The sequence below is a fragment of the Pseudomonas sp. NPDC087804 genome (genome assembly GCF_044742965.1).
Taxonomy (GTDB): Bacteria; Pseudomonadota; Gammaproteobacteria; order Pseudomonadales; family Pseudomonadaceae; genus Aquipseudomonas; species Aquipseudomonas rustica.
This window is the reverse complement of sequence record NZ_JBIUVN010000002.1, coordinates 245,635-302,437: the sequence shown is the minus strand read 5'-3', so window position 1 is coordinate 302,437 and position 56,803 is coordinate 245,635. Positions and strand designations below refer to the sequence as shown.

Genomic DNA, 56,803 nt, shown 5'->3' with positions numbered 1-56,803 from the left:
CGGTGGCGCGCTGGGTTTGATCAGTTGCTGCGACATGGCGATCGGTGCCGACGACGCGCAGTTCTGTTTGTCGGAAGTGCGCATCGGTCTGGCGCCGGCGGTGATCAGTCCGTTCGTGGTGCAAGCCATTGGCGAACGTGCAGCGCGGCGTTATGCGCTGACCGCTGAACGTTTTGGCGGTCAGCGGGCACGGGAAATCGGTTTGTTGTCCGACAGCTATCCGGCCGCTGAACTGGAGCAACAGGTCGAACAGTGGATCAACAATCTGCTGCTCAACAGCCCCGCTGCCATGCGCGCCAGCAAGGATTTGTTGCGTGAAGTCGGCAACGGCGCGTTGACCCCGGCGCTGCGCCGCTACACCGAAAATGCCATCGCTCGCATCCGCGTCAGCCCGGAAGGTCAGGAAGGTCTGCGGGCCTTTCTGCAAAAACGTCCGCCGAGCTGGCAAGCCGAAACCACCACCAAGGAGCCGCGTTGATGAGCGCACCCGTTCTCACCACCCTGCTGGTGGCCAACCGTGGCGAAATCGCATGCCGCGTGATGCGCACCGCCAAAGCCTTGGGCCTGACCACCGTCGCCGTGCACAGCGCCACCGACCGTGAGGCGCGGCACAGCCGTGAAGCGGATATCCGCGTCGATCTCGGCGGCAGCAAAGCGGCTGACAGTTATTTGCAAATCGACAAACTGATTGCGGCGGCCAAGGCCAGCGGCGCGCAGGCGATTCATCCGGGTTACGGCTTTCTGTCGGAGAACGCCGGGTTCGCCCGCGCGATTGAAGCGGCCGGGCTGATTTTCCTCGGCCCCCCGGCCTCGGCCATCGACGCGATGGGCAGCAAATCGGCGGCCAAGGCGTTGATGGAAACTGCCGGCGTGCCTTTGGTGCCGGGTTATCACGGCGAAGCGCAGGATCTCGAGACCTTCCGTGCTGCCTGCGAACGCATCGGTTATCCGGTGTTGCTTAAGGCTACGGCCGGCGGCGGTGGCAAAGGCATGAAGGTTGTTGAAGAGGTCGGCCAGCTCGCCGAAGCACTCGCCTCCGCACAGCGTGAAGCGCAGTCGTCGTTCGGCGATTCGCGGATGCTGGTGGAGAAATATCTGCTGAAACCGCGTCACGTCGAAATTCAGGTGTTCGCCGATCAGCATGGCAATTGCCTGTACCTGAATGAGCGTGATTGCTCGATTCAGCGGCGGCATCAGAAAGTCGTTGAAGAGGCGCCAGCACCGGGCCTGTCCGCTGAACTGCGTCGGGCGATGGGCGAAGCGGCTGTACGTTCGGCGCAGGCGATCGGTTATGTCGGCGCCGGCACGGTGGAGTTTCTGCTGGATGCGCGTGGCGAATTCTTCTTTATGGAGATGAACACGCGCCTTCAAGTTGAACACCCAGTGACCGAGGCGATCACTGGTCTGGATCTGGTCGCCTGGCAGATTCGTGTGGCGCGGGGTGAAGCGCTGCCGATCACTCAGGAGCAGGTGCCGCTCAATGGCCATGCGATTGAAGTGCGCTTGTATGCCGAAGACCCTTCGAATGATTTTCTGCCGGCCACCGGGCGTCTGGATTTGTATCGCGAGTCGGCTGAAGGGCCTGGGCGTCGAGTGGACAGCGGGGTTGAGGAAGGTGATGAGATTTCGCCGTTCTACGACCCGATGCTCGGCAAGCTGATTGCCTGGGGCGAGGATCGTGAACAGGCGCGCCTGCGTTTGTTGAGCATGCTCGATGAATTTGCGATTGGCGGGTTGAAGACCAACATCAACTTTCTGCGGCGGATCATCGCGCATCCGGCGTTTGCGGCGGCGGAACTGGATACCGGGTTTATTCCGCGCTATCAGGCGCAATTGCTGCCAGCGCCGAGCGAATTGAGTGACGGGTTCTGGCAGGCGGCGGCGCAGGCGTTTGCGCAGAGTTTGCCGAGCGTTGTGCGGGCGGATGATGCTGCTTCACCGTGGTCGCGGAACAGCGGATTGCGCGCGGGTTTGCCTCGGGAAATTACCCTGCATTTGAGTTGCGAAGGGCAGGATCGGGCGTTGACGCTGGGGGCTGGCGGTGATGCAAAACTGCTCGGCGATTCGCTGGTTGTTGAACACGAAGGCGTGCGTCGGACCTTGCGGGCTATTCGTCAGGGTGATGCGCTGTATCTGCAATGGGAAGGCGAGTTGCGTCGCGTCGAAGCTTACGACCCGATCAGTGCGGTGGAAGCCAGTAACAGTCATCAGGGCGGTCTGACGGCACCGATGAACGGCAGCATCGTGCGGGTCTTAGTCGAGGCCGGGCAAACGGTCGAAGCCGGTGCGCAACTGGTGGTGCTGGAAGCGATGAAGATGGAGCACAGCATCCGTGCGCCGCATGCCGGGGTGATCAAAGCGCTGTATTGCCAGGAAGGTGAAATGGTCGGCGAAGGCAGCGCTTTGGTTGAACTGGAAGCAGTGTGAATAAAGAGACCGATCCTACACCTGGCGAGGATCGGTCTGACTAGAAGCGCGCCGTTGCCTGCACCACCACGCCGAGGATTCGACACTCATCGGTGAACAAGGCTTTCGGCCAAGTCGGATTGAGCGGTATCAGGTAACGCTGGCCGCCCTCTTCGTCGAGCTTGCGGAAAATCGCTTCATGGCTGTCCGACCACTGGGCGATCACCAGTTTGCCGGGGACTGCCTCTGCCTCCGGATCGACCAGAATCAGCATGCCTTCGGGGATGCTCGTGCCTTTGGGCGCGGTCATCGAATCGCCTGACACCCTCAGCCAGAACGCGGCGCCGCGAGCGTGATAATCCGTCAGCTCGAAGCGTTGCCTGTCCTCGTGTTTGCCGTAGGGCTGCGGCGCACTTTCCCGCGCTTGCAGTGGCGCGCTCCATTCGCTCACCGGGTAGCGAAAGTAAGGGTTATATTTCTGCGTCAGCGGCATGTCGTCGTTCGCCACGGGCTGCGGCTCGCGAATGACCATCGCCACTTCGAGAAAATCCATGCCCAGCGCTTGCAGCACGCGGTTCATCTCCGCGACGCCCGGTTCACGACGCTTGTTCAGCCAATGGCCGATGCCGCCCTGGGACATGCCAACACGCTCTCCGAGCTCTGTTTGAGTGATTTTGAGTTCACTCATTTTGGCCTTGACCAACTCAATCCATTTATCCATGTGCGGCACCTTACGCGGGACGCCTTCGGCCAGCAAAACACAAATTGTCGTATTTAAATTCTGGTCACAACTACGCATCGTACTATGCTGATCGCACGGACAGTTAATCAAACAAGGAGTGGCCCTTCATCATGAACATCAGCAGCAAAGACTTGCCCGACCTGCAAATGGACACCACGTTCACCTCGCCCCAAGGCAACGCCGCCGCGCAACGAGCGCTGGACTATTACTTGAAACCAACTGTGTCGACACCCGAGGTCGATGAGCGTTTTTTCGACGTCAATCGGCATGTCAGCGGCGAAGAAGCACTGGTACACGCCTCCGACCTATTGCGCTGCGCAGCCGCCACCGCTTTCAAGGCAGCAGAAAACCTGCAAGGCGCGAGTCGCGATCTGGCATTTTCGGTGGTGCATATGGTGGATATGGCGCGGGCGATGGTCGACCACTCGCTGGATGGCGATGAAGTTTGAGGAACGGGGGTTCGAACGGACAGGAAAGAATTTTCCAATCGCGCAGATAAAAACATTTGACTTGCAAATGATAATGATTATTATTGCATGCAGCTGATCGCGAGATCAGTCGATGGACCAGAGACCTTAGGTCGGTCTTCTGGACTATCTCCTCATCAGGCTAATCACGGTTTTTGACCCGGATTTTTTCCGGGTCTTTTTTTTACCCGTTTTTCGGGCTTGTGGCTTCAGGCTAATGAAGTCTTTAGGTGCTGCAAATTCGATGGCGCGGATAATATCAAAAGAATATCGATTGGCAAGCCAAGCCCGGCCGCATTGGGGCAAACTAACGACAAATAGCACTTGAGAATCAATCGCATAATCTCTAAGCTGCCTCCGCGTCATGGAGGACGCCCCCGCCACAACCCCGCAATTACCCTCGGTTTCAGCCCAATCTTGTGTAAAGTATCGGCCATAACAATCCTGATCAGGAACCGATATGACCGTGGCCAAATCTTCGTTCGACATCAGCGCCAATTTCGACAGCGGCAACATCCAAGTCATCGACATCAGCAATCCGCTCAGCCCGGTTCTGGCTATCCGCCCGGACACGCGCAGCGCCCATTTTCAGTGGTTCCACTTCAAGGCCAGCGGCTTGCACGTCGGTCAGGAACACTGGTTCCGTTTGAACAACGCCAGCCAGTCCTCGTACAACAAAGCCTGGGATGGCTATCAAGCCGTGGCCTCCTACGATCACGTCAACTGGTTCCGCGTACCAACAATTTTCGAAGGCGATTGCTTGCGCTTCTGCCTCGAAGCCACGCAGACCCACGCCTGGTTCGCCTACTTCGAACCGTACAGCCGTGGCCGTCACGACTGGCTGATCGAGCAGGCGCTGACCAAGGCCGGCACTGAACTGCTCGCCACGGGCAAAAGCGTCGAAGGCCGCGACATCCAGTTGCTGCGCAAAGGCTCGGGCGCTGGAGGCCAGCGCAAAGTCTGGATCATCGCCCAGCAACACCCCGGCGAGCACATGGCCGAATGGTTCATGGAAGGCATCATCGAACGTCTGGAACGTCACGAAGATCCGGTGCTCAACAAGCTGCTGACCAGCGCCGATCTGTACCTGGTGCCGAACATGAACCCGGACGGCGCTTTCCACGGCCACCTGCGTACCAACGCCATGGGCCAGGATTTGAACCGCGCCTGGCAGAACGCCAGTCAGGAAGTCAGCCCCGAGGTACTTTTCGTACAGCAGCAGATGGAAAAGTATGGCGTCGATTTCTTCCTTGACGCACACGGTGACGAGGAAATCCCTCACGTGTTCACCGCCGGTTGCGAAGGCAATCCGGGTTACACGCCGCGCATCGAGAAGCTTGAAGAACACTTCCGCAGTCACCTCAAGCACACCACCAAAGACTTCCAGACCAAGTACGGCTATGTTCGCGACGAACCGGGTCAGGCCAACATGACCCTGGCTTGCAACAGCGTCGGCCAGAAATACGACTGCCTGTCGCTGACCCTGGAAATGCCGTTCAAGGATCACGACGACCATCCCGACAAAGAAACCGGCTGGTCGGGCAAACGCTCGAAACAACTGGGCAAAGACGTGCTGACCACCATCGCCGACATGGTCGACACCCTGCGCTGATCCCCTGCCCTCCACGCAAAAAAAAGATCGCAGCCTGACTGCGATCTTTTGCTTCAGGCCGTAGCTTTACGCGCCGGCCCGCCCCCTGACTCACTCAATGACGATCGCGACCGCGCAACATGCTGTCGAGCACCTCATCGCGGCGCACCCAGCCATGAAACAGCGCCGCCGCCAGGTGCAGCAGCACCGTCAGAAACAGCAGGTACGCCAGATAACCATGGGCCTTGCGCAGCCACGCAAACAACTGCGCATCGGCCGGCACAATCGACGGCAACTGCAGCGTAGTGCTGAGCATCACCGGTTCACCCGAGGCGCTGATCATCGCCCAACCGAGCAGCGGCAACACCAGCATCAACGCGTACAACAACAGATGCGAAGCCTTGGCCGCCAATACCTGAAAGTCCGGCAGATCCGCTGGCAAAGGGGGTTGGCGCGTGGTCAAACGCACCAGCAGACGCACGACAACCAATACCAGAATCGCAATGCCCAACGGCTTGTGCAGATGGATCAGCCATTCATGCCGCTCTGAAACAGACGTCACCATCCCCGCGCCAATAAACAGCATGGCGATGATCATCAGCGCCATCAGCCAGTGCAGCAGTCGCGCCAACAATACGAAATGCGTCGGTTGAGTTCTCATGGGCGAGCCTCCTGTTTGGCGGCGGGCAACTGGCTGACTTCGCTGGTGCGACGCAGGTAAGAATCGGCGTAACCGGCGGAGCGCGCGGCGAGCAACGGATCGGCGGTGCCTTGAATCCCGGCCGGCAACACAAGAGGGTCGTAGTTGATGTCGCGACACTCGCCACTGAGTTGTGGCTGGGTTTTCTCCAGCACCAAGGTGCCGGCGTTGACCACTTTGCGCCCCGCCGGCCAGGTTTTACTGGCGTCGTTGACCGGATCCTCAGGATTGGCCAAGGTGATATTCAACTGAAACCGCAGCGGCGCGGCGGCCAGTTTTTGCACCAGATCCTTCTCAAGAAAATCGCCGCCCTCAGGTGCCGTCGCCCCTGCTGCATCCTGCGCCAACGGCGTCATGCTCCAGCGTACCGCCTGCTTTTTGCCGCTGGCGTCGACCAGATAAAACGCGTTGACGCTGTTATAGGTTTCCGTGGCGTAACTGGCCGACGGCTTGGCGGTTTTCACCCACGTCAAAAACGACACCGCTTCCGGGTGCGAGGCGAAAAAGGCTGGTACCTTGCTCGGATCCGGTTTGCCCGTCGCGGGATCCGGCGACTGCGCCTGTTGCAATTGATAGAACGCCTCGGGCGTGCCGACCGGGAACACCGGCATGCTGTTCATCCCGGTGCGCCACTGCTGCCCGTTGGCCTGAGTGAAACGCAGCGCCAGACTGCGAATCGGCACGCTGCTGTCCGGCGCATAAGGGTTGCCCGCCGGCAGTGCGAAACGTCCGACCACCGGGGTACTCGGATCATTGAACACCTGGGCGGTGGAGAACACCCGCGCCTCGCCGCTGCTCTCGAAATGGCCGATCACGCAGACGCCTTTGGCATGATTACGGCGAAATCCCGGATGCACGCCGTTGTTCTTTTCCAGCACATCGACCAGCGCTTTCGGCGTCAGACGCTGTGGGTCAAAGTTGCCATGCACGTAGGCAAACGCCCCGGCTACGGCGGCGACCACCACGGCGATGCCGCCTAGACGCAAGATCAGGCTCGCGGCACTCAAGGGCGGGCGCTGCGGCCTTTCGGGCGGGGCAGCGTTGGGGGATGAGCGATCAACCATGAACGACTCCAGGGCCATCGGCCACGAGTAGGAAGAATCAGCAAGACGCGCCCCGTCGCGGTTTATTCCACGGCCCGGTATTTATTTTTCCGAACGTGGAATAACCTGCCACGGCGGACGTCTCCCTAGTCCACAGCGTAGTGACTAGCAGAACTTCATGAGCGAATTCGACGAACAGTTGAGAGAAATCATTCCCAGATTGCGCCGCTTTGCCGTGTCGTTGACGCGCAACAGCAGCAGCGCAGACGATCTGGTGCAGGCGAGCCTGGAGCGCGCCCTGTCGAGTTGGGGCGATAAACGTGCCGACGGCGATTTGCGAGCCTGGCTGTTTGCGATCCTCTATCGACAATTTCTCGACGCCCACCGCCGCTCCCGGCGCTATGCGCGGATGCTCGAATTTTTCACCGGACGTGACGACGCCGAACCCTCGGTCGAGCGCACAGTGATCGCCCAATCGACCCTGCAAGCCTTCGACCGACTGCCCACTGAACAGCGCGCCCTGCTGCTGATGGTCTCGGTCGAGGGCCTGACTTATAAAGAGGTCGCCGAGATTCTTGGCGCCCCGATCGGCACCGTGATGTCGCGCCTGTCCCGCGCCCGCCAGGCCTTGCGCCAACTCAGCGACGGCGAAATCAGCAGCCCTTCTTTGCGGATACTCAAATGATCAGCCTGCCTCCCAGCGAGCGTGATTTGCACGCCTACATCGACCACCAACTCAGCGACGCCGACCGGCGTGTGCTGGAGACCTGGCTGGCCGCTCACCCGGATGAAGCCGCGCAAGTGCGCGCCTGGCAACAGGACGCCCAGCAACTGCGCGCGGCACTCAGCGGCGCGTTGCAGCAACCAGCCAATCCGGAGCTTGACCCGGCGCTGATTCGTCAGCGCCGCCAGCGTCAGTCACGGCGCCATCTGGCCAGTGCGGCGATGTTGCTGATCGCGGTCAGCATCGGTGGTTTCAGTGGTTGGCAGGCACGGGAAATGACCCTTGTGCGTTCTTCGATGTTGCCGATGACCGACGCCCTTCAGGCCTATCGATTGATTGCCCAGCAAGGCATGTTGCCGGCGGATTACAAGGTCGACAGTGACGGCGACATGCAGCGTTGGCTTGATCGATATTTCAATCAGGCCAGCCGTTTGCCAGATCTGAAAGCGGCCGGGTTTGAACCGGTCAGCGGGCGCCTGCTGAGCACCGATGAAGGCCCGGCGGCGATGGTGCTGTATGAGGATGGCAGCGGGCACAAGGTGAGTTTCTACGTGCGCCCGCCGGGGCCGAAGAACACCTTTTTGCCGCGCGGTAGCCGCAGTGACGGGGATTTGCAGGCTGAGTACTGGTCGGGTGGCGGGTACAACTATGCGGTGGTGAGCCCGATCGAACTCAAGCCATCACTGCCATTCTGAAAAACACCGCAAAAACCCTGTAGGAGTGAGCCTGCTCGCGATATCGGTGTATCAGCCCCATCATTTTCAATGACACACCGTTATCGCGAGCAGGCTCACTCCTACAGGGGATCGCGTGCGATTAAAACCCGACGTCGAGTACTACGTTATCCAGGTAGGTGCCTGCCGGCGGCGTGGTCTGGTCGGTGTAGATTTTTGCGTTGTAGGTGAAGATCTGGCTGCCTGTGCCCAGTCCGTTGCCGGGGTTGACCTCGGCATCGGTGCTCGACCGACGTGCCGTGCCGACACTGCCCCAGCGCGTTGTCCCGGCGCTTTTGAAGATGTCGTAGGCCATATAATTGCTGCCGGAAATCATCCGCCGCCGCCCGCCCACGCTTACTGCATTCTGCCCGTCGCTCAAGCCCACGGTGTAAGCGCTGCCCTTGGTGCACGCCAGATTAATGGTCTGCCCGCTCACCGGGGTGAACGCACTAATCACTGGCGCGCTGCCGAAGGCGATGTTCGGCGCGGTGATCGTGCAGTCATTGGACACGGTCAGGCTCACCGTCAAAGTAGTCGTAGCGTTGTTGATATCGCGACCGATGCAGATCGCCCCAATGCCAATCCCCGAACAGTAATTCCAGTTCCAGAAAATGCTCAGCGTCTCGGTGTAGACCCCGGCGGCGACGTTGCTGCCAATGGTTGTGCCCAAATACAGCGGCACGGTTTTCGGCGTCGTGCCGTTGAGCAGGCCCAAGGCATCAATGATGCCGTTGCGGGCGAAGTCATAAGCGGTGCCACGGGTCAGCGGGTAGCTGGTGCTGTTGTTGGCGTAAATCGTGTAACTGATGACATCGCCGGTCGGCCCGACCAGACCACTTTGGGTCGAAGTCACGGTACCCCAGAAATGGTCGTTGCTGGTCAGCAAGGACAGCAGCGATCCGGTGCAGCTCAACCCGCCATTCAACGTCGAACTGGGTTGAGAGGTGGTGCGCACGGCGATCGAACTGATCGAACCGAATGACGCTGGGGTCGTCCCCACCACCGAGCACAACGCCTGCGCCGCCCCCGGCAGCATCAGCGCCAGCCACAAAAACATCCGTGCAACCGTCATTGGCACACCAGTGGGCCGATCAGCGGCACCTGGTTCTGCTGCATATCGACCGGGAATTGCACTCGACAGGTGCTGCCATCGGCCAACGTCACTTGCAGGGAATTCTGCGCTTCGAGATTTTCCAGATAGACCAGGCCATCCCAGCCCACCACCGTCCGCGCGCCGCTCTGTTCGTGCAGCACGCCAGCGCCCAACGGCAGTTCGCGTTTCTGCGCGTCGATCAGCACGATGCTCGCGGCAATCACCCGCGTCAGCGGAAACTCCAGCAGATAACCACTGCCACGCCGCACGGCAATGCGCTGTTCGACGTTGGGGCTGCGCACATTTGGCGGCAGGTTGAGCGGATCGATCTCGTATTTGCCGCGGTAATAGGCGCTGCTCCACGGCACCAGCAAATGGCCGTTCTTGTCCGTCTCGCCGACTTGCTGATTTTCGTAGCGCACCGGAATGTTGGAAAAACCTTCAGTGCTGACCACAACAAAAGCATCGTCGATGCGGTTGGCGGCGAACACTTGCTTGTCCATCCACACCAGCGAACCACTGGCATCGGCCCAACGGGTTTCGGCGTCGGACGAACCGTAAACCCCGGCCTGCAACTGCACCGATTGCAGACGCCAAGTCACGTCGGCCTGTCGATAGTCCGGGCCATCGCCCTTGGCGTAACCCAGATTGAAACCTACGCCGCCCTCGGTCGGCACCGCCCGGCTGTAGTTGACCCGCTGCTGGCTCTGCCCGGTTTTGCTGCGCTCGGTGCTGATCGCCAGGCTGCCGCGTAAATCGAACGGAATCACCACTTGCGCCTGCACCGCCCAGTTGCTGTCGCCGATTTCGCGGTTGGCTGACAGGTAGAAACTGCTGTTGCGCCACAGCGGTTTGCTCCAGCTCAGGTTGAGCAATTGTGTGCGTGAATCGTCCGCCGCGCGCACATCGAAATACCCGGCGCCGAGGCTGCCCCAACGGTCGAGGTTAACGCTGAGGGTCGCCTGTTCACTGCGCCGACTGAGGCTGATGTACGGCGTGTCGACCACAGTCAGGTCAGCGTATTGATCGTGGCGTTGCAGGCGCTGATAAGAAAAACTGAAACGCTGATTGCTGTACTGGTAACCGAGGCTTAACTGCTGACCGCCTTCGCCGTCGAAACGACTTTGACTCATGGCGCTGTTGAGCACACCGAAATTACCCAGCCGCAGATTGCCGCCGAGGCCACCGAGGGTCAGCGAGTCGGAGGCTTCAGCGTGGCTTTCCAGGGTAAAACTGTCGCTGACGCCGTAGCGCAGGCTGCCGGAGGTTACGCCCGGGCCGTAGTTGAAATCCTTCAAAGCGTAATCGCGACGCAGGGAACCGGCGGCCACGGAAAAATCGCTCAAGCCTTTTTGCAACAAGCTGCTGGTGACATAGAACGGCACCGTGGTCGACACCTGTCGACCCAACGCATCCGTGGTCACCACCACGGCTTCTCCCGCGCCGTTGATAAATGGAATGTTGGTCAGCGTGTACGGCCCCGGTTGCAGTTCGGCACTGCTGGATTTGTAGCCGTTGATAAACAGATCGACCGAGGACGGCACCGCCGCTTCGCCGGCAAATTGCGGCAACGGATAGGTGACCAGATCCGGGCGCACGGCGAAGTCCCGCGAGAACTGCACGCCACCGAGACGCACCGAACTGCTCCAAGGCAAGGCGCCGCTGATCACGTCGCCGGCCTCGTAAGTGAGCATTCGCTCGTCATCGGAATAACGCCAGGTGGTGTCGTAGCGCAGGTAACCGTTGTCCAGTGTGCTGACTGAATCGCCGGACAACGTGCGTCGATATTGCCCGGTGTTGGACAGCGTGCCCCAACTGTCGAACAGGCGCACTTCGTTCCACGCCGCTAAATAGGTGCCGGCATCATCGGTGTCGTTGAGATAGAGGTCGTAGTTGAACAACGCGCCGAAACTGCTCAGCGCCGGAGTGCGCGGATAGGCTTGGCGATTACCGATGAACTGTTCTGGCAGCCATTCCGGCGGCACGTTGAGCAGCAAGCGTTGACCGACGCTGTCGTATTCGCTGTGCAGACCGGGCAGGCTGTCGAGGTCGACTTCAGTGCCGATGTTTTCAGGCAGTTTCATACCGGTTTCACGCAGCGCCGTGGCGGGTAAAAACAGGCGCCCGCCGCGCTGCTGCACCGCCACCACTTGCCCGGTATTCATCTGGTTGACCACCAGTTCGAGAAACAACTGTGCATCGCTGACGGCCTCCATGCCGCTGGGCGGTGGCGGCAGTTCGCCGGCCCCGGACGGTTGAACGAACACCAGGCAGCACGCGCCGGTGAGATACCACAACGGACGCTGAATACGGCGAGCCCATCCTCGGCTCATACGCGCTTTACGTCCGTCAATGGACTGAATCCTCCTGATACTGCGGGTGGCCATGACCACTTTCACTGTGGTCAGTGAACCCTGTGGCACTGGTGAATCCCTTTGCCATGACACCGAATCAGCCCATTCACTTCGCCGGGGTAATGCTCTGCACCTGCGCCCCGCCATTCACCCGCACCTGCAACGCCGAATCCCCCGCCAGCCCTCCCGGTGCCGGCCAGCGCATCACCGCGCCCGGTAGCACGTAGCCGAGCAAGCCTTCCGCCAACGGTTTGTTCTGCCCACCCTGTTTGATCGCGACATCCGTCAACCGCGCATGCACCGCACCTTGATTGCGCACCTCGACATACGGCCGGCCGTCCACCGCCACCGTGCGCCAGGTCAATTGTGGCAAACCAATGCCCTTGGGATCGCGCTGGCGGGTGCTGTCTTCTTTGCTCCACAGACCGGCGCCGTAAGCGAACAGCGGTACCGAATAGCGCATCTGAAAACGAATCGCCGCCGCTGTTTTGCCACCTTCAGCACTGGGCGGTTGTGCGGACGGGATTTCGTCGATGATGATTCGGTAGGCCAGTTCCTGCCCGGGCGGCACGTCCTTGGTGCGGGTCAGGCGCACCAGTTGTTTCTGACCCGGCTCGATCTTCGCCACCGGCGGGCTGCCGATCACATCGCGCTGGTTCTGGTATTGCTCCTCGTACCCGTTCTGGCTCCAGCCGAACACGCGGATCTGCAGGTTGGCGGTTTCAGTGCCGCGATTTTCCAGCCACAACGCGCTGGCCTGTTGATCAGCCTCCAGCACCGGATCGATCGGCCAGATCAACACCGAACTGGCGGCGTGCGCATAACCTGCCCCGAGCGTGAACAGCGCCAACACCGCGCGCCGCATGAACGTAACTGCCCCCATAAACCTGCTCCTTGTCGGCACATCAAACCTCGCCTCACCACGACAGTTGCACCTGCAACACATCGCTGTACGTCCCCCCAGGCTGATTGCCCGGCAATTGCACCTGACCGTAAATCGGCAGGCGGATGTTGTTTGCATCGCTGTACGCCACAGCCACACTCTGGCCAATGCCCAGACTCTGGCTGTACGCCGCATCGCGGAACAGCGTGTACGCCACCCGCGCGCTGCCACTGTTGACCTGCATGTGCCGGCCACTGCTGTTGTACTGGCCGCCGTCGACGCTCATGTTCAACGTCACCCCCGGCGTGCATTGCAACTGCACGCCGCCAGTCAGTGCGACCTGCACCGTGCCGGTGGCCAGCGCCGACCGTGAACCGAAATTCAGCCCGCCATAGTTCGACACCCCGCCCACCACCAGGCACCCCGCCGTGACCGTGGCGCTGACCTGAAAGCTCTGGCTGGTCGCCGCCGTCAGCGGCAGCGGTGCACTGCCCGCACAGAGCAGGAGTAACGCGATGCCGCCATGGCGGAACATGGCATCAGAACGTCAGTTCAACAGCGACGGTGTCGGTGTAGGTGCCGGCCGGCAAACCGGCCTTGCCCACGGCCTGACCGTAGATATTCACGGTCTGCGCGACACCGGTACTCGCGGCGAGATTGATCGTCCCGTCGATCGCCAACAGCTGCGAATGCCCGGCATCGGTGTAAAAGTCGTAGGGCACGTAATTCGCCACGCCGTCGTACAACGCACGGGTGCCACCCGGCGACATGCCGTCATGGGCACCGGCGCGCACTTTTACCGTGGGCGTGGTGCCGCTGGAGCACAGAATCGACAGCGCCCCGCCGCCACCGCCGAGCACTTGCCCGGTGGCCGTGGTGAACAGGCTGTTGGCGGTGCCGAAGTTCAAGGCACCGAAGTTGAGGCCGGTGGAGCCACCGGCGCCGTTGACCTGACAGCTGCTGATCAGGATCAGGCTGGAGGTGATCTGGCCAGTGACCGTGGTGGCGGCGTTGGCGCTGGAAACCAGCGCCAGACCGAGCAGCGGCAAACCTATCCTTGATGCAAACGTACGCATGGTGTCCGTCCTCTACGGGGTTACCAGTCGAGCGTCACCGTCAGGGTGTCGGTGTAGACCCCTGCCGGAACCGCGCGGGTATTCGCCACCACCGAGCCAAATACCGGAATGGGTATTTGCGCAGCGCTGGTGACAGCGAAATTGTGTTGTTGGCCGATGCTGTAGCTCTGCGCGCCCGAGGGGTCGAGAAACAGCTGATAAGGGAGGGTCTGGCGACCGTTGCTCAGGCGCCGGGTGTTGCCGTCGCCATGGGTGCCGCCGTCGATGGTGACGGTAAAACCGGTGACCGAAGGGTTGCAGGCGACATTGAGTTTGCCGCTGGTGTCGCCGTCGAGGGCTGCTTTGATCGGCGCGTTCCAGGTCGGCCCCTGCTGACCGAAATCCAGCGTGCCGAGATCGCTGACCGGACTGGCGGGATTGGAGGTGTTGGTGACTTCGCAGCCGGCGATCAGGATCAGCCGCGCGTGGATCTGCCCGCTGACCGCTGCTTGCGCATCGTCCGCGAGCAGCGCCAGCGTACCTGCTGCCATGACCATCCAGTATTTGCCTGCCATTGCGCCCGTCCCTACTCCTTCAGCGACTGCGCTCATCATTGAGCGCTGCGTTGTTACTGTCCGTTGCGATCACCAGGTGACCGTGACTTTCACTACATCCGAATAGCGGCTGACCTTCGGCACTTGCGCCAGCCGCTCGATCCGCGCATACAACGGCAACTCCACCGTGCCCGTGTCCGGCACCCGCCCGCTGACCGCTACGTCCACCACCAGCGGCACTCGCCGCGCCGCATCCTGATACAAGCGGTAAGGAATCGGCTTGCTGCCCTCCGTCCCGGCCATGTATCGCACCTCACCGACACCGCCGTGCAAACCGCCGTCAACGCGCATCTGATAAGGCGTGTCCGGGTTGCATTCCAGCCGTGGCAAGCGTTGATTGGTCAGCGCCGCACTCAATGGCCCGTCAGGGTCGTCGAGGCGCGCGGTGCTACCAAAGTCGAGCACGCCGAGCTGCTCAATCCCGGCCTCGCGCTGCTGGCCGATCAACTGGCAGCCGCGCTGCACGTCGACTCGCACTTCGACCTGTAGATCCGCCGCGTATGCAGGTGCAGCAAGCACACCCAGCAGGCCCATGACCACTCGTTGATTCACTGCGCCATTCCTTGTCAGCACTGGCTTGCGCTGTCGTGACTGTGTTTCAGGTTAGCAACGCACGGCGATTGCGCCAGTCGATTGGATCCATGGAGCGGTCGGGTTATGTTTCGAAAGGTTGGCAACACGCAGAAAATGTTCTGTCACCGAACGGCCTCGACAGCCCGAGGTAGAAGCCGTTGACGTCGCCTGGTTACAATGTCGCGCCGCACTCCGGGGAGGCGGCATGACCGATACGGAGTGACCGCAGAGTGCCCGCCCGACCGCCGAAACGATCACACCTGAGCCAACGCTGGCCGGTGCTGCGCCGCTTGTTCGGCAAGGGCATTGGCGCCAGCGCCGGGCACGAGGCGAGCGCACAGTCGATCCGCGATTATTTCCGCAACAAGGCGCACCAGCAGGGTTACACCCTCAGCCACAGTCAGCAGCGCGTCATCGATTGCATGGCGCAACAGGCCAGTCTGCTGTTCGGCGCCACCGCACAAACTCCGCCGAGCCTGTACCTGTACGGCGCGGTCGGGCGTGGCAAGAGCTGGCTGCTCGACGGTTTCTTTCAGGCGCTGCCGATCACGCAAAAGCGGCGGCTGCACTTCCATCAGTTTTTCGCGCAATTGCATCAAGGCATGTTCAGCCACCGCGAGCAGGAAGACGCCCTCGCCACCACCCTCGATGAGTTGCTGCAAGATTGTCGGGTGTTGTGTTTCGACGAATTTCACGTGCATGACATCGGCGACGCGATGCTCATCACCCGGCTGTTCAAAGCGCTGTTCCAGCGTGGAATTCTGCTGTTGGTGACCTCTAACTATCCGCCCGAAGGCTTGCTGCCCAACCCGCTCTATCACGCGCGTTTCAAACCGGTGATCGAGTTGATCAATACGCGCATGCAGGTCATGGAAGTCGGCGGCCCGCATGATTACCGCAGTCTGGCGCGCAATCATGAGCATCAAGTATTTACCCATGGGCATTATGTCTGGCCGGGTACGGCCGCTCAGCGCATGGCCCTGAACCTGCCGGCACAGGATGCCCCGCCATTGTCGCTGGCTGTCGGTACCCGGCTTTTTCGGGCGCGACGGTGTGACGACAGAAGCGTGGCTTTTACCTTCGATGACCTGTGCGAGCAGCCGACGGCGGTGATGGATTATCTGGAGTTGTGCCGGCGTTTCGATCACTGGGTGATCGATGATTTGCCACTGCTGGGCGACTGCTCGATTGCGGCGCAACAGCGCTTCATTAACTTGATCGACGTGCTTTACGACCAGGATAAACACCTGACGTTGATTGGCCGGTTGTCGCTGTGCGAAAGCCTGGGCGGCGATGCGATTGATCTGGGGCGTACGCGTAGCCGGTTGGGGCAGCTTCAGGTTATCCCTCAACTAGCCTGACGCCAGCCTCTGTAGGAGCTGTCGAGTGAAACGAGGCTGCGATCTTTTGACCCTCGGTTTGCCAAGTCAAAAGATCGCAGCCTGCGGCAGCTCCTACACCTGCATTAGCTTCTGCCGTTATCATGTCGTCCATTCCGAGCGCCTCGTGCCTTTGTCCTCTTTCTAAAGTGAACACCTACATGCACACCCTTGCTCAATTGCGCGCCGGCGAGTTGTCGGGCATCACGCGGCTGGATCTGTCGTGCGGGCTGACCGAGTTTCCGCAGGAGATTTTCGAGCTAGCCGACACCCTCGAAATCCTCAATCTCAGCGGCAATAACCTGAGCAGTCTGCCGGATGATCTGCACCGTCTGACCCGCCTGCGCGTGCTGTTCTGCTCGGACAACCCGTTCACCGAACTGCCCGCTTGCCTCGGCCAATGCGCGGCGTTGACGATGATCGGTTTCAAGGCCAACCGCATCGTCAACGTCCCCGGCGCTGCGCTGCCGCCGCTGTTGCGCTGGCTGATCCTGACCGACAACTGCATCGAAACCTTGCCGACTGAACTGGGCGAACGCCCCTATCTGCAGAAACTTATGCTGTCAGGCAATCGTCTGCATGCGCTGCCGCCGTCGCTGAGCCAATGCCACCGACTCGAGCTGCTGCGCATCTCCGTCAACCAATTCAGCGAATTGCCGCAATGGCTGCTGAGCCTGCCGAGCCTGACGTGGCTCGCCTACGCCGGTAATCCGCTGGAAACCGAAGCCGATGCTGCCGCCCTCGAAGCCACGCCACTGATCGACTGGTCAGCGTTGCGGCTGGAGCAGAAGCTGGGCGAAGGCGCTTCCGGGGTGATTTATCGGGCGGTTTGGCGGCGTGCTGATCACACCGAGGAAGCGGTCGCGGTGAAGTTGTACAAAGGTGAGATGACCAGCGATGGCTCACCGCTGCACGAGATGAACGCGTGCATCACCGCCGGCTTGCACCCGAATTTGATCCGCGTTGAAGGGCGAATCGACGGCCACCCCGACGGTCAGCAAGGCTTGGTCATGCAGTTGATCGATCCGAGCTTTCGCAACCTCGCCGGGTTGCCAAGTCTGGCGTCGTGCTCGCGGGATGTTTACGCCGATGACCTGCGCTTCACGGCTGACGTTGCGCTGCGCATTGCCAAGGGCGTTGCCTCGGCGGCGGAGCATCTGCATGAGCAAGGCATCACCCACGGCGATCTCTACGGGCACAACATTATGTTGAACGACCGAGGCGATTGTTTATTGGGGGATTTTGGCGGGGCGTCGTTCCATGCCACGACGGATAACGCGCAGACGCAGGCGCTGCAACGCATTGAAGTGCGGGCGTTCGGGGTTTTGTTGGGGGAATTGCTGGCGCGTATCGATTCGGGGTTGAGTGAAGAGCGGCGTTTGCAACTGGAGGAGCTGGAGCGGCGTTGCTGTCAGGCGGATGTGCTGGCGCGGCCGGGGTTCAGTGAAGTTTTGCGGGATCTTGAAAATTTGTGACCGCTGCGCGGTCAATCGCGAGCAGGCTCACTCCTACAAGTGAAATGCGTTCCAATGTAGGAGTGAGCCTGCTCGCGATGAGGCCATCAGTGGCGACGAAAATCAGCCAGCCAGCCCCACAAACATGTCTTGCACGTCATCATGGTTGTCGAGGCCTTCAAGGAACGCCTCAACTTCAGCCATCTGCTCATCGCTCAACCCGGTCACCGGGTTTTTCGGCTGGTAGCCGAGCTTGGCCGACAACACGGTGAAGCCTTGCTCCGGCAGGGCTTTCTGCACGGCATCAAGGTCAGTCGGGTCGGTCAGGAACAGTGTCGCGCCGTCTTCGCCCGGCTCGAAATCCTGAGCACCGGCTTCGATCGCGGCCATTTCTGGATCGGCGTCCGGGGTGTCCGGCGACGCTTCGATCATGCCAACGTGATTGAAATCCCACGCGACCGAACCGGAAGCGCCCAGTTGGCCCTTGCGGAACGCGACGCGGATTTCGGCGACGGTGCGGTTGACGTTGTCGGTCACGCACTCGACGATCAGCGGCACCTGGTGCGGGGCGAAACCTTCGTAGGTCACGCGATGGTATTGCACCGCTTCACCGAGCAGACCGGCGCCTTTCTTGATCGCGCGATCGAGGGTTTCTTTCGGCATCGAGGCTTTCTTGGCCTGTTCAACCACCAGACGCAAGTGTGCGTTGGTGGTGGTATCGGCACCGTTACGCGCAGCAATGGTGATTTCTTTCACCAGTTTGCCGAAGATTTTGCCCCTGGCGTTGGCTGCCGCTTCTTTGTGTTTAACCTTCCACTGTGCGCCCATTACTCACTCTCTTGATCTGTGGCGCCGAGACATCTATTGGCCGACGCGTGGCGCCAAGTTTATACGGCCTAAAGTCGGCAATCGACCAAAAATATTGATTGGCGAATCGACATCTTCACCACAACGTGTAGGGCGATTCTGAAAAGCTGCCTTGCGGTGACTATTCCGCGCTGCGGTTTCGTACCCTCTGCCGTCCGTATTGACCGACAGAACCTGTACGAATGCTCAATGACATGGAAAGTCCCTTCACCCTGACCCTGATCGATGGCGGATTGTGCCTGCCGGTGGTGCGTTTCAGCGGTGATGAAGCGCTCAATCAGCCCTTTCGCTTCGAGGTCGATGTCATTGGCCTGGCGCCCGCCGTCCTGCCCGACAGCTTGCTGGAGCAACCGGCGTATTTACGCCTGAGCGAGCAGCACGGTGTGCATGGCCTGATCCACAGTGTCCGTTGCGAACATCGCGGCACGCACCGGATCGGTTATCGATTAGTGCTGGTGCCTTATCTGCAACGTCTGGCGCAATCGCTTAAACGCCGGGTGTTTGTGCAGTTGAGTGTGCCGGCGATCCTTGCACAATTGCTCACCGAGCATGGGCTGCCAAAGAACAGCTTTCGCATCGAAATGACCGTCGGCCACTACCCCGTACGGGACTTTTGCATTCAATACGAGGAAAGCGACCTGGCGCTGCTGCAACGTCTGTGTGAAGAGGAAGGCATTCATTATCACTTCGAGCATCGGCCTGACGGGCATGTAGTGGTGTTTGCCGATGACAGCCTAAGCCTGCCGCAGGAACCTACGCTGCTGCCCTTCAGTCTCGACGATGACACGCCATCGCCACGGGTCTGCGCGCTGTTTCAGCAACATGACGCCGCGCCAATTCGAGCGCTGCACAGGGTGCGCAATCGTGGCCAACAGGCGTCGGGCGAGGACTCGGCCAATCAAACCGTGCCTGTCCTCGCACCGCAGATGTTGTCCCTTGAACAACGTCATGCCGAACAACGCAGCCGCCGTCATCTGGAGCGCCAGCGCTGCCAGTACCGCTCGATTCACGGTCGCTGCGACAGCCCCGGATTGAACAGCGCCGACCTGCTGCAAGTGACCGAACATCCGATCAATGCCTTCAATGAACAATGGTTGATCACGTCGGTGCGCCATCAGGGTCAGCAACCTTGCATCCTTGATCCGGCGCCGAGTGTTTATCGCTATCACTGCGAGTTCACGGCTTTGCCATGGTCGACGGATTTTCGCCCGGCGCTGAAACAATCACGGCCGAGCATTCCGGGGATTCACTTGGCGCGAGTGCTGGGCATGAAGGGGCAACCATCGAAACTGGATGACAAGGGGCGCATCAAGGTGAGTTTGTGGCCGAGGCCAACATCGCCTGATTCTGAGGGGATTTGGCTGCCAATTGCGTTGACCAACGCCAATGGCCGCATTGCCGCGCATGAGTTGCCCCGTGCGGGCAGTGAGGTGTGGGTGAGTTTTCTCGACAGCGATCCGGATCGACCGATTTTGTGTTTGGGAGCGCAGCGCGAATCCGCGCCGGTTGAAGCACCGCCAGCACGCGACAGCAGCCTGCTTCTCGACTGGCTGATCAACCGCTCCTGACCACAAATCGAGACCTGTAGGAGCTGCCGAAGGCTGCGATCTTTTGATCTTGTTTTTTACAATCAACAGCAAAAGATCGCAGCCTTCGGCAGCTCCTACAGGGGTTGTTTTCAACCCTTCAGGCTTTGTCGGCTTTGCCGGCGGCAGCGGCGAATTTCGCCAGGCGCACGTCCAGATGCCGTGGCCGGTGGCCGTGATCTTCGGCGCGTTCCTTGCGGCGGATGGCGTTGCGTACCATCAGCGAACCGAGGTAACGAATCGGCTCCGGCGGGAAATACCCCAGCGGCCCGTTCACAATCGGCGAGCGCGTCCAGGCGTTATCCAGCCCCTGCACCAGCGACGCCAGAATCTGCCCGCCCATGTGACAAGGCCCAACCCCGCTGCCGGAATAGCCAAATCCGTAAAACACATTGCCGCTGCTGCTCATTTGCCCAAAAAACGGCAAACCGGTCACCGAGCGATCCGACGGCCCGTTCCACGTCGCATCGACTTTCACATCGCTGAACGCCGGGAAGAAGTCATCGAGGCTGCGCTTGAGCAACCCGGCATACGGCGACGGCTGATCGAACACCGGCAGCATCCGCCCGCCAAAGGCAAAGGTGTTGCCGCCCTTGCCGAGCATGATCCGGCCGTCCGGGGTGTTGTGGTAGTAGTGCACGAAAATCCGCGAATCGAGCACGGTCACACCGCTGGTCAAACCGATCTCCTGCAACAGATCCGGACGCGGCTCGGTGATCAGCATGTCGCTGGAAACAATCGCCACACTGCGTTCGAACTGCGGAAAGGCCCGGGCCATCCACGCGTTCATCGCCAGCACCACGCGGTCGGCAATGATGTTGCCGTTGGGTGTCTGAATGCGCGCCGGGCGCCCTTCCTCCAGACCGGTCATTGCTGTGTTTTCATGGATCGTCACGCCCAGTTGCAACGCCACGCGGCGCAACCCGCGCACCAGTTTGCCCGGTTGCACACTGGCTGCCGCTGGCGAAAACCAGCCTTCCAGGTGTTTGCTGGAACCTGCCATGCGCTGCACATCCGCGACCGGCCGCTGGGTGAACGAGTTGATGCCGTTACGCTCCAGCGCCGCGATCACCGCATCGGTCGAGCCGACCTGCGCACGGTTAGTCGCGGTGTACAGCGTGCCGTCGAGGCGGTAATCGGCATCGACGCCGTACTGCTCACAGAACTCGCCGATCGCATGAATGCTGCGCTCGGATTCCTTGACCAGACGCACCGCCTCCTCGACGCCAAACAGGCGTTCCAGGGTGAAATATTTCGCCGACCATGACAGCGCACAACCGCCGTTACGCCCACTGGCGCCAGCGCCGCAGATGTCGGCTTCGATCAGCCGCACATCGAGTTCAGGGTTCTGTTGCTTGAGCATGATCGCCGTCCACAACCCGGTGTAACCGCCGCCAACGATGCACACGTCGGTGCGCACTTCGCCTTGCAGCGGCGGGCAAGTCTCGGACGTATCAGCCTGCAAGGCCTGCTCCAGCCAAAACGGTCTCATGGGATTTCTCCAGTCAGTGGGCCACGGCGCAGCCTGCCGCGAACATCGCAGCAGGCCACAAGGCAGCGGGTTTTCAGGTACGCAGAGGTTTGATGGTCAGCGGGCAATTGGGGATCGAGGCGCGTGGTTCCATGACGCCGACCGGGCGGCTGTTCCAGTGCGGGATCAGCACCAGTGCCGAAAACAATGCGCAACCGGCGAAGACGATAAACACCGTCACCGAGTCGAAGTAACCCGGCAGCAAACCACCGAGTACCGCGCCGACCGAGCCGCAACCGTTGACGAAACCGGCCGCCGTGGCGCCCGCCTTGGCTTTACCGAAATCGATGGCGGCTGCACCGCTGATCATCGAGTCCGGGCCATACAGGGTCAGGCCCATGACAAACAGCAGCGCGACCACCAGCAACACACTGCCGGTTTGCAGCGCGGCCATAAACAGCGCCAGCGTCACGGTCAGCGCCAGCAAACTGATGACGCAGGCGGGCATGCGCCGCGCACCGAAGAGCTTGTCCGAGGCCAGACCGATGAGGATCGGCCCAAGCAATCCGGCCAGTTCGAACGAGGTCGGAATAATCGCCGCGCCGACTTTGCCGACACTCGGCATCTGTTCAAACACGATCACCGGGCCCCATAACAGAATCGCGTAACGCGCCGGTTTCAACATGAAATACGCCAGACCGAGCACCAACACCGTGCGGTTGCGCAGGATTTCCTTGAGCGGCTCCCACACGCTGAGTTTGCTGTTGGCTGCGGTTTCCTCAGCGGTCAGTACCGGCTCCGGATCCACTTCCGGCAGGCCGACGTCTTCCGGTTTATTGCGCTGGAAGATAAAGAACAGTACCGCGACCACTGCCACCACCACCGCGCTGGAAATAAACGCCGCGTGCCAACTGCCGATCAACGTATACGCCCACCAACCGGCGAACGGCGACGCGACCAGACCGCCAAACGCGTAGCAGGAACTCCACAAGCCAAGCACCCGCCCGCGTTCCTTCGCAGGAAAGAAACTGCCAAGGTTTTTACACAACCCCGACCATCCGGTGGACTGCGCCAGGCCTTGTATCAGCATGCAGGTGGCGAAAATCGGAAGCGTGGCGTAACTGCCCATCACCAACGCGGCTGCGGCGGAAATCAGCAAGCCGCCGAGCACCACGACCCGTGGGCCAAAGCGGTCGGCGAGCATGCCCCAGGTGAATTGGCCCACGGCATACGCCGCCAGATAGATGGCGTCGAGGTTGGCCATGGCCATTTTGTCGAGCATGAAGGTCGGGTCTTCGGCGATGCCCAGTTTGGCCACCGAAAAGGCTTTGCGGGTGAAGTAGAAAGCGGCGTACGCAAGCCAGGTAATCGCGAAAATCTGCACGCGCCAACGTGCGATGGTGCCGATGTGCTTGTTCATTGTGGTTCTGACCTCAGGGTGTGAGTGTGCCGGCAGAATCGTTAAGCAAAACGCCTGTGTTTTTATTGTTGAGCACTGCGATACCACCCTTCCCTCTGGCGGTACCGGTCAGATGAGGCCTGCTGTTGCACGCACAGGCTCATGGCCAACGCCGCTGCTCGACCGAGCAGTCAGCGATGGCGTGAGCCGATCAAAGCAATTACTGTTTAATAAATAAAATCGATTTATCGTATTTCACTCATAAGCTCAGCTTGTTACTGAACTGATCTCGCACCAGGAGTCGCCATGGCAGTCTCCCACGCCCAACTCAAAGCCTTCCACGCCGTCGCGGTGCATGGCAGCTTCACCAAAGCCGCCGAGCGGCTCTACCTCACGCAACCGGCGATTTCCGACCAGGTACGCAAACTGGAAGAACGCTTTGGCGTTTTGCTTTTTCACCGCAATAAACGTTCCGTGCGCCTGACCGATCTGGGCGAACGCTTGCTGGCGATCACCCAGCGGCTGTTCGTGATCGAAGCCGAAGCGCAGGAATTACTCCAGGAATCCCAGGCCTTGCAGACCGGCAGCCTGATTCTGGCGGTGGATGCGCCGGTGCATGTACTGCCGCAGATCGCGCGGTTCTGCGAGCGCTATCCGGGGATCAGCGTGAAGATCGAGACCGGCAACACCGACGAATCGCTGTTTCGTCTGTTCAACTATCAGGCCGATCTGGCCCTGCTCGGGCGTGATGTCAGCGATGAACGCTTGCTCTGTGTTCCGTTGCGTAACGATCCGATGGTCGCGTTTGTGTCGCGTAATCACCCGTGGGCCGAGCGCGAGTCGATCTGCCTGGCGGATCTCGATGACACGCCGTTGGTGTTGCGTGAACACGGTTCGGTAACGCGGCAAACCCTGGAAGAAGAAATGGCCCGGGCCGGGTTTCGCATTCGTCCGGCGATTCAGGTCGAAGGCCGGGAAGCGGCGCGAGAGGCCGTGGTGGTGGGGATTGGTGTCGGGGTGGTGTCGGCGGCAGAATTTGGGGCGGATTCGCGGGTGTGCGCGTTGCCGATTATCGACTGCACGCGACGCCTCACGGAAACGTTGGTGTGCCTGCGCGAACAGAGTTCGCGGCGCGTGGTGGCGACGTTTCTGGAGATGGTGCGCGAGAGTCTGGCGTAACGTCGGAATTTTCGTATTCAGTCGGATCGAGATCGTCGGCTACACTGGCGCCTGAGCTCCTGTGACAAATTATTTCCCAACACCTTTCGCAGAGTTGCGATCACGGAATCGAAGAACGCATCGTGAAAAAACTAATCAATTCCGTTCGAGATCATTTCTGGAAGAAATGGATTCGCCAGCACGATTGTAAAGTCGCCGGCGGCATTTCCTCGTTGCACAAGCGATCCAGGCTGACGCTCGAGGAGCACGTGTCCATCGGTTATGTGGTGATCGAGTCGAAACACCTGACCATCGGTGCGCACACCTACATTCGCAGCGATTGCGTGCTGTCCGCCGTGTCCTCGATTGGGCGGTTCTGCTCGATCAGCACCCGCTGCTTTATCGGCCAGCAAAAGAGCTCACATCCCACTGACTGGCTCAGTTCCCATCCCTTCCAGTACACCGACACCGCCCTGACGTTCGACCCGGTGGTGGCCGACGTCACCATCGGCCACGACGTCTGGATCGGGCACAGCGCGATGATTCTTGAAGGGGTACAGATCGGCACTGGCGCGATTATCGCGACGCGTGCGCTGGTGACGCAGGATGTGCCGCCCTACGCGATCGTTGCCGGCACCCCGGCGAAGATCATCAAGTACCGGCATGACCCGCAGACCATCGAACGGTTGCTCAAAAGTCAGTGGTGGAATCTCGATGTGAAGCTGTTGCAGACGCTGCCGTTGAACGACCCGGCTGCCGCGCTGGATCTGCTCGAAGGTATGCAGTTGAAGCAGGCCGATTACCCGAGAATCGAGGTCACGCGCAAAACTACAGCGATCCTGCCGGCGCAAGCGCAGTTGGCGATTGCCTGATTCAGGCCGGTGCCAAACCGAAAAAAGCCTGAATCAAGCGCAATTCCCGACGGCGCTCCATGCAACCGATCATGTGCCGGTTGACCAAGCCGTCGCCGACAATCGGAATCGCCACCACGCGCGGGTCATGGCTGACCTCCACCGATGACACCACGCCGACGCCCAACTCGGCGGCCACCGCTTCCGTTACCGCCTCGCGGCTGTCCAGCTCCAGCAGCACACGCGGATGGATTGCGGCCTGCGCACAGGCCTCGTCAAACGTTCGCCGGGTGATCGAACTCGGTTCACGCAACACCATGATCACTTGATCCAGCTCGTTGAGTTTCACCTCGCCTTGGCGCGTTGCCCACGGATGCGCGGCGGGCACCAGTGCGCAAATCCGCGACTCGCTCAGCGCTTGCAGGTGCAGGCCTTTGCGCGGCTCGACTTCGGTCAGCACCGCGACGTCCGCGTGCTCGGATAACAGCGCCGCCAGGGTTTCCTGAGCATTGCCCAAACGCAGATTCACCGTGATCCCCGGATAACGCGCGCGCAGGCTCGCCAACATCGGCATGACCATGTGCGGGCCGTCCGCCGCCACTTCGAGGCGCCCGGTGAGCAATTGCCGATTGGCTTCGAGCATGGTCTGCGCCTCTTCCGCGAGGCCGAACATCGCGCGGGTGATCGCCGCCAGTTTGGTGCCCTCCTCGGTCAGTTCCACCCGTCGCGCGGTGCGGCGCAACAGGGTGATCTGGTAGTGCTCCTCCAGCGCCTTGATGTGCCCGGTGACCGCCGGCTGACTGATGAACAACCGCGCAGCGGCACGGGTGAAGCTGCCTTCGCGGGCCACAGCATCGAAGGCGCGCAGTTGGAACAGGTTCATGGATAACTCTCACTGATGGCTGGCATAACAACAAACAATTTGATTGATGCAACGCCGAATTGCAACGTATGCCCCGTAGCTTCATCCCACAGCGCTATCCGAGGACACACGAATGAGTATTGCCGAACCCATCCTGCTCACTCCCGGCCCGTTGACCACTTCGGCCCGCACCCGCCAGGCGATGATGGTCGACTGGGGTTCATGGGATGACCGCTTCAACCAACTGACTGCCAGCCTCTGCGAACAATTGCTGGCGATCCTCAACGGCGCCGCCACTCACCATTGCGTGCCGTTGCAGGGCAGCGGCACCTTCGCCGTCGAAGCGGCCATCGGCACCCTGGTGCCGCGCGACGGCAAAGTCCTGGTGCTGATCAACGGCGCTTACGGCAAACGTCTGGCAAAAATCTGCGAAGTGCTCGGCCGCTCGTTCAGCACCTTCGAAACCGCTGAAGACGAACCGACCACCGCCGCTGACGTCGACCGCTTGCTGCGCGCCGACAGTGATATCACTCACGTCGCGCTGATTCATTGTGAAACCAGCACCGGGATTCTTAATCCGCTGCCAGAGATCGCCCACGTCGTCGAACAGCACGGCAAACGCCTGATCATCGACGCCATGAGCTCCTTCGGCGCCCTGCCGGTGGACGCACAGAAAGTGCCGTTCGACGCGCTGATCGCCGCGTCCGGCAAGTGTCTGGAAGGCGTGCCGGGGATGGGTTTTGTCTTCGCTCGCAAAGAGGCGCTGGCCGCTGCGGCTGGCAATTCGCACTCGCTGGCGATGGATCTGTTTGATCAACACGCTTATATGCAGAAAACCGGTCAATGGCGCTTCACCCCGCCGACCCACGTGGTCGCGGCGCTGCATGAAGCCTTGCTGCAATACAACGAAGAAGGTGGTTTGCCGGCACGGCATGCGCGTTACGCCGCCAACTGCCAGGCCTTGATGGAAGAGATGGGCAAACTCGGTTTGCGCAGCTTTCTGCCGGCAGCGATTCAGGCGCCGATTATTGCCACGTTCCATGCACCGAGCGATCCGCGTTTTCAGTTCAAGGATTTCTACGAACGGGTCAAAGCCAAGGGTTACATCCTTTATCCGGGCAAGCTCACTCAGGTTGAGACCTTCCGTGTCGGCTGCATCGGTCATGTCAGCCCGGACGAAATGCGCCAGGCCGTGGCGGCTGTTGGTGACGTGCTGCGTGAGATGGAAGTCCTCGAAATCTGAACTCCACACAAATCCCCTGTAGGAGTGAGCCTGCTCGCGATGAGGCCGTGTCAGTCGACGACGATGTTGAATGAACAATCGCTATCGCGAGCAGGCTCACTCCTACAGTTTGAATTGCATTGCCATTACAGGAATTTGATCAACATGAACTACGTCAATCCAAGCAAGCTGCAAGCCGCGATCCTCGACTGGGCCGGTACCGTGGTCGATTTCGGTTCGTTCGCGCCGACGCAGATTTTCGTCGAAGCCTTCGCCGAATTCGATGTGCAGGTCTCCATCGAAGAAGCCCGTGGCCCGATGGGCATGGGCAAGTGGGATCACATCCGCACTCTCTGCGATCAGCCGCAAGTCGCCGAGCGTTATCGCAAAGTGTTCGGCCGCACGCCGACCGATGACGACGTCACCGCGATCTACAACCGCTTCATGCCGCTGCAGATCGAGAAGATCGCCGAGCACTCGGCGCTGATTCCCGGCGCGCTGGAAACCATCGCCAATCTGCGTCAGCAAGGGATCAAGATCGGCTCCTGCTCCGGCTACCCGAAGCAGGTCATGGACAAAGTCGTCGAACTGGCCGCCACCAACGGTTATGTCGCTGACCATGTCGTAGCGACTGACGAAGTGCCGAACGGTCGCCCATGGCCGGCCCAGGCACTGGCCAACGTGATTGCCTTGGGCATCGACGACGTCGGCGCCTGCGTGAAGATCGACGACACCGTGCCGGGCATCCTCGAAGGGCGTCGCGCCGGGATGTGGACGGTCGCGCTGATCTGCTCGGGCAACGCGCTGGGCCTGGATTACGAAGGCTTCCGCGCCTTGGGCAGCGATGAACTGGCCAGCGAACGCAAGCGCATCCACGCGCTGTTCGAAAGCTCACGTCCGCACTACATGATCGACACCATCACTGATTTGCCGGAAGTGATTGCCGACATCAACAAGCGTCTGGCCAAGGGTGAGATGCCGCAATCGAGCTGATTGCCCGGCCCGCAGTAAACAAAAACGCCAGCGTCTGCCCGACGCTGGCGTTTTTTTTCATGAAACCCGTGACACAGAGCATTGAAAGTCCGATCAGCCTCAGGCAAATCCGCCAAAGCGGATTACAGTTAAAGCATGCCGTCGCCCTAGAACGGCAGCGTTGACCCTGATCTGTGAGGAAACACCGTATGCCGTGGACAAGTTCCGAATCTCGCTACAGCACCGTGTCGGTTCTGCTGCACTGGCTGATGCTGGTGTTGTTGGTGCTGGTGTATGCCAGCATGGAATTGCGCGGCTTCTTCCCCAAAGGCAGCGGCGGCCGCACGCTGATCCGCGAAGTGCATTACATGCTCGGCCTGACCGTGTTCGTGCTGGTGTGGTTTCGCCTGCTCGCGCGCAGCCTCGGCCCGGCACCGAAAATCTTCCCCGCTTCGCCACAATGGCAAACCGTACTGGCGCGGCTGATGCACTGGGCGTTGTACCTGTTCATGATTAGCATGCCGATTCTGGGCTGGCTGATCACCAGCGCCGAGGGGCATCAGGTGATGTTCTATGGTTTTGATCTGCCGCTGCTGGTGGGTGAGGACAAAGCCTTCGCCAAACAGGTGGAGGGCTGGCACGTGCTGATCGCCACGATCGGTTACTGGCTGATCGGCCTGCATGCGCTGGCGGGGATCTATCACCATTATGTGGTGAGGGATAACACGTTGCTGCGGATGATGCCGAAGCGCGGGTGAAGTACCTGCGGTTATGCAGTTCATTGTGGCGAGGGGATTTATCCCCGATGGGCTGCGAAGCGGCCCCAAAACCTCAGCATGCGGTGAGTCAGGCTGAACTATGGTGGCTGGATTGGGGGCTGCTTCGCAGCCCATCGGGGATAAATCCCCTCGCCACAAAAATCTCACCTATCGGGGCTGGAAACCGCGTCTGCCTTGTAGGCCGCCGGTGTGGACGAAGACCAGTCGTGTGCCACTGGCAAATCTGCCCGCGTCTATCTGTTCCTTGAGGGCCAGCAGCGCTTTGCCGGTATACAGCGGTTCCAAGGGCACACCGCTAGCCTGTTCGGTCTGTTCAATAAACGCGAGCAACCCCGGATCAACCTTGGCAAAACCACCTCGGCTGGCATCAATCAATTCATACCCCGCATCCACCCGCCCCGCTTCTCGCAGAATCGACTCAACCTGCGGCGCCACACCGTGATCTTCCGGCACCGCCAACGCACCATAAACCGTATGCGCCCCCGCCTCGGCAAGCACCAATCCCGCCAGCGTCGTCCCGGTGCCGCACGCCAGCCACCAGCCGTGGTAATCACTCCAGCCCAATGAATGCAATTGCGCGTCGACTTGCTCCTTAAGCGTCACGCAACCGAGCGCACCCGATAATCCCCCGCCACCCTCCGGCACCGCATGCAACTCTGGATACTGCGCCCGCCACGGTAACCAGAACCCCGGCTCATGCCGTGCCCGGTAACCGGCAAACCCCAACCAATGCAGGTGCATGCCGAACGCTTGCAGATCCTTCACCGTCGGCGTTTCCTGGGCATGCCCGCGCAACAGCCCCACGGTTTTGAACCCCAGCCGTTTTCCGGCCGCTGCCAATGCATGCAGATGATTGGAATGCGCGCCGCCAAGGCTGATGATGCCTTCGGCGCCCGCACGGTCGGCAGCTTTGAGGTGTTCGCTGAGTTTGAACCACTTGTTGCCACTGATCAGCGGGTCGATCTGGTCGAGACGCAGGATCGCCACTTCGATGCCGGCGGAAGTCAGCCAGTCCAGATGAAGAGGTTCGAGGGGGGCTTGGGGAAACATGAGCACTGCGTAATCTGAAAAAAACACATACTAGTAGGAGCTGCCGCAGGCTGCGATCTTTTGATCTTGTCTTTAAAAAACAAAATCAAAAGATCGCAGCCTGCGGCAGCTCCTACAGTGGGTGTTTACAGCTCAGCGGCGAGGCGCGAGCCTTGGTTGATCGCGCGTTTGGCATCCAGCTCTGCCGCGACATCCGCGCCGCCGATCAGGTGCACATTCTGCCCCGCCGCGACCAGACCATCGTGCAGCTCACGCAACGGATCCTGCCCCGCGCAAATCACGATGTTGTCCACCGCCAGCAGTTGCGGCTCGCCGGTTTCGCCGATGCGAATGTGCAGACCGTCATCATCAATGCTCAGGTATTCCACGCTGTTGAGCATCTGCACCTGCTTGTTCTTCAAACCGGTACGGTGAATCCAGCCAGTGGTTTTACCCAGACCGTCGCCGACCTTGGTTTTCTTGCGCTGCAACAGGAACACTTCACGCGCCGGTGCATGCGGCGCCGCTTTGATCCCGGCGACGCCACCGCGTGCTTCCAGTTTCGTGTCGATGCCCCATTCTTTCCAGAACGCGGCGCGATCCTGACTGGTCGCAACGCCTTCATGAACAAGGAATTCCGAGACGTCAAAACCGATGCCGCCCGCACCGATCACCGCGACACGCTTGCCAACCGGTTTGCGCTCAAGGATCACGTCGATGTAGTTCAACACCTTGGCGTTCTCAACGCCGGGAATCGCCGGCAGACGCGGGGCGATGCCGGTGGCGAGGATGATTTCGTCGTAGCCGCCTTCAACCAGTTTGGCCACATCAACGCGAGTGTTCAGGCACACCTCAACATTGGTGGTTTGCAGCTTGCGCTTGAAGTAGCGCAGGGTTTCGAAAAACTCTTCTTTGCCCGGCACACGCTTGGCGATGTTGAACTGACCGCCGATTTCGCTGGCCGAATCGAACAAGGTCACCTGATGGCCACGCTCGGCGGCCACGGTCGCGGCAGACAAACCGGCAGGGCCAGCACCGACCACGGCAATCTTCTTGATCTGCTGCACCGGCAGATAGTTGAGTTCGGTCTCGTGGCAGGCACGCGGGTTGACCAGGCAACTGGTCAGCTTGCCGCCGAAGGTGTGATCGAGGCACGCCTGGTTGCAACCGATGCAGGTGTTGATTTCGTCGGCGCGGCCTTCAGCAGCCTTGTTGACGAAGTCCGGATCAGCGAGGAACGGCCGCGCCATCGAGACCATGTCGGCATCGCCTTCAGCGAGAATCTGCTCGGCGATTTCCGGGGTGTTGATGCGGTTGGTGGTGATCAACGGAATGCTCACCGAACCACGCAGCTTGGCAGTGACCTTGCTGAACGCGGCACGCGGCACTTTGGTGGCGATGGTCGGAATCCGCGCTTCGTGCCAGCCGATGCCGGTGTTGATGATGGTCGCGCCGGCCTGCTCAATGGCTTTGGCCAGGGTGACGATCTCATCCCAGGTGCTGCCGCCCTCGACCAGGTCGAGCATCGACAGACGGAAAATGATGATGAAGTTCGGGCCCACCGCTTCGCGCACACGGCGGACGATTTCCACCGGCAGGCGCATACGGTTTTCGTAGCTGCCGCCCCAGCGGTCGGTACGGTGGTTGGTGTGCGCGGCGAGGAACTGGTTAATGAAATAACCTTCCGAGCCCATGATTTCGACGCCGTCGTACTCGGCGGTTTGCGCCAGCACCGAGCAAGTGACGAAATCACTAATCTGCTTCTCGATGCCTTCCTCGTCCAGCTCTTTCGGTTTGAACGGATTGATCGGCGCCTGAATCGCGCTCGGTGCCACTTGTTTCGGGCTGTAGGCATAACGACCGGCGTGGAGAATCTGCATGCAGATCTTGCCGCCCGCGTCATGCACCGCGCGGGTGACGATGCGGTGCTTGAGCGCTTCTTCTTCGGTGGTCAGCTTGGCCGCACCAGAATAAACGCCGCCCTCGTCATTCGGGCCGATCCCGCCAGTCACCATCAGGCCAACACCGCCGCGCGCACGCTCAGCGAAGTACGCCGCCATGCGCTCGAAACCGCCCGGTTTTTCTTCCAGGCCGGTGTGCATCGAACCCATCAGGGTGCGGTTGCGCAGCGTGGTGAATCCCAGATCCAGCGGGGCCAACAGGTGCGGGTAATGAGCGGCGGTCATCGGTAACTCCACAACGAGCAATCACGGAAAAGTTGCGGGAGCTCTGCGTCCCCCGTCAGTCATGTTCGACAGACTAAGAGCCGCACCGTGATCACTCAATGACCGTAACTGACAACTTAATGATCTAAATGCACACCACCTACGTCGGCGCTGGTTCACTCGAACAGCTAAACCCGGACATTGCGCCCTGGCAACGATGTGCGCTGGCTGTTCTCCCAATCCTGCACCAACCCCACCGGCGCCTCTGACGGCGGCAACATCGCCCGCCCGCGCAGCAGATCACTGGCGCGTTCGGCGAGCATGATGGTCGGAGCATTGAGGTTGCCGTTCGGCTCGCTCGGGAACACCGACGAATCGATCACGCGCAGGCCATCGAGGCCGTGCACGCGCAGTTCGGAGTCCACCACCGCCAGCGCGTCCTCGCCCATTCGACAGGACCCGCACGGGTGATAGGTGCTTTCGAGGTTTTCGCGAACGAAGGCATCGAGGTCTTCGTCGCTGTTAACCAAAACGCCGGGAGCGATCTCGCTGTCGCGGAAACGATCCATGGCTTTCTGGCCGATGATCTCCCGGGTCAGGCGGATACAGCGGCGAAAACCTTCGCGGTCTTCTTCGCGTTGCAGGTAATTGAACTGGATCTGCGGATGCTCGTACGGATCCGCCGAGCGTGCGCGCACATAGCCGCGACTTTTGGGCTTATTCGGCCCGGTGAGCACCATGAAGCCATGGCCCTTGATCGGCTTGTTGCCGTCGTAACGCATGGCCGCCGGCAGGAAGTGAAACTGGATGTCCGGCCAACGCAAACCCTTGTCCGAACGGATAAACCCGCCAGCCTCGAAATGGTTGGTCGCGCCGAGGCCATCCTTGAACAGCATCCAGCGCAAACCGATGAGCAATTTGCTCAGCGGATCCATTTTGCTGTTGAGGGTCACCGGTTCCTTGCAACTGAACTGGATGTACACCTCGGCGTGATCCTGCAGGTTTTCACCGACACCGGGCAGATCGTGGCGCACCTCGATGCCAGCCTTGCGCAGCACGTCGGCCGGGCCGATGCCGGAGCGTTGCAGCAGGTGCGGCGAGCCGATTGGCCCGGACGAAACCACTACTTCGCGCCGGCAATAGACCTCGTGCGTCTGGCCGTTGTGGTCATAGCTGACGCCGACCGCACGTTTACCGTCGAGGAGGATCTGCCGGGTCATCGCGTGGGTGATCACGGTGAGGTTCGGACGCGCCATCGCCGGGCGCAAATAGGCGTTGGCCGTTGAACAGCGCACACCGTTTTTCACGGTCATGTGCATCGCGCCGAAACCTTCCTGCATGTAGCCGTTGCAGTCGTCGGTCTTGATGTAACCCGCCTCGGCGCCGGCCTGCACCCACGCGCCGTACAGCGGATTTTTCATGTGGTTGCCGTTGGTGGTGTGCAGCGGCCCGGTCTGCCCGCGATAGTTATCGCCGCCCGCTTCATAGTGCTCGGCACGTTTGAAATACGGCAGGCAATTACGGTAGCCCCATCCTTGCGCACCAAGGGATTCCCATTCGTCAAAATCGCAGGCGTGACCGCGAATGTAGACCAGCCCGTTGATCGATGAAGAACCGCCGAGTACCTTGCCGCGCGGGCAATGGATGCGCCGTCCGTTGAGGAATGGCTCCGGTTCGGTTTCATAGCGCCAGTTGTATTTTTTGGTGTTCATCGGAATCGAAAAAGCGCTCGGCATCTGGATCACCACACTGCGATCGCTGCCACCGAATTCCAGCACCAGCACCGAGGTGTCCGGGTCTTCGCTCAAGCGGTTGGCCAATACACAACCGGCGGAGCCGGCACCGATGATGATGTAGTCGTATTTTTGCGTAGCCATGCTTATCTCCCGGCCGTCGATGGCTTGGTAGCGGGCGACACGCGTCGCGTCAGCGAGTCGCCGGTGGTGTATTGCGGAGAGGTTTTTTCGATCTGGCGGATCACGGTTTCTTCACTCGCCAGATCGATCGAACGGCTGAACCAGTAATACGCCAGTCCCGACACGATCAGCCCGACCAGCCAGGCGATGTCGATGCTGCCCAGCGCTCTGGCAAGCGGGCCGACATACACCTCGCGCTGTTCAACGCCGTCGTAGATGTAGAAAAACGGGATCATCGCGACAAACCCGATGGCGTACGCGGCGATGCCGCGCAGGCCCCAGCTGCCGTAGATGTTGCCCTTGGGCATGAAGAAGTGCGGGATCGCGTAGCGGCCCTTGCGCACGAAGAAGTAGTCAGTGAGGTTGACCGACGTCCAGGGCACCAGGAAGTACAGCATCACCACCAGGTAAATCCCCAGCACCGACAAACCTTTGCCCGTGCTTTGAATACTCAGCGCCACGCCCAATTGCAGGAGGATCACGAAGGTGATCGCCAGCACCCGTGCCTTGCGTGTGGGTTGGATTTTTTTGATCGAGTCGACGCACGTCAGCGTGGTCAGTTTGGCGCTGTAGATGTTCATCGCAATCACCGGCAGGATCGCCAGAATCGTGATCACCACCACGGCCGTGCCAACCAGTGGCGACATCACATTGCCGACCTGTCCGAGCGCCACCAGCACGTCGGTGGAATGCAGGTGATCGGCGAGCCAGCCGCCCACGGAAATCATCCACGCGCCGGACAACGAGGCGCCGACAAACACCACGGCAATCAGCTTGCCGCTGGAGGTGTTCTTCGGCAGATACCGTGAATAGTCCGAGACATAAGGCGCGTAGGCGATGTTGTAGCTGGCGGCGGCGGCAAACTGCGCGATGAAACCGGTCCAGTTGAACCCCAGTGGCGGTGGCGCGATGTCCCCGGCGGCGAGCACGGGCAGCGGCGCATCCGGCACCCAGCCCATCAGCACGGCCAACGTCACCAGACCGTACAACGGAATCGACAGGCACAACGCCCATTTGAAACTGCGGTGCATCCAGTCATGGCCGAGGATCGCCAGAATCGCCGCCGGAATCGTCACTGCCACGGCAACCAACCATGGCTCGAAACCGAACAGCGTGTGCATGCCCTGCATCATCAACACCAGATTGACGATGTTGAAACCGGCGAACACAAACAGCGTCGCCAGCAGCACCAGAATCACCCCGCGATAACCGAACTGCGCCCGCGACTGGATCATTTGCGGCAACCCAAGGTGCGGGCCTTGCGAGCCATGAAACGCCATGAACAGTGTGCCGAACATGATGCCCAGCGTGCCGGCGAGGGTCGTCCAGAGCGCGGTCAGTCCGACACTCGGGCCAACGAAACCGATGGTCATGGTGAAGAAAGTGAAGTTGCCCAGAAACCAGAACGGCCCCTGACTGGATAACTTGTCGGTGCGTTCGTTTTCCGGAATGAAATCGATCGAATGACCCTCGACGACAGGTTTGTCGCCGAGGAGTGACACACCAGGAGCGGCTTTGGCTTCTATGTTCATGATGGGCTCTTATTGTTGGAAGATCATGACGAAGTAACGGCATCCTTTCGGGTTGCCCCTCCCCGTGGAGAGGGGTTGTTCAGTGCGTTCTCCTTGAGGCCTGCCGGGTCAGGGCAGCGTGATCCAGACCGCTTTGGTTTCGAGCAGATGGTCGAGTTGCTCGGCGCCGAGATCCTTGCCGAAACCGGACTGTTTGTAGCCACCGAACGGCATCGACGGGTCGAGAGTGCCGTGGGCGTTGACGTAAACCGAACCGGCCCGCAAACGCGGAATCAGGCTGTGCACCTTGCCCAGATCATTGGAATACAGCGCCGCCGCGAGGCCGAATGCCGAGTCATTGGCCAGCGCCAGCGCTTCTTCGTCATCGTCGAACGGCGCGGTCACCAGCACCGGGCCGAAAATCTCCTCCTGAACAATGCGCATGTCGTTGCGGCAATGGGCAAAAATCGTCGGTTCTACAAAGAAGCCAGGGCCTTCAATCGGTTGGCCGCCATAGACCAGTTCGGCGCCCTCCTGCTTGCCGGTCTCGATGTAATCGCGCACGCGCTGCTGTTGCACGGCCGAGACCAACGGGCCGATAAAACAGTCGGGATCCAGCCCCGGGGCGATCTTCAATGTGCGCGTGTAGGCAATCAGTTCACCGAGGAATTGTTCGTAGACGCTGCGATGCACATAAGCGCGGGTGCCGGCATCGCAGACCTGTCCCGAGTTGAAAAACACGCCATTGGCGACCGCTTGTGCCGCCGCCGGAATGTCCGCATCGGCGAAGACGATTACTGGAGATTTTCCGCCGAGTTCCAGCGTCAGTCGCTTCATTTCGTCGACGGCGGCGCGCCCGACCGTACGGCCGACCGGCGTCGAGCCGGTGAAGGTCAATTTGTCGATGCCCGGGTGCGAGGCCATCGCCGCGCCAACCACGGTGCCGCGCCCGCAGACGATGTTGATGACGCCGGCGGGGATCCCGGCTTCCTTCACCAATTCGGCAAAACGCAACGCCGACAGCGAGGTCAGTTCGGCCGGTTTGACCACCACCGTGCAACCGGTGGCAAGCGCCGCGCCGAGTTTCCAGGCCATGGTTTGCAGCGGGAAATTCCACGGCACGATTGCGCCGACCACGCCCACCGCTTCTTTGCGCGTGTACGCCAGATAGTTGCCGGGCAGCGAAGGCTCGACCGTACGCCCGTGAAGTTTGGTCGCCCACCCGGCGAAGTAGCGCAGGGTGTCGACGGTGCCCTGAATATCGACGTCCTTGGCGAAGGCCACGGACTTGCCCATGTCGATCGATTCGATTTCTGCCAGTTCGTCGGCGTTCTGCTCAATCAGATCTGCCAGACGCTGGATCAAGCGTTCGCGTTCTGCCGGTTTTGCCTGGCGCCACGCACCGCCGTCGAACTGTGCGCGTGCCGCTTGCACTGCGCGATCGAGATCTTCGACGGTGCCCATCGGAATCCGCGTGATCAGGCCGGCGGTCGACGGTTCGATGACATCAGCGGTTTGCCCGTCGCTGGCATCGACAAACGCGCCACCGATAAACAACTTCTGCGCCTTGCCAAGGAAGGTTTGCGTTGCTTCGGATACACCGAATTTCTGCAGGTACTGCTTAACGATCGTGTCCATGTTTATTCTCTCTGCCGGACGGCTCAGGCGGGGGTGGCAACGCTGTCGGCGGCGCGCACTTTGGCCCGTTCGTGGAAGATGAAACCGATGCTGTTCAGCAACAGTTGCGCGGCCAGAATCGAGGTCATGCCGGTCGGGTCATACACCGGCGCCACCTCCACCAGATCCATGCCGACGATGTTGCCTTGGCTGCGTTTGGCCAGCGCCTGAATGATTTCCAGCACTTCGTAATAGAGGAAACCGCCGTGGCTCGGCGTGCCGGTGCCGGGGGCGATGGACGGGTCGAAACCGTCGATGTCGATGGTGATGTAGTAGTTGATGTTCTGCGGGATCAGCGCCAACACGCCTTCCACCCCGAGGCGGCGTACGTCGCGCACCGAGAGGATCTTCGAACCCGCCGCATGGGCTGCTTCGTAGTCATCACGATTGGACGAGGACACGTTGCGGATGCCCATTTGGGTCATGCCGACAATGTGGTTCATTTCCGAGGCGCGGCGCAGCGGGTTGCCATGGCCATAACGAACGCCGTGGCGCTCATCGACGAAGTCCAGGTGCGCATCGAAGTGAATGATGTGAATCGGCCCGCGTCCCTCGAATGCCTTGATCACCGGCGCGTGCACCGAATGATCGCCGCCAAGCACCACCGGCATGACACCGGCATCGAGGATCTTGCGCACCGCGTATTCGGTGTTGAGATTGCTGGTGACCATATCGGTGTGGACGATGTCGGCATCACCGACGTCGACCATGCGCACATCGGCGGCGGTCAGGTACATCACGTCATCTTCGTGATCGTAGGCACCGGCGTGACCGAAGGAGAACAGCGTCGACGCCTCGCGTATACCGCGTGGCCCGAAACGTGCGCCGGAGCGCCATTGCGTGCCCATATCGTTGGGCACGCCGAGCACCGCGACATCTGCATCGAGCGCATCCCAGTCGGTGCACACCGGTGATTTGCCGAAGGTGCAATGCCCCACGAAAGGCAGGTTCAGGCGCCCGGATTCATAACCGTTATTGGACATTTCAAGCCTCTCCACTTGTTGTTATCGGCTCGGCGGACTGCAAGGCGACCGTCGTTGCAGTGACTATGGGCGCAGGTTTTCGTGGAAAAAATGCCAAACATCAGATACTCATATCGGCATTACCGATGCATCCACACGCGGGAGGTTCCAGGTGATTCAGCTGCACGATGTCGATTTGAAGTTGCTCAGGGTGTTTGCCACGATTGTCCGCTGTGGAGGTTTCTCCGCAGCGCAGGCGGCGTTGAATGCCGGCCAGTCGACCATCAGCGAACAGATGTCGCACCTGGAAACCCGCCTCGGCGTAAAGCTCTGTCAGCGCGGGCGCGGCGGTTTTCGCCTGACCGAGCAAGGCGTGGCGATCCACGAAGCGACCCAGCGCCTGTTGTCGGCAGTGGAGAATTTCTGCATGGACGCTGACGTGCTCAAGCAGCACATCAGCGGCAAGCTCAACCTCGGCATAATCGACACCACCATCACCGACCCCGACTCGCCGCTGCCACGTACGACGCAGCGTTTCGTTTCTCGCGGCCATGACGTGCATCTCAATGTGTACGTCGGCACCCCCGCCGAACTCGAAGAACGCGTGCTCGACGGCAGACTGCATTTGGCCATCGGCCATTTCCCGATCCATGTGCCGGGCCTGCTGCACACGCCGCTGTATCAGGAAGCGCTGGGCTTGTATTGCGGGCGCCGGCATCCGCTGTATGGCAGCCAGGCCGAAGGGGCTGAACTGCTGGAGGCGATTACCGAGAGTCGCATTGTCGTGCGCGGTTACATGCAGCAATACGATCTTGAGCACCTGGGCGTGAGCAAAGCGGCGGCCACGGTGGATAACATCGAGGCGCTGGCGATCCTGCTGATCTCCGGTGCCTACCTGGGCTTCCTGCCGGCCCATTTCGCCCGACAATGGGTCAAGACCGGCGAGATGCACCAATTGGCCCCGGACAGCCTGCAACTGGTCTCGCCGTTCGACGTGATCACCCGGCGCGGCATCGCGCCGCCGCCCATTCTCGAAGCGTTTCTCGAGGATCTGGCAGCCTGTTCACAGCACGCCGTCGGCGCTCTGCAATGAGTGTCAGGCGCAGGCATGGCCCCGTGCCTGCGCCCTCGCCCGGCACTATTGAGGTATCATCGACCCGCGTCACACCATGCACCCGGTTCTGTTGGAATTCATGCGCAAACTTCTGTACCTGACATTTTCCATGGCCCTCGTGGCCGTCCTTGCTTCCTACGCCATGTGGGCGGCAGACCGCCCGGCGGGACATTACCTGTCGGATCTGCGAATCAAACTCGCGGTCGATCAAGGCACACCCGCCGACCGTGGCAATCTCTTGGGCATCCAGCCCGAACTCTACCCCACCGACTATCAAAGCCCCGAGCGCCTGCACCGCAAGCTCGCCGCGTATCTGCAGCAAGCGCAGGATCAAGGCTTGTTGAATGACAAGACAATCGTCGTATTGCCCGAGCACGTCGGCACCTGGCTGATGATCAGCGGCGAAAAAGACGAGCTGTATCAGGCGCCCACGCTCACCGAAGCGATGAACTGGCTGGCGGCGAGCAATCCGTTGTTGTTTGCCCGTGCGTGGCTGACGGCCAAGGGCAGCAACCGACTGAACGACGCGCATCTGCGCATGAAGTCCAAGTCGATGGCCAAGGATTACCAGGCGCTGTTCGGCGGTCTGGCCAAGGAATTTCATGTAACGCTGGTGGCCGGCTCCATCGTGCTGCCCGAGCCGAGTATTCGTGACGGTCAACTCAAACCCGGCAGCGGCGCCCTGTTCAACAGCAGCGTGGTGTTTGGTCGTGACGGCGTGCCGCTCGGCCAGCCACAACGGCAGATGCACCCGATCTTCGATCAGCGCGACGTGCTTGAAGGCGAAGATCAACACGCCATCAACGTCGTCGACACCCCGGCCGGGCGCCTCGGCATCCTGATCGGCAGCGACAGCTGGTATCCGGACAACTACCGCAAGCTCGACGCGCAAGGCGCGCAACTGGTGGCGGTGCCGGCGTTTGTCGTCGGGCACAACGTGTGGGATCAACCGTGGGGCGGCTACAAGGGTTCGAGTACACCGAGTTCGGTCAGCCTCAAACCCGGCGAAGTCAGCGAAGGTCAGGCCTGGCATCGCCTGACCCTCACCGCGCAACCGCCCGCCAACAACGCGCTGGCCGGCATGAGCGTGTTCCTGCGCGGGCAGTTCTGGGACAAGTTGAGTTCGGGGCAGAGCTTCCTCAGCAGCAACGGCCAACAGTTCGCCGACGGCGAGGCCCGTGGCGCACGTTTGCTGAACGTCTGGTTGTAAGCCATGAAACCGCAGCCGATGCGTCTGGGCGATTTATCGGTGGGTTTCGTGCACAGCCTCGCCGATGCCGTGCGCAGTCATGACGCCGATCCGCTGCCCTTGCTCGAGCAATACGGTCTGGATGCTGCGCGATTGGCCGAGGCTGGCGCGCGGTTATCGATTCCGCGCTACATGCGTTTGGGCCATGCGGCGATTCAACTGACCGGTGATGCGGCGTTGGGTTTGCGTATGGGCCAGCTCAGTCGCTTGAGTCAGGCCGGATTGGCTGGCGTCACCGCCGCACAAGCGCCGACCGTGCGTGAAGCGGCGCGTTGCCTGATTCGTTTCGAACCGCTGTACGGCTCCAACTATCGTGGCCAATCAAGTTTTCACGAAGACGCGAATGGCGCGTGGCTGCGTTTCTATTCGATCAGCCCGTACAACGCCTACAACCGTTTTGTGGTGGATTCGATTATCGCTGGATGGCTGCATCAGCTCGCCAGTGTCAGCCGTGAACCGCTGCGCGCCGAGCGCATCGAGATCGAGTTCGACGCGCCGGATTACCGCGACGCTTACAGCGTGCTGGGTGAATGCCCGATCCAGTTCGCTGCCGAGCGCAATCAATTGCGCCTGAGCCTGAGCAGCCTCGCCCAACGTAACCCCGAACACTGCCCGAGCACCTGGCGGCACTTGCTGCAATTGTGTGAGCGAGAACTGGAACAACTGACCCGCACCCGCAGCCTGCGTGAACGCATCACGCAGTTATTGGGGCCATTGTTGAATGGTGGCCGGGAACCCGACCTGGAAGAAGTGGCGGCGCGCTTGAAGCTGCCGACCTGGACATTGCGGCGCAAACTGACCGAGGAAGGCACGCAGTTTCGCGCGATCCTCAATGACACTCGCCGTGATCTGGCGATGACGTACATCCGCGACACGGAACTGGCGTTCGGTGAAATCGCCTACCTGCTGGGGTTTGCCTCAGCCGAGGCTTTTCAGCGTGCATTCAAACGCTGGAGCGGCCAGACCCCGGGCGAATTCCGCCGCAGTCACCGTAAAACCGCGTGACGCTTACAGCTCGGTAGCGTCTTCAGCAGGTTCAGGCTGATCCAGTTCGTAGGCGTGAAATTCGAGCAGCTCTTCTTGATAGTCATCCATTGCGTAATCCCCCTACTGCTCTCTGAAAAATGGCCTGATCAATCGACCCGTGCCCCGAGCATAAAGTGCCCGTGTGAAGGAAAAATGAAACGCGCCCTTCATGGATAAAACGTAGCAGCAGGTCAGGAATTTATCGCGGGATTATTGTCAGCGGAATGTAACGAAATCTTATACCACCCAAAAACCACTGTGGGAGCGAGCCTGCTCGCGAAAGCGGAGTGTCATTCAACATAAAAGCTGGCTGACAGATTGCATTCGCGGGCAAGCCTTGCTCCTACAGAAGTTCGGGCTGGATTACTGGCCGGAGGCTGGCATCGCCGGGATTGGCTCGGACGGCGGCGGGATGTCTGTTGGATTGGCCGGTGGCGTGATCACTTCCGGTGTTGGCGCGGGTTCTGCGACTGGAGCCGGGGTGATTGGCGCGGACTCCGCAGGTGGGGCAACAGGTTCAGAGCTGACCGGGGCAACTTCGGCTGGTGCCGGCGCCGGTTCTGCAGCAGGTGCAGGCGTCGCAGCCGGGGCAGGCGTCGGGGCTGGAGCGGTTTCTGCCGCCGGCACCGGTGCCAATGGCGCAGCCACAGGTTTCGGCTCAGGTACGCCCAGATCAGCCTTCGGCTTCTCTTCGATGTGCGCCGCTTTCTTCGCATCCGCCGGCAGGAACTGTTCGACCAACGTGAAGAAGCGCTCATAGAACTTCTGCGAAATCACTGTCTCGCTGGCGACTTTCACCATCGAGTCGTCCGACGAGCCGATCGGCATCGACACCGAGCCCAATACGCCAACACCGAGGCTGGCCGAGTTGTTGGTCTTCTTCAGTGCATAGCGATCCTGCAGGGCGTTGGCGAACATTGTCGCGTGATGCTTGCCGCTGCTGTCTTCGGCGCAGACCACGTTGAAGCTGATCTCCAAGTGCGTATCGCCGGTCTGCTGGAAGCTCTTGTGGCCACTGACCAGTTTCGGGTCGCTGCTGGTAATGATGTAACCCTGGCTAAGCAACGCACGCCGTGCGGCTTCGCAACTGGCGGTGTCGGCGACCGGGTAATTACGCGAAAACATGCCGGAATCGTCGAAATTCTCATGCTCATACATCGGCTTGTCTTTCGAACAGCCGGCGACAGCAGCCACCAACAACGCCAAACCGACAACACGCAAGGGAGTGGAAATCAACATTAAACATCCTGGGGGAAAACAGTCCGGGGCGTATTGTGCAACAGATCGCTGACCCGCGCCGTATGGATTAGTGTCTTGAAACAGTTACAACTCTATCCGACCTTCATTTACCGGAAAAAGTCGCAACGCCAAATGATCGATGAAAACCCGCAACTTCGCGGTGGCGTGGCGACTCGACGGCCACAACACCCAGAACTGCCCGACATGTTGCAGATGCGTATCCAGCACCCGATGCAGCAATCCTTGTGATTCCGCGTCGCGGGTCATGAAATCCGGCAGGCAGGCAATGCCCATCCCCGCCAGCGCCGCGTGGCTCACCGCCTCAATGGACGTACTCACCAGCCGGGTCGGCAATTTCGGCTCATCCGCACCCTCCTCACGCCGTAGCGGCCACGGCTCGAGTTTGCCAGTGGCGTGAAAGATGTGACGCAAACAGGCGTGATCGGCCAGCTCGGCGGGCCGTTGTGGCGTACCCCGCTGCTGCAGATAAGCGGGACTGGCAACTAGTACCATCCGAAATTCGCCCAACGACCGCGCCATCAACCGCGAGTCACGCGGTTTGCCGGTGCGAATCACCGCGTCGAAACCCTCTTCAACCACGTCGACCATGCGATCGGTTAAATCCAGATCCAGTTCAATCTGCGGGTACAGCGTCATGAACTCAGTCATCACCGGCATCACCAGACCCAACACCTGCGGCACGCTGATACGCAATTTTCCCTGCGGTTGCGCAGCGGCATCACACAGTTCGAACTCTGCAGCCTCAACATCCGCCAGAATTTTACGGCAACGCTGTAGGAACAATGCCCCCTCGCTGGTCAGCGTGATGCTACGCGTGGTGCGATGAAACAAGCGCACCCCCAGCCGCGCCTCCAGACGCGCAATGCTTTTACCAACCGCCGACGAAGACACACCCGTCAACCGCCCCGCCTCAGTAAAACTGCGCGTCTCGGCGACCTGAATGAATACCGAAATACTGCCAAGGCGATCCATACACCCTCCCGATTCAAGACATCCGTGTCCGATATGTTCGGAACCTTAACCTGTTTTTCACCAGGGCGCAGCGCCCTACCCTGTGCACTCGTTGACCTTTGCCCACGGATGAATGCTCATGAACGACGCACAACTCACCTGCCGCCCACTTGAAGCTTCGCTCCAACAACGCGAACGCTTACCCCTCGGCGCCCTGCTGGCCTTGGCCACCGCCGGGTTCATCACCGTCATGACCGAAGCCCTGCCCGCCGGCCTGCTGCCGCAAATGAGCAGCGGCTTGAACGTCTCCCAGGCACTGATCGGACAACTGGTGACGATGTACGCCATCGGCTCAATACTCGCCGCCATTCCACTAACCCTCGCCACCCGTAGCTGGCGCCGACGCCCTCTTCTACTGTCCGCCATCGGCGGCTTCGCCATCGCCAACAGCATCACCGCCCTTTCGGAGCTGTACTGGCTAACCCTGATCGCACGCCTGATTGCCGGCATATTCGCTGGCCTGCTCTGGGCACTACTCGCCGGCTACGCCAGCCGCATGGTCGCCCCCCATCTGCAAGGCCGCGCCATCACCGTCGCTATGCTCGGCGCTCCCATCGCGCTGTCCCTAGGCATCCCGGCCGGCACCCTGCTCGGCACCTTGATCGGCTGGCGCCTGAGCTTCGCCATCATGACCGCCCTGACCGTGCTGCTAGTGATCTGGGTACGCTGGCAAGTCCCCGACTTCGCCGGAGAACCCGAAGGAAAACGTCTGCCACTGCGTAAGGTATTTACCCTCCCAGGCGTACGACCGGTGCTGTTCGTGACCTTGACCTACGTCGTCGCACACAACCTGCTCTACACCTACATCGCCCCGTTCCTGAAACCGTCCGGACTCGATGCCTCAGTTGACCGCGTGCTGCTGGTGTTCGGCCTGGCGTCGGTGCTGAGCTTGTGGATCGTCGGTAGCCTGATTGATCGCTGGCTACGCGAATTGGTACTGATCAGCGCAGCACTGTTCATGCTGTCGGCGATTGCGTTGGGTTTGTGGCGCGAGTCCGCCGGCGTGATCTATATCGCTACGGCAGTTTGGGGCCTCGCATTTGGTGCGATGCCTTCGCTGCTGCAAACAGCCTCGGCGAAAACGGCGAAGGACGCCGCAGATACTGCGCAATCGATGTTGGTGACGTTGTGGAATGTCGGGATTGCGGGGGGTGGATTGGCGGGAGGGTTGTTGCTGGATAATTTGGGGGTTGGGGTATTTCCGTGGATTGTGGGCGTGTTGTTGCTGATGAGTCTGTGTGCGACGGTGACAGCGAGAACCCATGGGTTTCCGCGAACCAGATAAGGGTGAACACAGGCATTTAGACTTTGGCTGGCTGACAGGTTGCCTTCGCTAGCAGGCTAGCTCCCACAGTGGGACTGGGTTAATGCCGTTAGATAATAGTGTCTGGTCGGCCGCCTTCGCGAGCAAGCTCTGCTCCTACAAAATCAAGATCAAAAGATCGCAGTCTTCGGCAGCTCCTACATGAAATCGCGGCGAACCCAAGCCAACCACTAGGCCGAGTGTCAGCTCGCCTGCTTTTGATCTTGATCTTAGAGCCCGTCGGGAGGCTGAGTGGAGGGATTCATACGGGGAAAGCATCGAGAGGAGGTGCAGCGAAGCAAACCGTAGGCGATGCCCCCGGATGAACCCGGAGCGAAGGAACCCGAGCCTTAGCGAGGGCCGGACGTCAGGGCACAGCGTTTTGGTTACTTTTGGGCGTCTGCAAAAGTGACCCGCCGTAAGGGCGGAACCAACAGCAGCCATCCCCCAAAAAACGGATATACACCCCCCCCCAACCAAAAAAAAGCCCCAACTCACGTCAGGGCTTTCTCCAAAACTCAGTCAACGATCAAAACCGCTTGATCTCAGCCTGAGCTTCCAACTGCTTACGATACGCCGCAAAGTCCTGCTGACCTTCACGCGACGCCAGGAAGCGACGGTACTGCGCCTTCTCTTCATCCGTCGGTGCAGCCGCTTCATTCACGCCATTCAGACGCACAATCATCAAACTACCATCCGGCAACGTCACACTGCTAAACGTAGGCTTGTCCTTGGCAGCCGGCTTCGGCATACGGAACAACGCCTGCAGAACCGCCGGATCAACACCTTCCTGCGCACGAGTAGCCGCTTGGGTGACTTTCCAGTTCTGCGCATCAACCTCTTTGCCTTCACGCAGATCAGCAATCAGCTTCTCGGCCTGAGTCTTGGCAGCCGCGCTGGCGTGCTCTTTGGTCAACTGGGCGCGGATAGCCACGTTCACGCTTTCCAGAGGCAATTGCGCAGGCTTCAGGTGTTCCTTGGCACGCAACACAACCACGGTATCCGGGTCCAGCTCGATGGCGGTGCTGTTGGCGCCTTCATCAATCACTTCAGTGCTGAACGCAGCGGTGACCACGGCACGGTTGGCCGCCAGACCTTCGCCACCTTCACGGCCAAACGGCTTGGAGGTGTGCACCGTCAGTTTCAGATCCGCCGCTGGCTGCGCCAGGTCGGATGCTTCGAACGCGGAGTCTTCCAGTTGCTTGGTCGCCTCGACGAAACGCTGCTCAACCTGCGCGGCTTTCAGATCGCGGGTCAGCTTGTCTTTCAGGCTGGCCAGGGTTGGCACTTCTGGCGCTTCAACACCCAGCAGCTTGATCAGGTGGTAACCGAAATCCGTGCGAACCGGCTCGGACACTTGATCCTTGTTCAGCGAGTACAGGGCTTTTTCGAAGGCCGGGTCGTAGACGCCAGGGCCTGCGAAACCGAGGTCACCGCCATTGTTGGCCGAACCCGGATCCTGCGAGAACTCCTTGGCCAGCGCTTCGAATTTCTCGCCCTTGGCCAAACGCGCCTGGACGTCTTCGATCTTCGCTTTAGCCTGAGCTTCAGTAGTCTTGTCGTTCACTTCGATCAGGATGTGCGCGGCACGACGCTGTTCCGACAGGTTGGCGATATCTTTCTGATACGCCGCCTGCAGGTCTTCGTCTTTCACGGTGACCTGGTCGAAGAACGAAGCCTTCTTCAGCTCAACGTAATCGACGATCACCTGATCCGGAGTCATGAACTCTTTGGCGTGTTCGTCGTAGTAAGCCTTGACCTCATCGTCAGTCAGCTTGACCGAGGCTGGGTCGGCTTTGACGCTCAGGGTGGCGAAATCGCGGGTCTGTTTTTCCAGGCGGGCAAAGGCCAACACTTCAGCGTCGGTGACGAAACCGCTGCCACCGATACCGGCACGCAGTTGGCCGATCAGCATTTCCTGAGCCAGCATCTGGCGGAATTGCATACGGCTATAGCCCAGTTGACGGATCACCTGGTCGAAACGATCGGAGCTGAACTTGCCGTCCACCTGGAATTCAGGGGTTTGCAGGATCACCTGATCCAGAGCGCCTTCGGAGAAAGCGAACTTCGATTGTTCTGCGCCTTGCAGCAGCAGCTTGCGATCGATCAGACCCTTGAGGGCCGATTCGCGAAGCATTTTTTCATCGAGCAGCGAAGCGTCGAAATCTTTGCCCAGCTGTTGCATCAGCTGACGGCGTTGCATATCAACGGCCTGGCTTAGCTCGTTCTGGCTGATCTCTTCACCATTGACCTGGGCCGCCTCGTTCTTGTGAGTCGTGGCCTGGAAAATGGCGTCGAAACCGGTCAAAGCCATCAGCAAAATGATGGCCCCGATAATGGTCTTGGCAATCCAGCCTTGTGAATTGTCCCTGATATTCTGCAGCATGCGTCCCCCAGAAACGGTTGAACTTCAAATTAGGCAACCGTGGAGCGTGGGTAGAATCCGGATAGAAGAAAGGCGCATCCGAGGATGCGCCTTCTCGTAACTGGCGGAGCGGACAGGGCTCGAACCCTCGATCCCGGCGTTACAGGCGCCTGTTTCAGCGACCTGCTCTACCGCTCCGCTGCCAAGTCAGGGATGACCCCGACCCGGATGGGTAAAAACTTGTAACGAACTTAGTTAACCGCTTCTTTCAGTGCTTTACCGGCTTTGAAGCCTGGTTTTTTAGCAGCAGCGATTTGCAGCGTCTTGCCGGTCTGTGGGTTACGACCAACGCGAGCTGGACGATCAGTCACGGAGAACGTACCGAAACCAACCAGAACAACGGAGTCGCCAGCCTTGAGAGCGCCAGTGACGGATTCGATTACAGCGTCCAGCGCACGCCCAGCAGCAGCTTTCGGGATATCAGCGGATGCAGCGATAGCATCAATCAGTTCCGACTTGTTCACTCTAAGTCCCCTTATATCTATTTTGAGATGATTCTAAGTTTTTTGGTGAAAGCAAAAACGAGTGCTGAATGGCCTACAGACACTTAAGAGCCGCTTTATAACAAGGGCTCTAAAAAGCTGTCAAGGAAGCCACCCAGGCAAAAGCATACTAATGCGTGCTAATTCTTTCCTTAGCATCAGACTCACGTTTTTCATCCTTGGCAACTATCTCCGGAGCCACATCCGGCAAGGGCTCCGGCGCGTATTGCAGCGCAATTTGCAGGACCTCGTCAATCCATTTAACCGGTTTAATCTGCAGATCCTGCTTGATGTTGTCCGGAATCTCCTTGAGATCACGTACGTTTTCTTCAGGAATAATCACAACCTTGATTCCACCGCGGTGTGCCGCGAGCAGTTTTTCCTTCAGACCACCAATTGCCAGCACTTGACCGCGCAAGGTGATTTCACCGGTCATGGCGACATCAGCGCGCACCGGAATGCCGGTCAATGCCGACACCAGGGCCGTGCACATGCCTACACCAGCGCTAGGACCGTCTTTCGGGGTCGCGCCTTCCGGCATGTGAATGTGCGTGTCGCGCTTCTCGTGGAAGTCCACAGGAATGCCCAGGCTCTTGGCACGGCTGCGCACGACGGTCAGGGCTGCGGTGATCGATTCGACCATCACATCACCCAGCGAACCGGTCTTGATCAGTTGACCTTTACCCGGCACGACAGCGGCTTCGATGGTCAGCAACTCTCCGCCAACCTGAGTCCAGGCAAGGCCGGTCACTTGACCGATCTGATCCTGTTGCTCGGCCAGACCGTAACGGAATTTACGTACGCCGAGGAAGTGTTCCAGCAAGTCAGCTGTCACTTTTACCGAGAAGCGTTTTTCCAGCGCGTGCTCTTTCACAGCCTTGCGGCAGACCTTAGCGATCTGACGTTCGAGGCCACGCACACCGGCTTCACGGGTGTAGTAACGGATGATGTCGCGGATCGCCTCTTCATCAAATTCAATCTCGCCCTTCTTCAGACCGTTAGCGGTGATCTGTTTTGGCGAGAGATATTTGACGGCAATGTTGATCTTTTCGTCTTCGGTGTAGCCCGGCAGACGGATGACTTCCATGCGGTCGAGCAGCGCCGGCGGGATGTTCATCGAGTTCGAGGTGCACAGGAACATCACATCCGAGAGGTCGTAATCGACTTCCAGATAGTGATCGTTGAAGTTGTGGTTTTGCTCTGGATCGAGCACTTCCAGCAACGCCGACGCCGGATCGCCACGCATGTCGCTGCCCATTTTGTCGATTTCATCGAGCAGGAACAGCGGGTTGCGAACGCCCACTTTTGTCATCTTTTGAATCAATCTTCCCGGCATCGAACCGATGTAAGTCCGGCGGTGACCACGAATTTCCGCTTCATCCCGCACACCACCGAGGGCCATGCGTACGAATTTACGGTTGGTGGCGTGAGCGATCGACTCGGCCAGCGAGGTTTTACCCACGCCCGGAGGACCGACCAGGCACAACACCGGGCCACGAATTTTTTTCACACGTTTTTGCACGGCGAGGTATTCAAGGATGCGTTCCTTGACCTCTTCGAGGCCGTAGTGGTCGGCGTCGAGAATGTCTTCAGCGCGCGCCAGATCAAGGCGTACCTTGCTCTGTGCCTTCCACGGCACCTGCACCAGCCAGTCGATGTACGAGCGCACCACGGTGGCCTCAGCGGACATCGGCGACATTTGCTTGAGTTTGTTCAGCTCGGCCGTGGCTTTGGCCAACGCGTCTTTCGGCAGACCGGCAGCGTCGATACGCTTTTTCAGGTCTTCGATTTCGTTGTGGCCTTCGTCGCTGTCGCCGAGTTCTTTCTGAATAGCCTTCATCTGCTCATTCAGGTAGTACTCACGCTGACTGCGCTCCATTTGCTTTTTGACACGGCCACGAATGCGTTTTTCGACTTGCAGCAGATCGATCTCGGCATCCAGCAGCGCCAGAACGTGCTCGACCCGGGCCGACAAATCGATGATTTCGAGGATTTCCTGCTTCTGCTCGATTTTCAGCGCCATGTGCGCGGCCATGGTGTCGACCAGACGACCCGGCTCATCGATGCTGTTGAGCGACGACAGGACTTCAGCCGGGACTTTTTTGCCCAACTGCACATATTGTTCGAACTGCGACAGCAGCGTGCGCACGAACACTTCGGATTCGCGCTCGGCAGCGTCGACTTCTTCGATCAGCGAGACTTCAGCGCGGCAGTGGCCGTCAACTTCGCTGAAACGCTCGACAGTACCGCGCTGTTCACCTTCGACCAGCACTTTGACAGTGCCGTCAGGCAGCTTGAGCAGTTGCAGAACGGTAGCGATGGTACCTACGCGATAGAGAGCGTCTTCACCGGGATCGTCGTCAGCCGGGTTTCTCTGGGCCAGCAGCAGGATCTGCTTGTCGCCCGTCATCGCGGCCTCGAGGGCTTCGATGGATTTCTCGCGCCCCACGAACAGTGGGATAACCATGTGCGGATAAACCACGACATCACGCAATGGCAGGAGAGGCAATTCGATGGTTGTCTTCATGATTTCGCCTCTACGGCGGCCATATGGCCGTAATCAGATGGAATTGAGCTTGAAACCAAGATGGGGGCTGCCTTGAAAAAAAACAAGCGCAAAGCGGATGTAAAAAATGCCATAAAAAAAAAGAGGCCCGAAGGCCCCTTCTTTGTTGCGGCAGGGTGGACGCTTACGCGTCCGGTGCTGCCTTGGCTGCCGGCTCACTGTTTTCGTAGATATACAGTGGCTTGGACTTGCCTTCGATCACGCTTTCATCGATCACGACTTTGCTCACCTCAGACTGCGAGGGGATTTCATACATCGTGTCGAGCAATACACCTTCGAGAATCGAGCGCAGGCCACGAGCACCGGTCTTGCGTTCCAGGGCACGTTTGGCGACGGATTTCAGCGCGTCAGCACGGAATTCCAGATCAACGCCTTCCATCTCGAACAGCTTGGCATACTGTTTGGTCAGAGCATTTTTCGGCTCGGTGAGGATCTGCATCAGCGCAGCCTCGTCGAGCTCGTCCAGCGTCGCAAGTACCGGCAGACGACCGACGAATTCCGGGATCAGACCGAACTTGACCAGATCGTCAGGCTCGACTTCACGCAGGGATTCACCGACTTTCTTGCCTTCTTCCTTGCTGCGCACTTCTGCGTTGAAACCGATGCCGCCTTTGGTGGAACGGTTTTGAATAACCTTTTCCAGACCCGAGAACGCACCACCGCAGATGAACAGGATGTTACGGGTGTCGACCTGCAGGAACTCCTGCTGCGGATGCTTGCGGCCACCTTGCGGCGGTACGGAAGCGACCGTGCCTTCGATCAACTTGAGCAAGGCCTGCTGCACGCCTTCACCGGAAACATCGCGGGTGATCGACGGGTTGTCGGACTTGCGCGAAATCTTGTCGATTTCATCGATATAGACAATACCCATCTGGGCTTTCTCTACGTCGTAATCGCACTTCTGCAGCAGCTTCTGAATGATGTTCTCGACGTCTTCACCTACATAACCCGCCTCGGTGAGGGTGGTTGCGTCGGCGATGGTGAACGGAACGTTCAGCAAGCGGGCCAGTGTTTCGGCCAGCAGGGTTTTACCGGAGCCTGTCGGGCCGATCAGCAGGATGTTGCTCTTGCCGAGTTCGACGTCGTCAGCCTTTTTGTCACGCTGGTTAAGGCGCTTGTAGTGGTTGTACACCGCTACGGCCAGAACCTTTTTCGCACGCTCCTGACCAATGACGTATTGATCAAGGATGCCGCTGATTTCTTTAGGCGAAGGCAATTTATGCGCGCTGCTCTCGGCCTGTGCTTCCTGCACCTCCTCGCGGATGATGTCATTGCACAGGTCGACGCACTCGTCGCAGATAAAGACCGAGGGGCCGGCAATCAATTTGCGCACTTCATGCTGGCTTTTGCCACAGAAGGAGCAATAGAGCAGCTTGCCGTTGTCCTCGCCGTTGCGGGTGTCAGTCATTCGTTCGATCCAAATCCGATAGGCTTGCAACACAAGATGAAGGCTATTGCGGGCTTTTTCAAGCCCGCTGGCGAACAGACTCGCCGACCAAGCCTATTTTGAGTTGCTTATTTTAAGCTGGGCGCTGGTTGATCACTTCATCGATCAAGCCGTATTCCTTCGCAGCTTCTGCACTCATGAAGTTATCGCGGTTGGTATCACGCTCGATTTCTTCAAGGGTACGCCCACTGTGCTTGGCCATCAGCGTGTTCAGGCGCTCGCGGATGAAGAGGATTTCCTTGGCATGGATTTCGATATCCGACGCCTGGCCCTGGAAACCGCCCAGTGGCTGGTGAATCATCACACGCGAGTTCGGCAGGCAGAAACGCTTGCCAGGTGCACCGGCGGTCAACAAGAACGCGCCCATGCTGCAGGCCTGACCGATGCAGGTGGTCGACACATTGGGTTTGATGAACTGCATGGTGTCGTAGATCGACATGCCAGCCGTTACCGAACCGCCCGGGGAGTTGATATAGAGATGGATGTCCTTGTCCGGGTTTTCCGCTTCAAGGAACAGCAGTTGCGCACAGATCAGGTTGGCCATGTAGTCCTCTACCGGCCCAACCAGAAAGATCACTCGCTCCTTGAGAAGGCGCGAATAGATGTCGTAGGCGCGTTCGCCACGAGCGGACTGCTCGACAACCATCGGGACCAGGCCGCCTGCGGCCTGGATATCAGAGTTCTGCTGAATATACGAATTACGGAACATGCTCTGCAGTCACTCCCAAATAGTTATGTCTTGAATACGCATAAGCCAGCTCGAAAGCTGGCTTATGTGTGTATTTCTTAACGCAAAAACAATCAGTCGGCTTGTGGAGCTTCTACCGGCTTGACTGCTTCTTCGTAAGAGACCGACTTGTCGGTCACACTAGCTTTCTGCAGAACAGTATCCACAACTTGTTCTTCCAGCACAACCGAACGCACTTCGTTCAGTTGCTGCTCGTTCTTGTAGTACCACGACACAACCTGCTCAGGCTCCTGGTAAGCGGAAGCCATTTCCTGAATCATTTCGCGAACGCGAGCTTCGTCAGGCTTCAGGTCGAATTGCTTGACCACTTCAGCAACGATCAGACCCAGCACAACGCGGCGCTTGGCTTGCTCTTCGAACAGCTCGGCCGGCAGTTGATCAGGCTTGATGTTGCCGCCGAACTGCTGAACAGCCTGCACGCGCAGACGGTCAACTTCGTTGGCCAGCAGAGCCTTAGGCACTTCGATCGGGTTGGTGGCAAGCAGACCGTCCATTACCTGATTCTTGACCTTGGATTTGATCGCCTGACGCAGTTCACGCTCCATGTTCTTGCGAACTTCGGTGCGGAAACCGTCGATGCCGCTTTCCTTGATGCCGAATTGAGCGAAGAACTCTTCGTTCAGCTCAGGCAGCTTAGGCTCGGACACAGTGTTGACGGTCACGGTGAACTCGGCGGTTTTGCCAGCCAGGTCCAGGTTCTGATAGTCCTCTGGGAAGGTCAGGTTCAGAACGCGTTCTTCGCCAGCCTTAGCGCCAACCAGACCTTCTTCGAAGCCCGGGATCATGCGGCCGGAACCCAGTACCAGTTGGGTGCCTTTGGCGGAACCGCCTGCGAATACTTCGCCGTCAACCTTGCCAACGAAATCGATGTTCAGTTGGTCTTCGTTCTGGGCAGCGCGATCGGCCACTTCAAAACGGGTGTTCTGCTTGCGCAGGATGTCGAGCATTTTGTCCAGGTCAGCGTCAGCCACGTCAGCGCTCAGGCGCTCAACAGTGATGCCGTCGAAGCCAGCAACGGTGAACTCCGGGAACACTTCGAACACTGCAACGTATTCCAGGTCCTTGCCAGCTTGGAGCGACTTAGGCTCGATCGACGGCGAACCGGCCGGGTTCAGCTTCTGCTCAACCACAGCTTCGTAGAAGGAGGACTGGATCACGTCGCCGACAGCTTCCTGACGAGCATCAGCACCGAAACGGCGCTTGATTTCGCTCATTGGCACTTTGCCTGGACGGAAGCCAGCAATCTTGGCCTTTTGGGCAGTCTGCTGCAGACGCTTGTTGACCTGGCTCTCAATGCGCTCAGCCGGCACGGTGACGCTCATGCGGCGCTCAAGAGCAGTAGTATTTTCAACAGAAACTTGCATGGATATTCCTCGTTGCACAGACGTTAGCCGGCCGTTTCCGACCCCAGAATCAAGGGCATGCATTCTAGTGGGTCAAACTCAAGAAGTCACCCTACTGAAAACGGGTAAAAAAACAGCAGGCAATTTATCGGTGCGAATACACGAATGCATCGCGCACCACAGGCGAATACAACCAATCACGCCAAGGCTCTGCGGCAACCTCTTCTATATATAGAAGGGATGCCGATCATTCCCTGACGGCCGACCCTGCAAGCAAGACCGGCGGGCAGCGCGGCATCATCCAGAAACATCAATACGACGAAACGCCCTGCCCTGCGACCCGAAAACCGCGGTCGCCGATTTCTCAAACCGCTAAAACAAAAAAGGCGCCAGACTGTTAAATCTGGCGCCTTTCGAAATATGGGGTGGACGATGGGGATCGAACCCACGACAACGGGAGTCACAATCCCGTGCTCTACCAACTGAGCTACGCCCACCATATTGCGTAACAAAAAAGCCGTTTAACTTCTTTGTTGAACCTCATCAAGCCAACGGCATGAATGAAGCTTGTTTGGTGCGGATGAAGAGACTCGAACTCTTACGCCTCGCGGCGCTGGAACCTAAATCCAGTGTGTCTACCAATTCCACCACATCCGCGGATGAAGCTTTTAAAGCAAAGGCGCCAGACTGTTACATCTGGCGCCTTTCGAAATATGGGGTGGACGATGGGGATCGAACCCACGACAACGGGAGTCACAATCCCGTGCTCTACCAACTGAGCTACGCCCACCATATCGCGTTACTTGTGCCAAAGCTGCCTAATGGCGCACCCGGCAGGACTCGAACCTGCGACCATCCGCTTAGAAGGCGGATGCTCTATCCAGCTGAGCTACGGGCGCCTTATTAATCTGTACTCTAAAAGAACTACAAACTAAGTGCTTTCCAGTCTTCGCAAAACCGTAATCCTGCTCGACCTTCTTAACCAGTGCTAGGCTGTGCCCGACAAGTGCGACGAATAGTATAGAGCGCTCCGAAGGTCGTCAAATCCTTTTTGAAAAAAATTCATTTAATTAAAGGAGTTAGGGGAATTTGCTGACCAAGCGCCTTTGCCCTCACCGCCCGACATGCGAGAATGCGTTCTCTTTTTTTCCCCTCTCGATGGTTAATCACGCGCAATGACTGCACAACTAATCGACGGCAAATCGATCGCCGCCAGCCTGCGCCAGCAGATCGCCAAACGAGTTGCCGAGCGTCGCCAGCAAGGCCTGCGCACTCCCGGCCTCGCGGTGATCCTGGTCGGCAGCGATCCTGCCTCTCAGGTTTATGTCTCGCACAAGCGTAAAGACTGTGAAGAGGTCGGCTTCCTCTCTCAAGCCTACGACCTGCCCTCCGAAACCACGCAACAAGCGTTGACCGATCTGATCGATCGCCTCAACGACGACCCTGCGATCGACGGCATCCTCCTGCAACTGCCGCTGCCTGAGCACCTGGACGCCTCCAAATTGCTGGAGCGCATCCGCCCGGACAAAGACGTCGACGGTTTCCATCCTTATAACGTCGGCCGTCTGGCCCAGCGCATCCCGCTGCTGCGTCCGTGCACGCCTAAAGGCATCATGACCCTGCTGGAAAGCACCGGTGTTGATCTTTATGGTCTGGACGCGGTGGTCGTTGGCGCTTCCAACATCGTCGGTCGCCCGATGGCGATGGAACTGTTGCTGGCCGGTTGCACCGTGACCGTGACCCACCGCTTCACCAAGGATCTGGCCGGCCACGTTGGCCGTGCTGATCTGGTGGTTGTGGCCGCCGGCAAGCCGGGCCTGGTCAAGGGCGAATGGATCAAGGAAGGCGCGATCGTCGTTGACGTAGGCATCAACCGTCAGGACGACGGCAAACTGGTCGGCGATGTTGTTTACGAAACCGCCCTGCCCCGCGCTGGCTGGATCACGCCAGTCCCGGGCGGTGTTGGCCCGATGACCCGTGCCTGCCTGCTGGAAAACACCCTCTACGCAGCAGAAACCCTGCACGCTTAAGTCGGTTTTTTCGCAGCATCAAAACCCCGCCCCGTGCGGGGTTTTTCGTATTCGAGAAAAAACTATAACCGTTCGCCGGAAACCCCTCTTTTTACAGGCCTTTTCACGAGATTTTCAGGTCGATCAAACAACCATCGACAGATCTTCAGCCATACTCCTAGAATTCGACGCTTTGAAGAAATAACCCGTTACAAACTAACGGAATATCCAACCTTTATGAGTTCGCCCGCGTGAAAATTCGTCTTTCGATTCTGAGCCTGTTTTTTGCTTTCACAGGCACATTCATCACGCCAACGATCAACGCTGCGGAAACCACCGCTGCCCCGCGTGACGCTTCGACCCTGAAGATCGCTTCCGGCAGCGCCCTGCTCATGGATATGCAGACCAACAAAGTCATTTATTCCAGCAACCCTGACGTGATCGTGCCGATCGCTTCCGTCAGCAAGCTGATGACTGGCCTGGTGGTGGTTGAAGCCAAACAGAACATGGACGAATGGATCGATGTCGACATCAGAAACACGCCAGAGATGAAGGGCGTGTTCTCCCGAGTCAAACTGAAAAGTGAACTGCCGCGCCGC

General features: G+C 59.5%; 49 protein-coding genes and 4 tRNA genes (2 of these 53 running past the window's edge). 20 read left to right on the top strand and 33 right to left on the bottom strand.

All coding sequences use genetic code 11. The features are described 5' to 3' along the window. Together ACIOMO_RS08455 and ACIOMO_RS08450 are read left to right on the top strand one after the other, a co-directional pair. A protein-coding gene (locus ACIOMO_RS08455) for a gamma-carboxygeranoyl-CoA hydratase (protein WP_401239886.1) crosses the window boundary here: on the top strand, window positions 1-478 show its 3' portion. The gene continues 338 nt to the left of window position 1, outside the view; the window shows 478 of its 816 coding nt (coding positions 339-816); the start codon falls outside the window, past its left edge; it ends in the stop codon at window positions 476-478. Continuing rightward, window positions 478-2,427, top strand: a complete 1,950-nt coding sequence (locus ACIOMO_RS08450; RefSeq protein WP_401239883.1) for an acetyl/propionyl/methylcrotonyl-CoA carboxylase subunit alpha — start codon at window positions 478-480, stop codon at window positions 2,425-2,427. The genes ACIOMO_RS08455 and ACIOMO_RS08450 overlap by 1 nt, the downstream gene beginning before the upstream one ends. A 40-nt stretch (window positions 2,428-2,467) precedes the next feature. Here the strand turns inward: ACIOMO_RS08450 and ACIOMO_RS08445 are convergent, their stop codons facing one another. After that, on the bottom strand, window positions 2,468-3,127 hold the full coding sequence (locus tag ACIOMO_RS08445) for a LexA family protein (protein ID WP_401239880.1): 660 nt from the start codon (window positions 3,125-3,127) through the stop codon (window positions 2,468-2,470). 131 nt (window positions 3,128-3,258) lie between these two features. Between ACIOMO_RS08445 and ACIOMO_RS08440 the strand changes: the two genes are divergently transcribed. Further along, window positions 3,259-3,597, top strand: a complete 339-nt coding sequence (locus ACIOMO_RS08440) for a DUF6124 family protein (RefSeq protein WP_053121713.1) — start codon at window positions 3,259-3,261, stop codon at window positions 3,595-3,597. Window positions 3,598-3,741: 144 nt separating this feature from the next. On the opposite strand, the gene ACIOMO_RS08435 is transcribed toward ACIOMO_RS08440, so the two are convergent. Then, window positions 3,742-4,104: a hypothetical protein gene (locus ACIOMO_RS08435; protein ID WP_212551224.1), complete on the bottom strand. Its 363-nt coding sequence runs from the start codon at window positions 4,102-4,104 to the stop codon at window positions 3,742-3,744. Between ACIOMO_RS08435 and ACIOMO_RS08430 the strand changes: the two genes are divergently transcribed. Beyond that, window positions 4,076-5,227 carry a M14-type cytosolic carboxypeptidase gene (locus ACIOMO_RS08430; protein WP_401239877.1) on the top strand — a complete coding sequence of 384 codons (1,152 nt, stop codon included), beginning with the start codon at window positions 4,076-4,078 and terminating at the stop codon, window positions 5,225-5,227. The genes ACIOMO_RS08435 and ACIOMO_RS08430 overlap by 29 nt on opposite strands. Before the next feature lie 94 nt (window positions 5,228-5,321). On the opposite strand, the gene ACIOMO_RS08425 is transcribed toward ACIOMO_RS08430, so the two are convergent. Continuing rightward, window positions 5,322-5,867, bottom strand: coding sequence for a cytochrome b (locus ACIOMO_RS08425; protein ID WP_401239874.1), 546 nt, complete (start codon window positions 5,865-5,867; stop codon window positions 5,322-5,324). Further along, window positions 5,864-6,970: a catalase family peroxidase gene (locus tag ACIOMO_RS08420; protein ID WP_401239871.1), complete on the bottom strand. Its 1,107-nt coding sequence runs from the start codon at window positions 6,968-6,970 to the stop codon at window positions 5,864-5,866. The genes ACIOMO_RS08425 and ACIOMO_RS08420 overlap by 4 nt, the downstream gene beginning before the upstream one ends. A 157-nt stretch (window positions 6,971-7,127) precedes the next feature. On the opposite strand from ACIOMO_RS08420, the gene ACIOMO_RS08415 reads away from it, so the two are divergent. Both ACIOMO_RS08415 and ACIOMO_RS08410 read left to right on the top strand, forming a co-directional pair. Beyond that, a complete protein-coding gene (locus ACIOMO_RS08415; RefSeq protein ID WP_053121724.1) occupies window positions 7,128-7,634 on the top strand; it encodes a sigma-70 family RNA polymerase sigma factor in 507 nt (168 codons plus the stop codon). After that, a complete protein-coding gene (locus ACIOMO_RS08410) occupies window positions 7,631-8,368 on the top strand; it encodes an anti-sigma factor (protein ID WP_053121725.1) in 738 nt (245 codons plus the stop codon). The genes ACIOMO_RS08415 and ACIOMO_RS08410 overlap by 4 nt, the downstream gene beginning before the upstream one ends. Before the next feature lie 121 nt (window positions 8,369-8,489). On the opposite strand, the gene ACIOMO_RS08405 is transcribed toward ACIOMO_RS08410, so the two are convergent. From ACIOMO_RS08405 to ACIOMO_RS08375, 7 genes are all read right to left on the bottom strand, one after another. Continuing rightward, complete coding sequence (locus ACIOMO_RS08405; RefSeq protein ID WP_401239867.1) at window positions 8,490-9,461, bottom strand: spore coat protein U domain-containing protein; 972 nt, start codon at window positions 9,459-9,461, stop codon at window positions 8,490-8,492. Further along, window positions 9,458-11,815 (bottom strand): fimbria/pilus outer membrane usher protein, encoded by a 2,358-nt coding sequence (locus tag ACIOMO_RS08400; protein ID WP_401239864.1) that lies wholly within the window; start codon window positions 11,813-11,815, stop codon window positions 9,458-9,460. The genes ACIOMO_RS08405 and ACIOMO_RS08400 overlap by 4 nt, the downstream gene beginning before the upstream one ends. Before the next feature lie 127 nt (window positions 11,816-11,942). Then, window positions 11,943-12,719 carry a molecular chaperone gene (locus ACIOMO_RS08395; RefSeq protein WP_212545731.1) on the bottom strand — a complete coding sequence of 259 codons (777 nt, stop codon included), beginning with the start codon at window positions 12,717-12,719 and terminating at the stop codon, window positions 11,943-11,945. A 34-nt stretch (window positions 12,720-12,753) separates the two neighbouring features. Beyond that, the gene (locus ACIOMO_RS08390; RefSeq protein WP_212545730.1) at window positions 12,754-13,254 is read right to left on the bottom strand and encodes a spore coat U domain-containing protein; all 501 of its coding nucleotides are present in this window, start codon (window positions 13,252-13,254) and stop codon (window positions 12,754-12,756) included. A 4-nt stretch (window positions 13,255-13,258) separates the two neighbouring features. After that, window positions 13,259-13,795 (bottom strand): spore coat protein U domain-containing protein, encoded by a 537-nt coding sequence (locus ACIOMO_RS08385; RefSeq protein WP_053121735.1) that lies wholly within the window; start codon window positions 13,793-13,795, stop codon window positions 13,259-13,261. Between the two features lie 20 nt (window positions 13,796-13,815). After that, window positions 13,816-14,349: a spore coat U domain-containing protein gene (locus ACIOMO_RS08380; protein ID WP_053121737.1), complete on the bottom strand. Its 534-nt coding sequence runs from the start codon at window positions 14,347-14,349 to the stop codon at window positions 13,816-13,818. Window positions 14,350-14,418: 69 nt separating this feature from the next. Beyond that, a complete protein-coding gene (locus tag ACIOMO_RS08375; RefSeq protein ID WP_401239985.1) occupies window positions 14,419-14,922 on the bottom strand; it encodes a spore coat U domain-containing protein in 504 nt (167 codons plus the stop codon). Between the two features lie 269 nt (window positions 14,923-15,191). Here ACIOMO_RS08375 and zapE point away from each other — a divergent pair, with 269 nt between their 5' ends. Together zapE and ACIOMO_RS08365 are read left to right on the top strand one after the other, a co-directional pair. After that, the gene (gene zapE / locus ACIOMO_RS08370; protein WP_401239859.1) at window positions 15,192-16,322 is read left to right on the top strand and encodes a cell division protein ZapE; all 1,131 of its coding nucleotides are present in this window, start codon (window positions 15,192-15,194) and stop codon (window positions 16,320-16,322) included. 179 nt (window positions 16,323-16,501) lie between these two features. Further along, window positions 16,502-17,815: a leucine-rich repeat-containing protein kinase family protein gene (locus tag ACIOMO_RS08365; protein ID WP_401239856.1), complete on the top strand. Its 1,314-nt coding sequence runs from the start codon at window positions 16,502-16,504 to the stop codon at window positions 17,813-17,815. Window positions 17,816-17,917: 102 nt separating this feature from the next. Here ACIOMO_RS08365 and ACIOMO_RS08360 read toward each other — a convergent pair whose 3' ends face one another. Continuing rightward, window positions 17,918-18,622 carry a YebC/PmpR family DNA-binding transcriptional regulator gene (locus ACIOMO_RS08360; protein WP_053121745.1) on the bottom strand — a complete coding sequence of 235 codons (705 nt, stop codon included), beginning with the start codon at window positions 18,620-18,622 and terminating at the stop codon, window positions 17,918-17,920. A gap of 221 nt (window positions 18,623-18,843) precedes the next feature. On the opposite strand from ACIOMO_RS08360, the gene ACIOMO_RS08355 reads away from it, so the two are divergent. Then, the gene (locus ACIOMO_RS08355; RefSeq protein ID WP_401239853.1) at window positions 18,844-20,229 is read left to right on the top strand and encodes a type VI secretion system Vgr family protein; all 1,386 of its coding nucleotides are present in this window, start codon (window positions 18,844-18,846) and stop codon (window positions 20,227-20,229) included. A gap of 118 nt (window positions 20,230-20,347) precedes the next feature. Here the strand turns inward: ACIOMO_RS08355 and ACIOMO_RS08350 are convergent, their stop codons facing one another. Continuing rightward, entirely contained in the window at window positions 20,348-21,739 is a 1,392-nt protein-coding gene (locus tag ACIOMO_RS08350) for an FAD-dependent oxidoreductase (RefSeq protein ID WP_401239851.1), read from the bottom strand. A gap of 73 nt (window positions 21,740-21,812) precedes the next feature. Continuing rightward, entirely contained in the window at window positions 21,813-23,138 is a 1,326-nt protein-coding gene (locus tag ACIOMO_RS08345; protein ID WP_053121750.1) for an MFS transporter, read from the bottom strand. A 285-nt stretch (window positions 23,139-23,423) separates the two neighbouring features. Between ACIOMO_RS08345 and ACIOMO_RS08340 the strand changes: the two genes are divergently transcribed. Further along, window positions 23,424-24,296 carry a LysR family transcriptional regulator gene (locus ACIOMO_RS08340; RefSeq protein WP_053121752.1) on the top strand — a complete coding sequence of 291 codons (873 nt, stop codon included), beginning with the start codon at window positions 23,424-23,426 and terminating at the stop codon, window positions 24,294-24,296. A 122-nt stretch (window positions 24,297-24,418) separates the two neighbouring features. Continuing rightward, window positions 24,419-25,147 carry a CatB-related O-acetyltransferase gene (locus ACIOMO_RS08335; RefSeq protein WP_282358773.1) on the top strand — a complete coding sequence of 243 codons (729 nt, stop codon included), beginning with the start codon at window positions 24,419-24,421 and terminating at the stop codon, window positions 25,145-25,147. Between the two features lies 1 nt (window position 25,148). On the opposite strand, the gene ACIOMO_RS08330 is transcribed toward ACIOMO_RS08335, so the two are convergent. Then, entirely contained in the window at window positions 25,149-26,009 is an 861-nt protein-coding gene (locus tag ACIOMO_RS08330) for a LysR substrate-binding domain-containing protein (RefSeq protein WP_401239846.1), read from the bottom strand. Window positions 26,010-26,121: 112 nt separating this feature from the next. Between ACIOMO_RS08330 and ACIOMO_RS08325 the strand changes: the two genes are divergently transcribed. The 3 genes from ACIOMO_RS08325 to ACIOMO_RS08315 all read left to right on the top strand — a co-directional run bounded on the left by ACIOMO_RS08325 (window position 26,122) and on the right by ACIOMO_RS08315 (window position 28,940). Next, complete coding sequence (locus tag ACIOMO_RS08325) at window positions 26,122-27,231, top strand: 2-aminoethylphosphonate--pyruvate transaminase (RefSeq protein WP_401239843.1); 1,110 nt, start codon at window positions 26,122-26,124, stop codon at window positions 27,229-27,231. Window positions 27,232-27,375: 144 nt separating this feature from the next. Continuing rightward, window positions 27,376-28,203: a phosphonoacetaldehyde hydrolase gene (gene phnX, locus ACIOMO_RS08320; RefSeq protein WP_053121759.1), complete on the top strand. Its 828-nt coding sequence runs from the start codon at window positions 27,376-27,378 to the stop codon at window positions 28,201-28,203. A 188-nt stretch (window positions 28,204-28,391) separates the two neighbouring features. Further along, window positions 28,392-28,940, top strand: a complete 549-nt coding sequence (locus tag ACIOMO_RS08315) for a cytochrome b (RefSeq protein WP_053121761.1) — start codon at window positions 28,392-28,394, stop codon at window positions 28,938-28,940. A gap of 168 nt (window positions 28,941-29,108) precedes the next feature. Here ACIOMO_RS08315 and ACIOMO_RS08310 read toward each other — a convergent pair whose 3' ends face one another. The 6 genes from ACIOMO_RS08310 to speB all read right to left on the bottom strand — a co-directional run bounded on the left by ACIOMO_RS08310 (window position 29,109) and on the right by speB (window position 38,242). Beyond that, the gene (locus ACIOMO_RS08310; protein WP_401239839.1) at window positions 29,109-30,011 is read right to left on the bottom strand and encodes a 1-aminocyclopropane-1-carboxylate deaminase/D-cysteine desulfhydrase; all 903 of its coding nucleotides are present in this window, start codon (window positions 30,009-30,011) and stop codon (window positions 29,109-29,111) included. 125 nt (window positions 30,012-30,136) lie between these two features. Then, window positions 30,137-32,176 (bottom strand): NADPH-dependent 2,4-dienoyl-CoA reductase, encoded by a 2,040-nt coding sequence (locus ACIOMO_RS08305; protein ID WP_053121765.1) that lies wholly within the window; start codon window positions 32,174-32,176, stop codon window positions 30,137-30,139. A 167-nt stretch (window positions 32,177-32,343) separates the two neighbouring features. Then, on the bottom strand, window positions 32,344-34,032 hold the full coding sequence (gene betA / locus ACIOMO_RS08300; protein ID WP_401239836.1) for a choline dehydrogenase: 1,689 nt from the start codon (window positions 34,030-34,032) through the stop codon (window positions 32,344-32,346). Between the two features lie 2 nt (window positions 34,033-34,034). Continuing rightward, a complete protein-coding gene (locus tag ACIOMO_RS08295) occupies window positions 34,035-35,603 on the bottom strand; it encodes a purine-cytosine permease family protein (RefSeq protein ID WP_401239833.1) in 1,569 nt (522 codons plus the stop codon). Window positions 35,604-35,711: 108 nt separating this feature from the next. Beyond that, window positions 35,712-37,220 (bottom strand): aldehyde dehydrogenase, encoded by a 1,509-nt coding sequence (locus ACIOMO_RS08290; RefSeq protein ID WP_053121771.1) that lies wholly within the window; start codon window positions 37,218-37,220, stop codon window positions 35,712-35,714. A gap of 23 nt (window positions 37,221-37,243) precedes the next feature. Beyond that, window positions 37,244-38,242 (bottom strand): agmatinase, encoded by a 999-nt coding sequence (gene speB, locus ACIOMO_RS08285; protein ID WP_053121774.1) that lies wholly within the window; start codon window positions 38,240-38,242, stop codon window positions 37,244-37,246. A 151-nt stretch (window positions 38,243-38,393) separates the two neighbouring features. Here speB and ACIOMO_RS08280 point away from each other — a divergent pair, with 151 nt between their 5' ends. The 3 genes from ACIOMO_RS08280 to ACIOMO_RS08270 all read left to right on the top strand — a co-directional run bounded on the left by ACIOMO_RS08280 (window position 38,394) and on the right by ACIOMO_RS08270 (window position 41,589). After that, a complete protein-coding gene (locus ACIOMO_RS08280; RefSeq protein WP_401239829.1) occupies window positions 38,394-39,314 on the top strand; it encodes a LysR family transcriptional regulator in 921 nt (306 codons plus the stop codon). A gap of 100 nt (window positions 39,315-39,414) precedes the next feature. After that, window positions 39,415-40,545, top strand: a complete 1,131-nt coding sequence (locus ACIOMO_RS08275) for a carbon-nitrogen hydrolase family protein (RefSeq protein ID WP_159815340.1) — start codon at window positions 39,415-39,417, stop codon at window positions 40,543-40,545. 3 nt (window positions 40,546-40,548) lie between these two features. Next, window positions 40,549-41,589: an AraC family transcriptional regulator gene (locus tag ACIOMO_RS08270; RefSeq protein WP_401239826.1), complete on the top strand. Its 1,041-nt coding sequence runs from the start codon at window positions 40,549-40,551 to the stop codon at window positions 41,587-41,589. A 384-nt stretch (window positions 41,590-41,973) separates the two neighbouring features. Here the strand turns inward: ACIOMO_RS08270 and ACIOMO_RS08265 are convergent, their stop codons facing one another. Next, window positions 41,974-42,849, bottom strand: coding sequence for a DUF2242 domain-containing protein (locus ACIOMO_RS08265; RefSeq protein WP_212551246.1), 876 nt, complete (start codon window positions 42,847-42,849; stop codon window positions 41,974-41,976). An 84-nt stretch (window positions 42,850-42,933) separates the two neighbouring features. After that, window positions 42,934-43,842 (bottom strand): LysR family transcriptional regulator, encoded by a 909-nt coding sequence (locus ACIOMO_RS08260; RefSeq protein ID WP_401239822.1) that lies wholly within the window; start codon window positions 43,840-43,842, stop codon window positions 42,934-42,936. A 118-nt stretch (window positions 43,843-43,960) separates the two neighbouring features. On the opposite strand from ACIOMO_RS08260, the gene ACIOMO_RS08255 reads away from it, so the two are divergent. Beyond that, window positions 43,961-45,166 (top strand): MFS transporter, encoded by a 1,206-nt coding sequence (locus tag ACIOMO_RS08255; RefSeq protein WP_401239819.1) that lies wholly within the window; start codon window positions 43,961-43,963, stop codon window positions 45,164-45,166. Between the two features lie 547 nt (window positions 45,167-45,713). Here the strand turns inward: ACIOMO_RS08255 and ACIOMO_RS08250 are convergent. The 10 genes from ACIOMO_RS08250 to ACIOMO_RS08205 form a co-directional block, all read right to left on the bottom strand. Beyond that, a complete protein-coding gene (locus ACIOMO_RS08250) occupies window positions 45,714-47,570 on the bottom strand; it encodes a SurA N-terminal domain-containing protein (RefSeq protein WP_401239816.1) in 1,857 nt (618 codons plus the stop codon). Between the two features lie 230 nt (window positions 47,571-47,800). Beyond that, window positions 47,801-48,073 (bottom strand): HU family DNA-binding protein, encoded by a 273-nt coding sequence (locus ACIOMO_RS08245; RefSeq protein WP_008077714.1) that lies wholly within the window; start codon window positions 48,071-48,073, stop codon window positions 47,801-47,803. A 148-nt stretch (window positions 48,074-48,221) separates the two neighbouring features. Next, window positions 48,222-50,618: an endopeptidase La gene (lon, locus tag ACIOMO_RS08240; protein WP_053121792.1), complete on the bottom strand. Its 2,397-nt coding sequence runs from the start codon at window positions 50,616-50,618 to the stop codon at window positions 48,222-48,224. A gap of 163 nt (window positions 50,619-50,781) precedes the next feature. Continuing rightward, a complete protein-coding gene (gene clpX / locus ACIOMO_RS08235) occupies window positions 50,782-52,065 on the bottom strand; it encodes an ATP-dependent Clp protease ATP-binding subunit ClpX (RefSeq protein ID WP_053121794.1) in 1,284 nt (427 codons plus the stop codon). A 112-nt stretch (window positions 52,066-52,177) separates the two neighbouring features. Next, window positions 52,178-52,813 (bottom strand): ATP-dependent Clp endopeptidase proteolytic subunit ClpP, encoded by a 636-nt coding sequence (gene clpP, locus ACIOMO_RS08230; RefSeq protein WP_007951559.1) that lies wholly within the window; start codon window positions 52,811-52,813, stop codon window positions 52,178-52,180. 92 nt (window positions 52,814-52,905) lie between these two features. After that, window positions 52,906-54,216, bottom strand: a complete 1,311-nt coding sequence (gene tig, locus ACIOMO_RS08225) for a trigger factor (RefSeq protein ID WP_401239812.1) — start codon at window positions 54,214-54,216, stop codon at window positions 52,906-52,908. Window positions 54,217-54,616: 400 nt separating this feature from the next. After that, window positions 54,617-54,692 (bottom strand) — tRNA-His (locus tag ACIOMO_RS08220). A 75-nt stretch (window positions 54,693-54,767) separates the two neighbouring features. Then, window positions 54,768-54,852, bottom strand: a tRNA-Leu gene (locus tag ACIOMO_RS08215). Between the two features lie 57 nt (window positions 54,853-54,909). Further along, window positions 54,910-54,985 (bottom strand) — tRNA-His (locus ACIOMO_RS08210). Window positions 54,986-55,017: 32 nt separating this feature from the next. Next, a tRNA-Arg gene (locus tag ACIOMO_RS08205) sits at window positions 55,018-55,094 on the bottom strand. 276 nt (window positions 55,095-55,370) lie between these two features. On the opposite strand from ACIOMO_RS08205, the gene folD reads away from it, so the two are divergent. Both folD and pbpG read left to right on the top strand, forming a co-directional pair. After that, the gene (gene folD, locus ACIOMO_RS08200; protein ID WP_053121798.1) at window positions 55,371-56,225 is read left to right on the top strand and encodes a bifunctional methylenetetrahydrofolate dehydrogenase/methenyltetrahydrofolate cyclohydrolase FolD; all 855 of its coding nucleotides are present in this window, start codon (window positions 55,371-55,373) and stop codon (window positions 56,223-56,225) included. A 230-nt stretch (window positions 56,226-56,455) separates the two neighbouring features. Next, window positions 56,456-56,803 carry the 5' end (the start) of a D-alanyl-D-alanine endopeptidase gene (gene pbpG, locus ACIOMO_RS08195; RefSeq protein ID WP_401239808.1) on the top strand. It continues 591 nt past the right edge of the window, so 348 of the gene's 939 nt are visible here — the first part of the coding sequence; its start codon is at window positions 56,456-56,458; the stop codon falls past the right edge of the window.

Bases quoted from the DNA above. Each gene is read 5' to 3' on its own strand.
- ACIOMO_RS08450 (WP_401239883.1), top strand. From the start codon at position 478: ATGAGCGCACCCGTTCTCACCACCCTGCTGGTGGCCAACCGTGGCGAA.
- ACIOMO_RS08445 (WP_401239880.1), bottom strand. From the start codon at position 3,127: ATGGATAAATGGATTGAGTTGGTCAAGGCCAAAATGAGTGAACTCAAA.
- ACIOMO_RS08440 (WP_053121713.1), top strand. From the start codon at position 3,259: ATGAACATCAGCAGCAAAGACTTGCCCGACCTGCAAATGGACACCACG.
- ACIOMO_RS08430 (WP_401239877.1), top strand. From the start codon at position 4,076: ATGACCGTGGCCAAATCTTCGTTCGACATCAGCGCCAATTTCGACAGC.
- ACIOMO_RS08435 (WP_212551224.1), bottom strand. From the start codon at position 4,104: ATGTCGAACGAAGATTTGGCCACGGTCATATCGGTTCCTGATCAGGAT.
- ACIOMO_RS08425 (WP_401239874.1), bottom strand. From the start codon at position 5,867: ATGAGAACTCAACCGACGCATTTCGTATTGTTGGCGCGACTGCTGCAC.
- ACIOMO_RS08420 (WP_401239871.1), bottom strand. From the start codon at position 6,970: ATGGTTGATCGCTCATCCCCCAACGCTGCCCCGCCCGAAAGGCCGCAG.
- ACIOMO_RS08415 (WP_053121724.1), top strand. From the start codon at position 7,128: ATGAGCGAATTCGACGAACAGTTGAGAGAAATCATTCCCAGATTGCGC.
- ACIOMO_RS08410 (WP_053121725.1), top strand. From the start codon at position 7,631: ATGATCAGCCTGCCTCCCAGCGAGCGTGATTTGCACGCCTACATCGAC.
- ACIOMO_RS08405 (WP_401239867.1), bottom strand. From the start codon at position 9,461: ATGACGGTTGCACGGATGTTTTTGTGGCTGGCGCTGATGCTGCCGGGG.
- ACIOMO_RS08400 (WP_401239864.1), bottom strand. From the start codon at position 11,815: ATGAGCCGAGGATGGGCTCGCCGTATTCAGCGTCCGTTGTGGTATCTC.
- ACIOMO_RS08395 (WP_212545731.1), bottom strand. From the start codon at position 12,719: ATGGGGGCAGTTACGTTCATGCGGCGCGCGGTGTTGGCGCTGTTCACG.
- ACIOMO_RS08390 (WP_212545730.1), bottom strand. From the start codon at position 13,254: ATGTTCCGCCATGGCGGCATCGCGTTACTCCTGCTCTGTGCGGGCAGT.
- ACIOMO_RS08385 (WP_053121735.1), bottom strand. From the start codon at position 13,795: ATGCGTACGTTTGCATCAAGGATAGGTTTGCCGCTGCTCGGTCTGGCG.
- ACIOMO_RS08380 (WP_053121737.1), bottom strand. From the start codon at position 14,349: ATGGCAGGCAAATACTGGATGGTCATGGCAGCAGGTACGCTGGCGCTG.
- ACIOMO_RS08375 (WP_401239985.1), bottom strand. From the start codon at position 14,922: ATGGGCCTGCTGGGTGTGCTTGCTGCACCTGCATACGCGGCGGATCTA.
- ACIOMO_RS08365 (WP_401239856.1), top strand. From the start codon at position 16,502: ATGCACACCCTTGCTCAATTGCGCGCCGGCGAGTTGTCGGGCATCACG.
- ACIOMO_RS08360 (WP_053121745.1), bottom strand. From the start codon at position 18,622: ATGGGCGCACAGTGGAAGGTTAAACACAAAGAAGCGGCAGCCAACGCC.
- ACIOMO_RS08355 (WP_401239853.1), top strand. From the start codon at position 18,844: ATGCTCAATGACATGGAAAGTCCCTTCACCCTGACCCTGATCGATGGC.
- ACIOMO_RS08350 (WP_401239851.1), bottom strand. From the start codon at position 21,739: ATGAGACCGTTTTGGCTGGAGCAGGCCTTGCAGGCTGATACGTCCGAG.
- ACIOMO_RS08345 (WP_053121750.1), bottom strand. From the start codon at position 23,138: ATGAACAAGCACATCGGCACCATCGCACGTTGGCGCGTGCAGATTTTC.
- ACIOMO_RS08340 (WP_053121752.1), top strand. From the start codon at position 23,424: ATGGCAGTCTCCCACGCCCAACTCAAAGCCTTCCACGCCGTCGCGGTG.
- ACIOMO_RS08330 (WP_401239846.1), bottom strand. From the start codon at position 26,009: ATGAACCTGTTCCAACTGCGCGCCTTCGATGCTGTGGCCCGCGAAGGC.
- ACIOMO_RS08325 (WP_401239843.1), top strand. From the start codon at position 26,122: ATGAGTATTGCCGAACCCATCCTGCTCACTCCCGGCCCGTTGACCACT.
- phnX (WP_053121759.1), top strand. From the start codon at position 27,376: ATGAACTACGTCAATCCAAGCAAGCTGCAAGCCGCGATCCTCGACTGG.
- ACIOMO_RS08315 (WP_053121761.1), top strand. From the start codon at position 28,392: ATGCCGTGGACAAGTTCCGAATCTCGCTACAGCACCGTGTCGGTTCTG.
- ACIOMO_RS08310 (WP_401239839.1), bottom strand. From the start codon at position 30,011: ATGTTTCCCCAAGCCCCCCTCGAACCTCTTCATCTGGACTGGCTGACT.
- ACIOMO_RS08305 (WP_053121765.1), bottom strand. From the start codon at position 32,176: ATGACCGCCGCTCATTACCCGCACCTGTTGGCCCCGCTGGATCTGGGA.
- betA (WP_401239836.1), bottom strand. From the start codon at position 34,032: ATGGCTACGCAAAAATACGACTACATCATCATCGGTGCCGGCTCCGCC.
- ACIOMO_RS08295 (WP_401239833.1), bottom strand. From the start codon at position 35,603: ATGAACATAGAAGCCAAAGCCGCTCCTGGTGTGTCACTCCTCGGCGAC.
- ACIOMO_RS08290 (WP_053121771.1), bottom strand. From the start codon at position 37,220: ATGGACACGATCGTTAAGCAGTACCTGCAGAAATTCGGTGTATCCGAA.
- speB (WP_053121774.1), bottom strand. From the start codon at position 38,242: ATGTCCAATAACGGTTATGAATCCGGGCGCCTGAACCTGCCTTTCGTG.
- ACIOMO_RS08275 (WP_159815340.1), top strand. From the start codon at position 39,415: ATGCGCAAACTTCTGTACCTGACATTTTCCATGGCCCTCGTGGCCGTC.
- ACIOMO_RS08270 (WP_401239826.1), top strand. From the start codon at position 40,549: ATGAAACCGCAGCCGATGCGTCTGGGCGATTTATCGGTGGGTTTCGTG.
- ACIOMO_RS08265 (WP_212551246.1), bottom strand. From the start codon at position 42,849: ATGTTGATTTCCACTCCCTTGCGTGTTGTCGGTTTGGCGTTGTTGGTG.
- ACIOMO_RS08260 (WP_401239822.1), bottom strand. From the start codon at position 43,842: ATGGATCGCCTTGGCAGTATTTCGGTATTCATTCAGGTCGCCGAGACG.
- ACIOMO_RS08255 (WP_401239819.1), top strand. From the start codon at position 43,961: ATGAACGACGCACAACTCACCTGCCGCCCACTTGAAGCTTCGCTCCAA.
- ACIOMO_RS08250 (WP_401239816.1), bottom strand. From the start codon at position 47,570: ATGCTGCAGAATATCAGGGACAATTCACAAGGCTGGATTGCCAAGACC.
- lon (WP_053121792.1), bottom strand. From the start codon at position 50,618: ATGAAGACAACCATCGAATTGCCTCTCCTGCCATTGCGTGATGTCGTG.
- clpX (WP_053121794.1), bottom strand. From the start codon at position 52,065: ATGACTGACACCCGCAACGGCGAGGACAACGGCAAGCTGCTCTATTGC.
- clpP (WP_007951559.1), bottom strand. From the start codon at position 52,813: ATGTTCCGTAATTCGTATATTCAGCAGAACTCTGATATCCAGGCCGCA.
- tig (WP_401239812.1), bottom strand. From the start codon at position 54,216: ATGCAAGTTTCTGTTGAAAATACTACTGCTCTTGAGCGCCGCATGAGC.
- folD (WP_053121798.1), top strand. From the start codon at position 55,371: ATGACTGCACAACTAATCGACGGCAAATCGATCGCCGCCAGCCTGCGC.